This window comes from Ruegeria sp. HKCCSA071 (genome assembly GCF_017872555.1).
Lineage (GTDB): Bacteria > Pseudomonadota > Alphaproteobacteria > Rhodobacterales > Rhodobacteraceae > Ruegeria.
The window spans coordinates 1-49,135 of record NZ_JAEDOX010000018.1; the positions used below are offsets into that span (position 1 = coordinate 1).

Here is a 49,135-nt window from a genome sequence, read left to right on the forward strand (position 1 = left end):
GAGACTTGGGGAAGAAGGGCTCAAGACGCGCCATCTGCGCATCCGTCAGCCAGAAAAGATCAGACATGGTCACCGCTAGTTTTTCGAACCGTGAATCACGCCGCAATGCGGAAATCAATGGGTCCTGACCCTAGGCAGAAGCTAAATAGTCGAACCATCAGTACTCAAAAAGCGGCAACGGAAGGCCCAGATTTAACATCATAGTTCGTGTAGGTGGGTTTAATCGGTGTGGTCGAAGCCTACTCACTCCTGTCCTTAGAGATGTGGTTCAAACCCTCACCGCGCAAACTTCTTGTGTTTCAACCGCTTGGGCTCAAGCGCGTCCGGTCCGAGCCTCCGCTTTTTGTCCTCTTCGTAATCCTCGAAGTTGCCTTCGAACCATTCCACATGCGCGTCGCCTTCGAACGCCAGAATATGCGTGCAAATCCGGTCGAGGAAGAAGCGATCGTGTGAGATGACGACGGCGCAGCCGGCGAAATCGACCAGCGCGTCTTCCAGTGCGCGCAGGGTTTCGACGTCGAGGTCGTTTGTGGGTTCGTCCAGCAGCAGGACGTTGCCGCCCTCTTTCAACAGGCGGGCCATGTGGACGCGGTTGCGCTCGCCCCCTGACAGAAGCGAGACCTTTTTCTGCTGGTCGCCGCCCTTGAAGTTGAAGGACGAGCAATAGGCGCGGGAATTGACCTGCGCGTCACCCAGCTGAATGATCTCGGCACCGCCGGTGATCGCCTCCCACACGGTGTCGTTGTCTTTCAGGTCGTCGCGGGACTGGTCGACATAAGACAGCTCGACCGTGTCGCCCAGCGTGATGGTGCCGCTGTCGGGCTGTTCCTGACCGGTGAGCATCTTGAAGAGCGTCGATTTACCCGCGCCGTTGGGGCCGATGACGCCGACGATGCCGCCGGGGGGCAGGGCGAAATCCAGCCCTTCGATCAGTTGCTTGTCGCCCATGTGTTTCGACAGGCCCTCGACCTCGATCACCTTGCCGCCAAGGCGCTGGCCGTTGGGGATGACGATCTGGGCGCGGGTCAGCTTTTCGCGTTCGGACTGTTCGGCCAGCTCGTTATAGGCGTTGATCCGGGCCTTGGATTTGGCCTGACGGGCCTTCTGGCCCTGACGCATCCATTCCAGTTCGCGCTGCAGTGTCTTTTGCTTGGACTTGTCCTCGCGGGCTTCCTGCTCGAGCCGTTTGGCTTTTTGCTCCAGCCATGCGGAGTAGTTGCCCTCGTAAGGAATGCCGCGGCCGCGGTCGAGTTCGAGGATCCAGCCGGTGATGTCATCCAGGAAGTAACGGTCATGGGTGACGATCAGGATGGTGCCTTTGTAGTCGATCAGGTGCTGTTGCAGCCAGGCGATGGTTTCGGCGTCCAGGTGGTTGGTCGGTTCGTCCAGGAGCAGCATGTCGGGCGCTTCGAGCAGCAGCTTGCAAAGCGCCACGCGGCGTTTCTCACCGCCCGAGAGGTTGGCGATGTTGGCATCGTCCGGCGGGCAGCGCAGCGCCTCCATCGACACGTCGATCTGGCTGTCGAGGTCCCAGAGGTTTTCCGCGTCGATCGCGTCCTGCAGGGTGGTCATTTCCTCCATCAGCTCGTCCGAGTAATTCTCGGCGATCTCCATGGCGATCTCGTTGAAGCGGTCAACTTTGGCCTTTTTCGCCGCGACGCCCAGCATCACGTTTTCACGGACGGTGAGCGATTCATCCAGCTGCGGTTCCTGCGGCAGGTAACCGACCTTGGCACCTTGGGCGGCCCATGCCTCACCTGTGAAGTCAGTGTCGAGGCCGGCCATAATCTTCATCAGCGTCGATTTACCGGCGCCGTTGACGCCGACAACACCGATTTTCACGCCGGGCAGAAAGCTGAGGTGGATGTTTTCAAAGCACTTCTTGCCACCGGGATAGGTCTTGGAGACACCCTGCATGTGGTAGACATATTGATAGGCGGCCATGTCGCGTCCTCTGGGTCGGGAATTTGGGTTGAAACGCTGGATATCCGAGCGGGGCGGGCGGGGCAAGCTGGTGGTTTTGTGAATTTCGTCCCGTATCTGCATGGGCTAGGTTTGCCGGGCTGTATGAGGGGCATGAAGTAGTGGAACTGGCGGAACTGATATCAGGCTGGGCGCAGCCAGGACGTGTCGAATGGATAGGCGTCCGGCCCGAGCGGCGGGTTGGGGTGGAGGTGGTGAGGGAGGCGGTGGTCTCGGCCGATGGGCTGGAAGGCGACCGGGGCCATGCGGGCAAGCGGGCGGTTTCTTTGATCCAGCAGGAGCATCTGGCGGCGATTGGGTCTTATCTGGGGCAGGGACCCGTGGCCCCGGAAACCCTGCGGCGCAATCTGGTGGTTTCGGGGATCAATCTTGCCGCGCTCAAGGGGCGCGAGGTGCAGGTGGGCGAGGCTGTTTTGCGCTTTACCGTGATCTGCGCGCCGTGCAGCCGGATGGAAGAGGCGCTGGGCAAGGGCGGCTATTCTGCCGTGCGGGGGCATGGGGGATGGTGTGCCGAAGTTGTCAGGCCGGGGCGGGTTGCGCTGGGCGACGCCGTGCAACCGATTGATTGACAACGCGGCCCGGTTCTGAACATCAGCAGGTTATGGAGCGATACGACATCCCATACGCGCGGCCCGGGCAGGTCGTTGGGCTGTTCGGCGGGTCATTCGATCCGCCGCATCGGGGCCATGTGCATGTAACGCGTGAGGCGATGAAGGCCTTTGGTCTGGATCGGGTGTGGTGGCTGGTGTCACCCGGCAATCCGTTGAAAGAGCGGGGGCCTGCGCCGATCGCGCGGCGGATGGCGGCGGCGCGTCAGGTGATGCAGCATCCGAAGGTGGATGTGACGGATATCGAGGCGCTGGTCGGCACGCGGGCGACGGCGGACACTCTGACAGCGCTCAGGCGGCTTTACCCGCAGGTGCGGTTTGTCTGGCTGATGGGCGCGGATAATCTGGCGCAGTTTCATCGCTGGAAAGACTGGCGGCTGATCATGGACACTGTGCCAGTGGGCGTGGTGGCGCGGCCGGGCGAGCGGATCTCGGCCCGGATGTCGCCTGCGGCGCGGGTTTATGCGAAGTACCGGATCGACGGGCAGGCGCGGCATCTTCTGGGGCAGGCACAGGCCCCGGCGTGGTGTTTCGTGAACGTGCCGATGATCGATGTCAGTTCGACCGAACTCCGGACGCGCGGCGAATGGGGCGCAGAAGTGTTGCCGGAATAGCCCCAACGGGCGCATAATCTAACACAGTGGTTGTGTGCTTTTGATCTGTGGGATTTTAATTCGGCTATGGCTGGTCGTTTTTCACGTCGATTGTTTCTGGGGGGATTGGGGGCGTCCCTGATCCCGGCAGCGGGCCTTGCGCAGGCGCCGCTTGTATCGCTGAGGCCGCAGGCGCGTGGGGTCATATTAAGCGGTGCCGAGCGATTGGTGGCCGCAGCAGGCCTGAAAGGCGAAGTTGTGTTTGCGGTTGCGGATGTGGCGACCGGGGCGCAACTGGAAGTGTTTGGTGACGGCGCAAGTCTGCCCCCGGCCAGCGTTGGAAAGGCAATGACCGCGCTTTATGCGCTGGATGTTCTGGGGCCGGAACACCGGTTCGAGACTCGGCTGGTGGCGGATGGCCGGATCGAGAAGGGCGTTCTGCACGGCGATTTGATTCTGGTTGGGGGCGGCGACCCGCTGCTGGATACGGATGCGCTGGCCGCGATGGCGGCCAATCTGCGCGAGGCCGGGATTATCGAAGTGCGCGGCGCGTTCAGGGTTTATGACGGGGCGTTGCCTTATGTGTTCAGCATCGATCCCGAACAGCCGGATCATGTGGGCTATAGCCCGGCCGTCAGCGGCATTTCCCTGAACTTCAATCGTGTCCATTTCGAATGGAAACGCGCAGGGAGTGGCTATGACATAACCATGGATGCCCGCAGTGCGCGTTATGTGCCTGCGGTGGATGTCTCGGCCATGCGGGTCGAGGATCGCAGCCTGCCGATCTATACCTATCAGGCAAGCGCGCGGCAGGATCGCTGGACCGTGGCCAAGGGTGCGCTGGGCAATGGCGGGGCCCGCTGGTTGCCGGTGCGCAAACCCGCTTTGTACGCGGGCGATGTGTTTCGCACATTGGCGCGGTCGAACGGAATCGTTTTAAAGCGTGTTCAGGTGACACGCCAGAGCGTGCAGGGTGTCGATCTTGTTGTGCATCGCAGCGACAGATTGGATCATATCCTGCGCGGGATGCTGAAATACTCGACCAACCTGACGGCCGAGATGGTCGGGCTGGCCGCAACCAGGGCGCGCGGTGTTGACCCGCACACCCTGGCGGAATCAGCGGCCGAGATGAACCGGTGGGCGGCCAGTCGTTTCGGCGTGACCGGGATCGCCATGGTCGATCATTCTGGTCTGAGCGATGCCTCGCGCATGGTGCCGGCGGATTTGGTTGCGGCCCTTGTTGCAACACAGAAGTCGGGGATGTTGCGACCCCTGATGAAACCTTTTGCACTGACCGACCGGAACGGGCGGCCCGTCAAGAACCACCCGATCAAGGTTGATGCCAAGACAGGGACATTGAATTTTGTATCCGGGTTGGGTGGGTTCCTGACAACTGCGGACGGGGTTGATCTGGCATTCGCGATTTTTACCGCTGATGTGGATCATCGCGCAACGATCCCACGCGCGCAGCGTGAACGCCCGGACGGCGCACGCAGCTGGAACAGCAGATCACGGAAATTGCAGCGCGCCTTGCTGGAGCGCTGGGGATCACTTTACGGAAGCTGAAACCTGAAACCGGCCTGAAGCGGGCGTCAGACGGTGTGGCGCGCCCGGGCCCCGCGCTCGATCGCGGCCGCGTGCAGGCGGTCGATGTTCAGCTCGTACCGGATTTCTTCCAGCAGGCGCAGTTCGGATTCGGCCAGCGTTCCGTCAGCGGCAGCGACGTCACAGGCCAGAGCATAGGCCGTTTCGTTCAAGCGTTCGGGCAGGTTGTCCCGGATCAGGCCAAACAGCGCATCCAGCCCGTCTTCCTGTTCGAACAAGTCAAACACGACCTGCGACACGTGGCGCATCCGGTCGATGTCGTACCCGGCGAAGACCGGCAACATGTTCACGGCGACCTCGATCTTGACCAGCTCGGCGGTTCGGATGGTTTCGTCGGAGGCCGAGATCGCAACCATGATCGCCACAAGGCAATCCTGTGGGGACATCGGGTGGGGAACTTGCTCGGTCATTCGGGGCATCCTGCTTGGGGTTCGTCAATGGCGCAGGATAGAAGGGGGGCAGGGCAGGTTCAACATCTTGTTTTGACCCAACTGTGCGGCAGGTTGAACCGGTCAGGTGTTCATTATCGCCATACCGCTGAGCAAAAGGCCCGCCCCGATCCAATAGCGCAGCCCCAGCGTTTCACCGAAGAACAGCCACGAGGCGAGGGGGACCAGTACGAAACTGAGGGCCATGAACGGATAGGCCTGCGACAGCGGCACATGCCTGAGGACGTAAATCCAGAGTATCGTCGCCGTGCCGTAAATCGCCAGCGCGACGAGCAGGAAAGGGTCGAGCAGGGTCTGCAACAGCCCCATCGCGCCGCTCGCGGTGCGGCCGTCGATCCGCCCGCCGGCGAGTTTGAACAATACCTGCCCGACCGAAATCATGACAGGTGTCAGAAGCAGCCCGGTCCAGATCAGCACTGTGGGTGCGGTTGCGCTCATGCAGCCTGATCCTTGAGGGGTTTTTCGGTGGGTTCCTCGGCCGGTCGATCCTCGCAGTAATAGATGTCACGCCCGATATCCTCGCAGGTGTGAAACCTGGGGCTGGGATGCACGGCGCGCAGAAAGCTGTGGGTGTAGGGAAAGAAATTGAAATGCGGGTTGAAGCTGTAGCGATATTCCCGTTCGCGCGGGACCACGATGATGACCCGCTTGCGCGCGACCCGGCGCAATTCAGCGATGGCGCGGCGGTAATCCAGCAGATGTTCGATCACATGGGTGCAGATGACTGTGTCGAAACTGTTGTCCTCAAAAGGCAGGTCCTCGATCCGGGCGGCAACATATTTGATGTTTTCGATGGCTTCAGCGTCATCGACAACGAAATCGACACCGGTCATGGCCGTGATGTCCGGGCGCAAGGCGCGGATGCGTTGAAGCAGGGCCCCGGTGCCGCAGCCGACATCGCAGATGCTGTCGCCAACAATGTCGCTGGCGATCCGGTCGATGCAGGCGTCGGAATTGTCGGTTCCGTCATGTACGCGCGGGTGTTCCCGGTAGAGCGTTTCGTATTCTTCGTCCGTCAGAAAAGGCGCGCGTTCGCGGAACGCCGCCAGCCGGGTAATGTGTTCCCCCCAGACACGGCGCGCCAGCCAGTGAAAGGCGGCGCTGTCGCGCAGGATCGGCGGGACGATATCCTCGAGCACAAAGCGGATCAGGTTGGTGGTTTCGCGTCGCATCTCGTTTCCTTTGGTCCGGGGAGGTTTCCCGGCGTCTTTCCATCGTAGCACCGCAGTGCAAACACGCGAAATAACCGGGTCAGGTCAAAGCCTGTCGCCCGTGTCTTTTATGTTTCGCGCGCCAAACCCACCCCATGAGTGTGGCTGGAGTAAGGCCCGCGGATGGAAAAACCGGTGCGGGATGGTGGACGCAGGGGGCGTGGACCAGAGGCTGAGGGCGGGCAGAACAGTCAATTAGCGGCAAAACCCCGTGACAAGGCGGTTTTCCAGGGTTCCGGTCGGTGAAAACACTGGTGCTTTATTGACTCATGCTGCACTGGCACAATAGGAGGGGCCGGTCGGGTTGCGTGGTGCAGCCGCGACCGTTTCCCCAATGGAGCACATTGAAATGTCTGAACTGCGCGAAACCGCGATGTCGTCCAAGGCCTGGCCCTTTGAAGAGGCGCGCCGGTTGCTCAAACGCTATCAGAAAGGTTCTCCGGAAAAGGGGTATGTGCTGTTTGAAACCGGATACGGCCCGTCGGGCCTGCCGCATATCGGCACGTTCGGCGAGGTGGCGCGGACCACGATGGTCAAGCGCGCCTTTGAGGCGCTGTCGGATATCCCGACCAAGCTGATCTGTTTTTCGGACGATCTGGACGGGATGCGCAAGGTTCCCAGCAACGTGCCGAACCCCGAGGCGTTGGAAGAGCATTTGCAGCGCCCGCTGACCTCGGTTCCTGATCCGTTTGGCGAGTATGACAGCTTTGGCGAGCATAACAACGCGATGCTGCGCCGGTTCCTTGATACCTTCGGGTTCGAATATGAGTTCTATTCGGCGCGTGATTTCTATCGCTCGGGCCAGTTCGACGAGATCCTGAAGCGTGCCGTCGAGAAATATGACGACGTGATGGCCATCATGCTGAAAAGCCTGCGGGAAGAACGCCAGCAGACCTATTCGATCTTCCTGCCGATCCACCCGGAAACCGGGCGGGTTCTGTATGTGCCGATGAAAAAGGTCTGCGCCGAGACTTATACCGTCACCTTCGATGATGAAGACGGCAAGGAATGGACCGTTCCCGTCACCGGCGGCAACGTGAAGCTGCAATGGAAGCCGGATTTCGGGGCGCGCTGGGCGGCACTGGGCGTTGATTTCGAGATGTACGGCAAGGAACACGCGACCAACGAAAAGATCTATGACGGGATCTGCCGGGCCTTGGGTGGCCGCGCGCCCGAGCATTTCAGCTATGAGCTGTTTCTGGACGAGAACGGACAGAAGATTTCGAAATCGTCGGGCAATGGTGTCTCGATTGACGAATGGCTGACATATGCGCCGACCGAGTCGCTGGCTTATTTCATGTACCAAAAGCCCAAGACGGCCAAGCGGATGCATTTCGACGTGATCCCGAAAGCCTATGATGAGTATCATCAGCAGCTGCGCGCCTATCCGGGGCAGGACCTGAAGGCGCAGTTGAACAACCCGGTCTGGCATATCCACGGCGGCGAAGTGCCTGAATCGACCCTGATCGTACCCTTTGCAATGCTGCTGAATCTGGCATCGGTTTCCGGTGCCGAAGACAAAGAGGCGCTGTGGGGCTTTATCCGCCGCTATGCGCCCGAGGCAACGGCAGAGAGCCACCCCGATCTGGACAAGGCGGCCGGTTTCGCCGTGCGGTACTTCAACGATTTCGTCAAACCGACGCGCAAGCATCGCGCGCCGACGGATCAGGAGCGCGAGGCGCTGGAAGCGCTGAAGGCGGCGCTTGAGGCATATGATGGCCCGACCGAGGATGAGGCGTTGCAATCGGTGGTCTATGCCATCGGCCGCGAGCGGTTTGATCCGATGAAAGGGTGGTTCTCGGCGCTGTACGAGGTGCTGCTGGGGGCCTCGCAAGGGCCGCGTTTCGGGGGTTTTATCGCGCTTTACGGCGTGCCCGAGACCATCGCGCTGATCGACAAGGCACTGGCCGGAGAGCTGGTCTGATTTGACCTGAACCGGCATGGGGCTATCCTTGGAACAGGAGGTGGCCCCATGCGTCGACTACTGCTTGCATTATCCCTGAGCGCCGGGCTGGCGTCGGGCGCATTTGCGCAGAGTGCCGAGATCGAGGCCAATATCGCGGCACAGATACAGGCCTTCCGGGCGGATGACTTTGCCACCGCTTTCACCTTTGCCAGCCCCAACATCCAGCGTCTGTTCCGAAACCCCGACAATTTCGGCGCGATGGTGCGCAATGGCTATCCCATGGTCAGGCGTCCTGCCGACGTGAGTTTTCTGGAACTGCGCGAGGTCGATGGCGCGCTGTGGCAGAAGGTGATGATTACGGACGGTAACGGGCGGGTGCATCTTCTGGACTATCAGATGATCCCGCTGACGGAAGGCTGGAAGATCAACGGGGTGCAACTGTTGGGTGCCGCCGACCCTGCGGCCTGAGGCAACACCACCGTCACGGTGAGATGAGCCGTGGTTAATTCCTTTTCGATATCCAGACTGTCGCGTTCGGGGCGGACCTGAACACGGGGTTTGAACGCGTCGCCGGATTTGCGCGGCGCGATTGGGAAAGGGTTTTCAATGAACAAGGCAATCACCGACGGCATCGTGTTCATGCCGCCTCAATTCGCGAATGGTCTGACCGTCTGGTCTGCGGGGGACGGAACGCCCGGATCGCCCACATATGGCGGGTCCGGCACCGGGGTATTTGTTCCGGCGGATGCGGATTTTGCCGGTTGTCTTGAGATCCTGAAGGTCAACACAACGCAGCAATTGCGTTACATGGGGCAGACGCCGATCCTGCCCGGTTGCTATTTGCAGATCAAAGCCCGGGTCAAGGCGATCAGTGGACCGTTGCCGTCGGTGCGCATCGCAGCCTGGGCCGGTGGCGCGGGCGATGCGCATGTGGCCGGTGTTGTGGAGCAGGGTCCGGCCACCCAGCTGTCGGGCTATGGCACGGTTCACGAGATCACCGCGATTGTCGGAACCGGCCAGCGCCCGGGCGTGGACATGCCCTGGGGGCTGGCCGCCCTTTACGGGCATTTCGGCCTGGATATCGAAGGGGCCAACGGCGCGCTGGTGCGCGTCGATGATCTTGAGATCACCGATGTCACCGGGTTCTTTCTGCGCGAGATGATCAGCCTGGTCGATGTGCGCGACTTTGGTGCCGTTGGTGACGGTGTGACGGATGACTCGGTTGCGTTTGAGGCGGCGGATCAGGCCGCCGGTGGCCGCCGGGTCTTTGTTCCGCAAGGCAGCTATCACCTTGCGGAGAACACCAGCATCGATGCGGAAATTGAATTCGAAGGCACCGTCACCATGCCGGATGACAAGATGCTGTTGCTGACCAAGGATTTCCATCTGCCCGCATATATTGAGGCGTTCGGAGATGAGGAGCTGGCCTTCAAGAAGGCGTTTCAGGCTCTGCTGAACAATTCGGATCATGACTCGCTGGATCTGGGCGGGCGCAAGATTTCCGTTTCCGCGCCGATCGACATGGCCGCTGCGGTTCCCAACAAGCAAAGCGGCTTTTCCACGCGGCGCGTGATCCGTAACGGGCAGTTCGATGTCAAAAGCGGTGCCGCCTGGGACACCGAAACCTTCACCTCTGTCGCTACCTATGACCCGTCGGACAAGACACGCCTGACCAATGTCGCCAATGTGGCCAATATTCCGGTAGGATCGCTGGTTGAGGGCAGTGGTGTCGGGCGTGAAGTTTATGTGCGCTCGAAGAACATAGGTGCCGGTGAGATAACCCTGAGTGCGCCCATCTATGACGCCGCCGGTACCCAGACCTTTACCTTTCAGTCGTTCAAATACCTGCTGGATTTCAGCGGTTTCAATACGTTGCGGAAATTCGGCATGGAACAGATCGAGTTTCAGTGCAACAGCCGGTGCAGCGGCATTCGTCTGGCGGCCTCGGGCAGCACATTTTCGTTGAAGGACTGTTTTATCAGTCGCCCGAAGGATCGGGGACTGACCTCGACCGCGACGGGGTGCAAGGGGCTGCTGATCGACAATTGCCAGTTCTTGTCCTCAGAAGAAGCGCTTGACGTGACGGACCGGAATTCCATCGGGCTGAACACCAACTCGAACGACGTGAAGCTGCGTCACAATCGGGCGGTGCGGTTCAAGCATTTTGCCGTTCTGGGCGGCGGTACCAACTTGGTTCTGGGCAACCATTTCTTCCAGGGCGATGGCATCCCGCAAGGGGTCCGCACCGCAGGGCTGATCATGATCGGCACCTACAACACCTCGACCATTGCCGAGAACTATGTCGACAACTGCTTTATAGAATGGACCAATGAACGCGATGCGGCACCCACCTATACCAGTGGATTCTCGTTCAGTTCGATGAGCATCACGGACAATATCTTTTTCTCAAGCGATGCACCGGCCTGGTTCAGTTATATCATCATCCGCCCCTATGGCGCTGGCCATTACCTGAATGGCGTGACGGTGACCGGCAACAAGTTCCGCGCCACCAGCGGTTCGATTGAGCGGGCGGAACGGGTCGATACGTCTTTTGCCGATCTGGACAATAACAGGCATTCGAACGTGACCTACGAGAACAACACCTATCACGGGATTGGCAAGAGATCCTCGAACCCGCTGCGCGTCCGCAGCCAGCAGAACTCGGTTGCGAATATCTGGGCGGTTTCGGCAAACGGAGAATTGCCATTTGGCGGCAGGGCGCGTGGCTGCGACGGGGTCACTGCCATCGGGTCGCTGACCGGGGTGTTCAACAACCTTGTCTATTCGGCCCCTCATGTTTTGACCGAACAAGGGGTCAGTGGCGACAGTCTTATTCTGCGCTGGCCGGATCACCTAAAAGGCGAAGTCTCGGTCACAATGCGAATGGAGCGTTGAAACAGCGGCTGGCCGCCCATTCCGGGGTGGCCAGCCGCCGGATAAACGGGCGCAGAAAAGCGCTGATTGGCGCATCGGCAAGGAAATAGGCGACGTTTCAATCTGATGTGCTAGGCTTGGGTAAAGAAATGGAGAATCCCGATGCCGAAAATCGCCAAAAACGCCAGTGTTCAGACAGTTATCACCACGTTTGAAATGACGCCCGGCACCTGTCAGGACCTTTTGGAAGCGCTGACCGACGCCTATTCCGAGTTCATCTCGAAGCAGCCCGGCTTTGTTTCTGCGGGGCTTCATGTGAATGATGCGCAAACCCGGATTGCCAACTATTCGCAATGGCAACGTCGCGAGGATTTCCTGGCCATGCTGCGGACCCCCGAGATGCGCGACCGCAACCGCAAGATCAACGAGCTGTGCAAGAGCTTTGAGCCGGTCATGTATGACGTTGCAGAGACATTTGGCTCTACCTGACCTGAATCAAAGCCTGCGGTGCATGTCTGTTTCAAAGTAAGTCTGCAAAACGGAGGCGCATGCTATGTATCACAACATTCTCGTTCCGATCTCTTTCGATGCTGAAAGAGATACGTCCGGGCCGTTGAAACTGGCCCGGGTTCTGGCCACGCCGGACGCGCAGGTCACATTGCTGCATGTGGTTGAGCATATTCCGAATTATGCAATCTCGTACATGCCGGCGGAATATCTGTCCGAGGCCCGAAAGGCGATTCAGTCAGAGCTTGATACGCTGGCGTCGCAATTGCCGAATGCCACGGGCGTGGTGGTCGAAGGGCACTCCGGCCGGACCATTCTGGATTGGGCCGAGGCGCATCACCCGGACCTGATCATCGTGGCCTCGCACCGGCCGGGGATGCAGGATCTGCTGCTGGGGTCAACCGCGTCCCATATCGTACGCCACGCCCCTTGCGCGGTACATGTGGTCCGGTAACGGTCGGACATCACCGGCAGTAAGCAAAATTGTGCCTGTGCGGGCGGTGGTTTTGGGCCGGGCCAGATTTTTTGAACCCGGTGGAACTGTGTTGCCTCGGCTTTGCCACATATTGCCCTTATGGGTCGGGGCATGTTGTTCAAGAAACCCTCGCAGGAAGCACCTGATCTGAACCCGCGCTCGGCCAGACGACACCAGCGCGCCGAGGCGGCGCGGCGGCAGGCGCTGTCCCCGCTGCGGATCCTGATCATGGTTCTGCTGCTGCCGCTGACGACCGTGCTGATTGCCACGGGCGTCTTTCTGCGCACCTCGGGCTATGAGCGGGACGAGGCGGTGATCCACCTGATCGCGCTGGCGGGGTGTGATGCGACACAGGCCATGGGGATCGGTCCATTCCGCGCAGGGCAGCCGGGATATCATGAGCGCAACGACCCGGATGGTGACGGGGTGGCCTGCGGGTATGCCGAGCTGGAGTTGCCACGCGCGACCACCGTGCAGGCGCAGGACCAGCCAAAGCCGCGCGAACGGTCGGTGGGAAGCGCCAAGTTCGTGCGCCCCTGATTTCGGGGGGCGGGAAGGGGCTAGCCTTTCATCGCCTGTAGCAATTCCAACAACCCTTTGCGATCGTCGTCACTGGCATAATCGCCGGTGGCCAGCCGTTCGGCGATACGCAGGCGCAGGCGTTCCTGTTGAGTGCGGACCTCTTCCCCGGCGGTTTCGGCCAGCGTCTTCATGATCACCGCCACGGCCTGTTGGCGCTTGGTGGTGGGGTTGGCGATATAATCGACAAGGCTCTGCTGGCCGGAATCGAGGATGTTTTCGGCCAGTTCGCGCAGTTGGTCGCCATTGGGCAGCAGCGGGGTGGGTGCATCCTCGGGCGGCAGGATTTCCGGCAGGTTGCGTGGAACCTCGGCCAGAGCGTTCGCGCCATCGACAAAGGCTTCGGTGATCATCCGCGTGATCTTGATCGCGCGCGGGTCCTTGAACAGAGCCGAGGCGATGGCCACGCCGTAATCGGTATAGACCCACGGATTGACCCGCCGCCCGCCACGGCCTTTGGGTTTTGAGATCACATTCTGTGATTGCAAATCAGCGACCTCGGCATCGGTCAACTGAAAGCGGTAGCCCTCGAACAGGTCGGTGTTGCGCGACACCGCCTGATTAAACGCACTGACGGATTTTCCGTAGAACTGCGCCAGATCTTCGGCCAGCACCACACGGGTGCCGCGCACCCTGTGAATGGCGCTTTGCACCTCATGCGCGCTGGGCAGGTTTTTCGGGTTCGTCATGGCAGCCGTTTGGAATCACAACTTGTGATTTCAAACGTGGAGGAGGGTGGAGCGGGGTGCAAGTTTGAAATGCCGGGGTTTGCCGCGTCCCCGATCAAATGGTCGGCGTGTTCATTGGGGTTTCTTGCGCAGATAGGCAAAGCGATAGGCAAGCGCGACGCCGCCTGCGCCGCCGACAATATTGCCGATCGTGACCCAGAACAGGTTGCCCATGGCCGCGCCCAAACCGAGATCGGCACCGGCAAGCGCGCCCTGCGGCAGCAGGTACATGTTGGCGACCGAATGTTCGAGCCCCAAGAGGACAAACGCCGCTATGGGCCAGAGTACCGCCATGATCTTGCCCGCCGCTGTTCTGGCCGCGAAGCTCAGCCAGACGGCAAGGCAGACCAACGCGTTGCACAGAACGCCGCGGGCAAACGCCTGGGTGGCAGAGAGGTCGGCCTTGCCATTTGCGATTGCTGATGCGGTGGCCCCCATGGGCCCGTCCAGCAAACCGGTTGCAGCGAAGGCCAGAGCCAGCGCGATAGACCCGACCAAGTTCCCAAGGTACACGAGGCCCCAGTTGCGCAGCAGGGCGCGCGGCGAGATTTTCCGATCCACCGCCGCGATGGTCATCAGGGCGTTTCCGGTGAACAGCTCGGCCCCGCCGACGATCACAAGGATCAGGCCCAGAGAAAACACGACGCCACCCAGGAACCGGGCCGGTCCAAACCCCGGGTCAACGCCGGTCATGACCATGGTGAAGGCGGCCCCGCCGAAGCCGATGAACACACCCGCAAGTATCGCCAGAGTCAGCGTCTGGCCGACCGTGAGATGTGCCTTGGCAACGCCAGCGGTTTCAACCAGCTCGGCGATCTGGGCGGGTTTGTAGGCGTCAATTCCGGTTGGATTCCGTGTTTGCATGGGACCCACTTTGCCGACGCATTCGTGGTGCGGCATTGATAGGGATCAAAGCATCCGTCGGTGCAAAAACAACCGCACTGGGGGCGAGGCTGCAACCCTGAAGGGACAGCCGCCCGGATGCAGTGCGGTGTATGGTTGAAAATCGGCGCAAATCGCCGGTATCAATGCGAGATTTCTGGCTGTCGTGCTAGGGTACGCGCGGCGGGGCCGTTCCGGCCGTGTTACATGGCAATTTCGCCAGACGACGGAGGAAAGTGATGTTTGCACGAATTACCCAATATAAAATGAAGCCCGGTACGCGCGAGGCGGCGACGGCGAAGATGAATGAATTGAAATCCGACATCATGGGTATGCCCGGCATGCACAGCTTTACCAATGTGATGAACGAGGATGGTTCGGGCTATGTGATCTCGGTGGTCGAAAGCGAGGCGACCTCGAACGCGAATGCGCCCAAAGTGGCCGAGCTGTGGGGCCATTTCGCCGAATTCATGGAAGGCCCACCGACGCCGGTTGGGTACGACGTGATTGCCCATTGGGATAAGGGGTAACGGTTCGGGCGGGGATAGACCCGCCCTTTCTTTTAGTTGGAGAGAACAGCGCTTTGGACCTCACACGCGCTGGGCAGGGTGTTCGCGTTCGTCATAGCAGCCGTTTGGAATCACAACTTGCGATTTAAAACGTGGAGGAGGGTGGAGCGAGGCGCAAATGCGGAGTGTGGGGTAGCGATTAGGATGGAGTAATAACCGATCATGCGTATTGTTTGCTTGGTAGTGACGGGTTGGAAATCCAACCTACACTTGCTTACGAATTCTGGACCAAGAAGTTCTCGTGGAAGCCGCTTAACGTTTTAACTCGCTCAATAAAGCTGTTGAACAGATCCACCAAAACAGGACGTTCTTGATACAATCCCAAAAAACAAATGAACTCCGAAACAGCGGCAACAGAGTGAATTGCATTTACTTCCAAGAATTGAGGCCGGGGAATTTTAAAGCTTGTCTTGGCAACAAAACGGTCCCCTTTAGGTTCAAGATGATGTTGGTACAAATCCCCCCAGTTTCCGTGGACTATCTGTGAGCCTCCGCCGAAAACCGCATCATAAGCCTGACCAAAGCCGATAGCTTTCGCTCTTTTGTAAAGGCTACTGTTTTGCCAATCCCTCATTCGATTTGCGGGCAAGTCTTTTTTCTCTAGCTGAGACATTCGAAACGTTCTTTCAATTGAGCGACGCATACGGTCTTCAATCGGCAGCGAATTCCCGTCCCGTTCTGCCACGTTTTTGTCGATGGTGTCTAAAAGCTTACCTTCGTGTTGCAGCGAGTAGGCTACAAAATTATCAAAGTTCGCCTGCTCTGGATTTCTCATCAAAAATATGGAGTTAACCGTTGTCTCGAAATGCAATCTTGAAAGGATGAATGCAGTCTCAAGCCGGTGCTTGCAAGTTTGATCCAGTATGGCATCAATTAGCTTGTAGAGCCGTACCAAGCTTCCGCCGATTATTGCCTCGTTTCTCGTCCAGCCATCTTGACCACTTGGGTAAATTGATGCCGCTGTTATTAAGTAGCTTCCCGCTTCAATCAGCAGGTCAACGCACACACCAACGAATTCGCTCTCCGAATCGAAAGCTAAGATTTTCTCTTCTAGAATTTCGGTTGGTTTTATTTCGGCAAAGTGCGCTAGGATTTCTTCATTAATAGGCAATGTTACTTTACCTCTTCCGCCTCTTCACATTCCCGCCCCGCTGCCCCGGCCGTCCAGCCGTTGACCGTCCGCGCGATTTAACCGCGTCCTCCGAGGCTTTTTCCACCGCCCATTGGCGGGCCATGGGGTCGTCGGCGATGGCCAGATCGACCGCTTCCAGGCGTTTGATTTCATCCCGGATGTTGGCGGCCTCTTCGAATTCCAGGTTCTCGGCGGCTTTGCGCATCTGGTCGCGCAGCCCGTTCAGGTGCGCCTCGAGGTTGGCGCCGTGCATCGGTTTGTCGATGGTGGCGGTGACGCGGTTCATGTCCACGTCGCCCTCATACAGCCCGGCCAGAACATCCTCGACATTCTTCTTCACCGTCTCGGGTGTGATACCGTGTTCCTTGTTATAGGCCATCTGCTTGGCGCGGCGGCGGTCGGTTTCGGCCAGCGCGCGTTCCATCGAACCGGTGATCTTGTCGGCATACATGATCACCCGGCCTTCGGCATTGCGCGCGGCACGGCCGATGGTCTGAACCAGCGAGGTCTCGGACCGCAAAAAGCCTTCCTTGTCGGCGTCCAGAATGGCGACCAGCCCGCATTCGGGGATGTCGAGCCCTTCACGCAGCAGGTTGATGCCGACCAGCACGTCGAAGGCGCCCAGACGCAGGTCGCGCAGAATCTCGATCCGTTCCAGCGTGTCGATATCGGAATGCATGTAGCGGACCTTGATGCCCTGTTCGTGCAGGTATTCGGTCAGGTCCTCGGCCATGCGTTTGGTCAGCGTCGTGACCAATGTGCGATAGCCATCGGCGGCGACCTTGCGCACCTCGTCCAGCAGGTCGTCGACCTGCATCGACACGGGGCGGATTTCGACCTGCGGGTCCAGCAGGCCGGTGGGGCGGATCACCTGTTCGGTGAAGACGCCGCCTGTCTGGTCCAGCTCCCACGCGGCGGGGGTGGCCGAGACGAAGACGGATTGCGGGCGCATGGCATCCCATTCCTCGAACTTCAGGGGCCGGTTGTCCATGCAGGACGGCAGGCGGAACCCGTGTTCGGCCAGCGTGAACTTGCGCCGGTAGTCGCCCCGGTACATGCCGCCGATCTGCGGCACGCTGACATGGGATTCGTCGGCAAAGACGATGGCGTTGTCGGGGATGAATTCGAACAGGGTCGGGGGCGGCTCGCCCGGTGCGCGGCCGGTCAGATAGCGCGAATAGTTCTCGATCCCGTTGCAGACGCCGGTGGCCTCGAGCATTTCCAGATCGAAATTGGTGCGCTGTTCCAGCCGCTGCGCCTCGAGCAGTTTGCCTTCGCCGACCAGCTGGTCGAGGCGCGTCCGCAGTTCTTTTTTGATCCCGATGATGGCCTGCTGCATCGTCGGTTTCGGCGTCACGTAGTGGGAGTTCGCATAGACCCGGATATGGTCCATCGTGTCGGTTTTTTCGCCGGTCAGCGGGTCGAATTCGATGACCTGTTCCAGTTCCTCGCCGAAGAAGGACAGCTTCCAGGCGCGGTCTTCGAGGTGGGCGGGCCAGATTTCCAAGCTGTCGCCCCGCACCCGGAACGAGCCGCGCTGAAACCCCTGATCGTTGCGACGGTATTGCTGGGCCACCAGATCGGCCATCACCTGCCGCTGGTCGTATTCGTGACCGACCTTCAGATCCTGCGTCATCGCCCCGTAGGTTTCGACCGAGCCGATACCGTAGATGCAGCTGACCGAGGCGACGATGATCACGTCATCGCGTTCCAGCAACGCCCGCGTGGCCGAGTGGCGCATCCGGTCGATCTGTTCGTTGATCTGGGATTCTTTTTCTATGTAGGTGTCAGAGCGCGGCACATAGGCTTCGGGTTGGTAATAGTCGTAATAGGACACGAAATATTCCACCGAGTTTTCGGGGAAGAAGCCCTTGAACTCACCATATAGCTGCGCCGCCAATGTCTTGTTGGGGGCGAGGATGATGGCCGGACGCTGGGTTTCTTCAATCACCTTGGCCATGGTGAAGGTCTTGCCCGTCCCGGTCGCGCCCAGCAGCACTTGATCGCGTTCCCCGTCCAGCACGCCGCCCGCCAGTTCCTTGATCGCCGTGGGCTGATCGCCCGCCGGATTGAATTCGGTATGCATCACGAATTGCTTGCCGCCTTCCAGTTTCAGACGCGCGCGCACGTCTTCGGTGGTCAGTTGGGTCTTGTCGGAATGGGCGTAAGGCATTGGTAGGCTCCAGGCGTCAGGCCCTTACATTTGTTCTTATTTTGTCCAACTGCAAGGGCCGATCCGGATTCATTGCCCGCTATGCGGTCTGAGGCCGTGCGACGGGTGAGACGGCGTGTTGTTCTTGCGTATGTTTGGCGAGACCCTATTCCGACCTGATGACAGTTTCTGGCATGAGTTCGCAGGCGAGGGCCGCGACAATTGCAATCTTGCCCCCGGGCGCGCTCTGACGCATAAACGGGCTCAGCCAAGTGAGTACGGAGAGGCGACATGCGCGCACGGATCTACCAGCCCGCAAGAAATGCGATGACCTCGGGGATGGCCAAGACCCGCAAATGGGTTCTGGAATACGCCCCAGCCTCGGCGCGCGAGGTTGATCCGCTGATGGGCTGGACGTCGTCCAGTGACACGCAGGCTCAGGTACGCCTGAAGTTCGACACGCGGGAAGAGGCGCTGGATTATGCCAAGGCCCACGGTATCGATGCGCAGGTCAGCGAGCCGCACAAGCGCAAGCCCAATCTGCGCGCGCGGGGCTATGGCGAGAATTTCGCAACCGACCGGCGTGGCCCCTGGACGCACTGAATGATCGAAATCCGCGAGGCTGACCCGACATCGGACGTATTGCGCCCGATTGTCGAGGCGCATTTTGCCCATGGCGAAACGGCGGGACCTGCGGAAAGCAACCACACGATGGACGCCAAAGCACTGGCTGCCCCGGGGGTGCGGTTCTGGGCCATTTTTGACGGACAGCAGCCATTGGGATGCGGTGCGCTGAAAGCGCTGCCCGATGGAACCGCCGAAGTAAAATCAGTGCATATTCTGGCGCAGGCAAGAGGGCGCGGGCTGGCGCGCGTGCTGATGGTGCATCTGGCTGAACAGGCTGGCGCAGAGGGTTGCGAGGCTTTGGTTCTTGAGACCGGGGCGAGCCATCTTCGCGAATATGAAGCCGCCCGCAAGCTGTATGAGTCGCTGGGATATTCCTATTGCGGGCCTATCTTTGGGTATGTTGACGATCCCAACAGCGCATTCATGCGCTTGCCTCTTGAACCCCGCGGGTAAAAACCGCAAGAAGGGCGCAGCGGTCCCTTAGCTCAACTGGATAGAGCAGCTGACTTCTAATCAGCAGGTTGAGGGTTCGAGTCCTTCAGGGATCGCCATTGTCAAACCAGATCAATACCGGACATGCGCCTGCTTTGGTCGGCGCGTCGTGATTTTGTGGCTGTTTGGTGTGGTATGAGGGGCTGGACGAGGGGGTCATGCCAGCCCCTCTAAGGGGGTCACAGAGTGGTAGTACGTGTTCCTTACGTACAATCTAACGTGATTCACCGTGCGGCGATATTGGGGGATTCCCGTAGGCTGGTATTTGCGCGGAAATATGCGTGTCAGGCAGCGCAATCCTGTTGAGACCAGACCGGTTTTTTGCGCGGTATTCGTGTTGAGGCTGTGGGAACCGCTGGCAAAACCGGGGGCGATGCAAAAAAATATATTGCAACCGGTTGCAAAGAAAATCATTGTTACGCACAACAACAAGATTCGGGAGAGCTGCATGTTGAGCGTCGGATTGCTGGGTGCCGGGCGTATCGGGCGCGTTCATGCGCAGGCCATATCTTCCCATCCGGGAAGCAGGCTGTGTGCGGTATCCGATGCGCTGCCCGAGGCGGCGAACAGCCTCGCGGATGAATATGGGGCCGAGGCACGCAGTTCAGAAGAAATTATCGCTGATCCCGAAATTGACGCGGTTCTGATTGCAACGCCGACGGATACGCATTCCGACCTGATCGAGGCGGCCACGGGCGCTGGCAAAGCCGTTCTGTGCGAAAAGCCCGTCGATCTGAGCCTTCAGAGGGCACAGGACTGTCTGAAAGCCGTCGCGGGGCGCGGCAAACCTGTCATGATCGGGTTTAACCGGCGGTTCGATCCTAATTTTGCAGCTTTGAAGGCCAGTTTGGACGCAGGTGAAATCGGCAAGGCCGAACTGTTGTCGATCACGTCATTTGACCCGGCCCCGCCACCGGTCAGCTATGTAAAAGTGTCCGGTGGACTGTTTCGGGACATGATGATCCACGATTTCGACATGGCGAACTTTCTGATGGGGGATGTGCCCCAGACCGTCACGGCGGTGGGATCGTCGCTTGTGGATGCAGAGATCGGCGCGGCAGGCGATGTGGACACGGCTGTGGTCACAATGACTTACGCAGACGGCCGGATTGCGGTCATCAAGAACTCGCGCCGGGCGGCCTATGGGTATGATCAGCGGGTCGAGTTGCTGGGTTCGGAAGGGTTGTTGCAGGCGCATAACATGCTGGAAAACACCGTCGTGAAATCGACGGCGGATGGCGTTGTGGGCGCAAAGCCGACTTATTTCTTTCTGGAACGCTATATGCCGGCCTACCGCGTTGAATGGGCCGCATTTGTTGATGCTGTCGGCGGCGGTTCCGACGTTCCCGTCACGTTGCAGGATGGTGTGGCGGCGCTGGCAATGGCCGAGGCCGCGACCCTGTCAGCGCAGACGGGAAAGCCCGTTCGAATGGAGGAAATTTTGAAACCGGTTGCAAAATGACCGAAATTCTTCAAACTAAAGACAGCTCGGCTTTGCGCCGCAGCCACTGAGATTCGGCACTGCCGGATGATTGGGGCCGGTACCCCAGCAGAAGATCAGACTGAACCAATGGGAGGAAACTGAAATGAAGAAATTCGTTAAGGGTGCACTTGCCGCGGGGGCACTGGCCCTGGCTACGCCCGCACTTGCGCAGGACATCGTGGTCGTATCGCATGGCCAGGCCAATGACGCATTCTGGAACGTCGTGAAGAACGGTGTTGAACAGGCTGGCAAGGACGTCGGTGTGAATGTGGAATACCGCGCGCCGGAAACTTTCGACATGGTGGCCATGTCGCAGCTGATCGACGCTGCCGTGAACCAGGAACCCGATGGCCTGATCGTTTCGATCCCGGATGCGGATGCGCTTGGCCCGTCAATCGAACGTGCCGTTGCCGCAGGCATCCCGGTGATCTCGATCAACTCGGGGTCGGATGTGTCGAAACAGCTGGGTGCGTTGCTGCACGTGGGTCAGGACGAGTTTGACGCAGGTAAAGCTGCGGGCGAACAACTGGCTTCGATGGGGGGCAAAACCGCGATCTGCGTGAACCACGAAGTGGGCAACGTTGCGCTGGACCTGCGCTGTGCAGGTTTCGCGGAAGGCTTTGGCGGTAATGTCGAAGTTCTGCCGACCTCGAACGACCCGTCGGAAATCGAGTCTAAAGTTGCGGCTGCTCTGGCTGCAAACGAAGCCGTCGATACGGTCATGGCGCTGGGTGCAAGCTCGGCCGGTGAGCCGACTGTTGCCGCTGTCAAAGCGTCGGGCCGTGACGTGAATGTTGCATCTTTCGACCTGTCGGCCAACTTCTTGCAATCGATTGCGGATGGCGACGCGGCCTTTGCCATCGACCAGCAGCAGTATCTGCAAGGGTACCTGTCGGTGAACTTCATGGGCCTGCACGCCAAATACGGCCTGATGCCCGGTGGTAATGTTCCTTCGGGTCCGAACCTGATCACTCAGGACAAGGCCGCGCAGGTGATCGAGCTGTCCGCGCAGGGCATCCGCTGATCCATACCGCAACCTGAACAAAACGGGGCGGCGCGGTGGCGCCGTTCCCACCCAAGTGGGAGGAAACGATGAGTGACTCAGCGCAAATCGCCGGGGACGAAAGGGTCAAGAAAGAACCTTTCATGACCAAGCTCATGAAACGGCCCGAACTCGGTGCGATGGCGGGCGTCGTTCTGGTGGTCATCTTCTTTGCCATCACAGCAGACGATTCGATGTTTACCCTGGCCGGGGTCATGAACTTCATGACACCTGCGGCACAGCTGGGCATTCTGGCAATCGGTGCGGCCCTTTTGATGATCGGTGGCGAGTTTGATTTGTCCATCGGTTCAATGGTGGCGTTCGCGGGCCTGTTTTTCGGCGTCTGTGTGGTAACATGGCAGTTGCCACTGATCGTTGCGATCCCCATGACATTTGTATTCGCGGCATTCGTCGGGGCAGTGAACGGCAATATCGTCATAAGATCCGGCCTGCCGTCCTTTATCGTGACACTGGCTTTCCTGTTCATTCTGCGGGGTCTGTCGTTGGTTGGCCTCAAGGCGGCGACCGGAGGGTCGACACAGTTGCGCGGTGTGCGTGACGTGGTTGAAAACGACTGGCTGGCACCGTTCTTTTCGGGCGAAGCCTTTGGCAGCTTGTTTACCTGGCTGGCGGCCAACGGCATGATTGACACCTTCAAAAGCGGGGCACCCAAGGTACCCGGTGTTCCGGTCGAAATCCTGTGGTTCATCGTGCTGGCATTGGCAGCCACCTACGTGTTGCTGCGAACCCCTGCCGGAAACTGGATTTTCGCGGCGGGCGGTGACAGCACTGCGGCATCGAACTCAGGTGTTCCCGTGAGCAAAATCAAGGTGTCCCTGTTCATGCTGACCGCCTGCTGTGCTGCACTGGTGGCCATCATTACAGTGATCGACGCGGGCTCGACCGACGCACGGCGCGGTTTCCAGAAAGAATTCGAGGCGATCATCGCCGCCGTGATCGGGGGTTGCCTGCTGACGGGCGGATATGGCTCGGCCATCGGGGCGTTCTTTGGGTCGATCATCTTTGGCATGGTTGTCATCGGACTGACCTATACGGATTTCGATCAGGACTGGTTCCAGGTGTTCCTGGGCGCAATGCTGCTGATTGCCGTTCTGTTCAACAACGCGATCCGCAAACGCGTAACCGGGGAGCGCTGATATGACCGAAGATACCAAGTTCCACCACGGCGATGCGGCGGGTGATCAGGCCCCCATCGTGGAAATGAAGGATATCGAAAAGCACTTTGGCAACATCATCGCATTGGCGGGTGTCAGTTTCGACGTCAAGCCGGGTGAATGCCACTGCCTGCTGGGCGATAACGGCGCGGGTAAATCAACCTTCATCAAGACCATGTCCGGGGTACATAAACCCACCAAGGGCGAGATCTATTTCGAAGGCAAGCCGCTGCATTTCGACACCCCTCGGGATGCGATGGAGGCAGGTATCGCGACCGTGTTCCAGGACCTTGCGATGATCCCGCTGATGAGCGTCACGCGCAACTTCTTCATGGGGCGCGAGCCGACCAAGGGTAAGGGTTTGCTGAAGCGGTTCGATGTTGAACACGCGAATGAGGTCTGCATGGAAGAGATGCGCAAGATGGGCATCAACCTGCGCGGGCCGGATCAGGCGGTTGGCACCCTGTCTGGGGGGGAACGGCAGACCGTCGCCATTGCCCGCGCCGTGTACTTTGGTGCCAAGATCCTGATCCTGGACGAACCGACCTCGGCCCTGGGTGTGCGCCAGACCTCGAACGTGCTGGCCACCATCGACAAGGTGCGCAGTCAGGGCGTCGGCGTGGTGTTCATCAGCCACAACGTGCGTCATGCGCTGGCAGTGGGTGACAGGTTCACCGTTTTGAACCGGGGCAAAACGCTGGGCACAGCAACGCGTGGCGAGATCACGCCAGAGCAGTTGCAGGACCTGATGGCAGGCGGTCAGGAAATGGCCGAGCTTGAAGGATCGCTGGGCGGTACGGTTTAAAGTTCAGAACTTGGATGCCCCAATGGGGCATCCATCGGGCGGTGGCACGTGACGCCACTCTGTATTCAGGCTTTGATACAAAAGCTGGCATCTTCGCAAATGAGAAAACCCGCAGGCCGCCAAAGGCGGAGCTGAGTTGAAAGGGATCATGATGAGCAAGACAGTCCGACTGACCGCGGCGCAGGCTCTGGTGCGCTATCTGGGCGCGCAGATGAACGAGGCCGGAGAGCCCTTTATCGCAGGTGTCTGGGCGATTTTCGGCCATGGCAACGTGGCCGGTCTGGGCGAGGCGCTGCACGGTGTGAAAGACAGCCTGCCCACCTATCGCGGTCACAATGAACAAACCATGGCGCATTGCGCGATTGCCTATGCCAAGCAGTTGGGGCGCAGGCGGGCGATGGCGGTCACTTCGTCCATCGGGCCGGGGGCCACCAACATGGTCACCGCTGCGGCGCTGGCCCATGTGAACCGCCTGCCGGTTTTGTTGCTGCCCGGCGACGTGTTTGCCACGCGTGGTCCCGACCCGGTTTTGCAGCAACCCGAAGTGTTCTCGGACGGAACCATCAGCGCAAATGACTGTTTCAGACCGGTCAGCCGGTATTTCGACCGCATCACGCGGCCGGAACATCTGCTGACGGCTCTGCCGCGTGCCTTCCGCACCATGACCGACCCGGCTGATTGCGGTCCGGTGACGCTGGCCTTTTGTCAGGATGTGCAGGCCGAGGCTTATGATTATCCGGTTAGCTTTTTTGAGCCGCGCGTCTGGTATCAGCGCCGCATTCGCCCGGATGAGGGTGAGCTGGCGCGTGCCGTGGCCGCGATTAAGGCAGCCAAGCGCCCTGTGATCGTGGCCGGGGGCGGTGTGCATTATTCGGACGCGACCGCCGCGTTGCAGCGCTTTGCCGAGGCACACAACGTGCCGGTGGCCGAGACGCAGGCCGGTAAGTCCGCGCTGGCCTGGGATCACCCCCTGAACCTTGGTCCGATTGGCGTCACCGGCGGTGAGCCTGCCAATGATATCTGCGCCGAGGCGGATCTGGTGCTGGGCGTCGGCACCCGGTTTCAGGACTTCACCACCGGGTCTTGGGGATTGTTCGCAAACCCCGAGCGGGAGTTGATCAGCCTGAACACCGCCGCCTATGACGCGGCAAAGCACGGCGCGATGCCGCTGCAGGCTGACGCCCGCGTAGGGCTTGGTGAACTGAGCGGTGCGTTGGGCGGTTACCGCGCGCCTGATATGCCTGCAACGCTGAAACCCGAGTGGTTTGCCAAGGTCGACGCATTGACCGACGCGCCGGTGGACAGCAATGCGCTGCCCACGGACATGCAGGTGATTGGTGCCGTGCAGCGGGCGGCCAATGAAAACACCGTTGCCATGTGTGCCGCAGGCACGATGCCGGGTGAGCTGCACAAGCTGTGGAAGGCACCGCGCCCCGGTGCCTATCACATGGAATATGGCTTCAGCTGCATGGGGTATGAGATCGCCGGTGCCATGGGCATCAAGATGGCCCAGCCCGACCGCGACGTGATCTGCTTTACCGGTGACGGCACATATATGATGGCGAACTCGGAAATGGCGACGGCGGCGATGATGGGGATTTCGTTCACCGTTGTGGTCACCGACAATCGCGGCTTTGGCTGCATCAACCGTTTGCAGATAGGAACCGGCGGGGCCGAGTTTAACAACCTGCTGGATCACGCAATCGGCGGTGAAAATTCGGTGATCGACTTTGCCAAACATGCCGAAGCAATGGGGGCGACGGCGGTCAAGGTCAGCTCGATCGCCGAGCTTGAGGAGGCACTGGCCAAACGTGGCGAGGTCAAAGGCCCCTATGTGGTGGTGATCGACACCGATCCCTACCCATCGACCGAATATGGTGGAACGTGGTGGGAAGTGGCGGTGCCCGAGGTCAGCATCCGTCCGGAAGTAAACGAAAAACGTGCGGCCTATGAGGTCGCCATCAAGGAAAGAAACACGAAATGAGCGTGAAGATCGGTATCTCTCCGATTGCCTGGCAGAATGACGATTTGCCGGACCTGACCGCAGCCTACACGATGGAGCAGGCGCTGAAAGAAGCGCGCGAGATCGGCTATACCGGTGTTGAGCGCGGCCAGCGGATGCCCGGCGACACCGAAGGGTTGCGCGCCTATCTGGATGCCAGTGACATCGCGCTGTGTGGCGGCTGGTGTTCGGGCAGTACTCTGGTCAATGACCTTGAGGCCGAAATCGCCATCGTGCGTGAACAGGTGGAACAGTTTGTTGCCCTGAACAGCCCCTGCATCGTTTACGCCGAGTGTTCAAATACCGTTCAGGGGCAGATCGGAACGCCGGTCAATGACCGCCCGAAGCTGTCCAAAGACGATGTGTTGGCCTATGCGGGCAAACTGACCGAGCTTGCCAAATGGATGGCAGATCAGGGTATGCCGATGGCCTATCACCATCACATGGGCACGATCATCGAAAGCGAAGAGGATGTGAACTGGTTGATGGAGGGTTCCGGCCCCGAATTGAGCTTGTGCTTCGATACGGGCCATCTGCTGTTTGGTGGCGGCGACGTGATGGCCACACTGAACCGTTGGGGCGACCGTGTGCACCATGTCCACTTCAAGGATATCCGCCCGGACATCGTGCGGGACACGCGCGAGAACAATCGCAGCTTTCTGGATGCGGTGATCGCCGGCGCGTTCACCGTGCCGGGTGATGGGTGCATCGACTTTCAGGCCGTAGCCAACGCGTTGAAAGCAATGGATTACAGCGGCTGGATCGTGGTCGAGGCCGAGCAGGACCCCGCCAAGGCGCCGCCCTATGAGTACTCCAAATTGGGCTATGACCACATCGTCGAGGTTTGCGGCAAGGCAGGGTTGGAGATCACCGTTTAATCACCGCCCCTCGGGGCAACACCGAAGCCATGAAAGAGGAGTTTGTCATGGTACATCAAGAACTTGGATACGTCGGCTATTTTGACCGGGAATCCTGCGATCTGGATGAGTTCAAGGTGTTGACCTCGCAAAACCTGACAACCGGTGCGGTGCCTCATGCCGCATCGGTGCAAAAGAACGTTCCGATCTATGATATGCACGCCCTGCGCCCGGCGCTGGAGAATGCGGATCAAAGAAAAGAACTGCTGGCAGAATGGGCAGGCGTGTTGGACAAATCTGCGGGTGTGATCGTTCTAAAAGGCGCATTTGCGGATACGTCCGTGATCGACCGGGCGACCGCTGTGTTCCATCAGATCATCGAGGAAGAACGTCAGGGCGGGGCCGGGGAAGGTGACCACTTCGCGGCCTCGGGCGCGAATGACCGGATATGGAACGCATTGCAGAAACAGTGCTTGCGCGATCCCGAGGGCTTTGCGCTCTATTTCGGGAATGTGGCCATTGCAGCGGCTTGCGAGGCGTGGTTGGGGCCGAACTATCAAATGACCGCGCAAATCAATCAGGTGCGCCCCGGCGGCAAGGCACAGCAGGCGCATCGGGATTATCATCTGGGCTTTCAAACCGCCGACAGCGCCGCCCGGTATCCGGCCCATGCCCATCTGGTGACGGCTTCGCTGACCTTGCAGGGGGCGGTTGCGCATTGCGATATGCCCGTGGAAAGCGGCCCAACCAAACTGCTGCCGTTTTCGCAGCTTTATGCGCCGGGATATCTCGCCTTCCATGACGCGGCACACCGGGCGTTTTTCGAAGAGAACTACATTCAGTTGCCCCTTGAAAAGGGGGATGCGGTGTTCTTCAACCCGGCGCTGTTCCACGCTGCCGGGGAAAACAGCAGTGCGGATATTCAGCGGATGGCGAACCTGTTGCAGGTCTCATCCGCTTTTGGCCGCGCGATGGAGATGGTTGACCGGCAGTCCATGTCGCAGACGGTGTTTCCGTCGCTGGTCACCCTGAAACAACGTGGGGCGCTGAGTGCGGCAGAGCTGAATGCGGCGATTGCCGCAACGGCTGAGGGCTATCCGTTCCCGACCAATCTGGACACCGACCCGTCGATTGGTGGCAACGCGCCTGAAAGCCAGGCCGACATATTGCACCGGGCCGTATCGGAAGGGTGGGCCGAGGCCCGACTGTCCGAGGCGCTTTCGGCCCTGCAAGCGCGGCAAGCGGCCTGAGGGCGATACAGGCGGGCCGTTTAGGCCCGCCCAATAAGGAGAACAAGAATGGCAGACCTGCTGAAGAAGCCTATTGGAACCCGTGGCAAGGTACATGACATAACCCCGGACAGTGCCGGATGGCGATATGTGGGTTTTGGACTGTATCATCTGCAAGCGGGCGACAGGGCGGCCGAGGCGACAGGAGACCGCGAAGTCATTCTGGTGATGGTCGAAGGCAAGGCGCGGATCACCGGGGCCGGGCAGGACTGGGGCGTATTGGGCGGTCGGATGAACGTGTTCGAAAAGACGCCGCCGCATAGCCTGTATCTGCCCAACGGAACCGAGTGGGAGGCTGTGGCGGAAACCGATTGTGTTGTGGCGGTCTGCTCGGCCCCGGGCAAGGGCGGCCACAAAGCGCGCCGGATCGGGCCGGATGGCATCACGCTGACCGAACGCGGCAAGGGTGTGAATACGCGATATATCAACAATATAGCGATGGAGAACGAGGATTGTGCTGACAGTCTTCTGGTGACCGAAGTCTTTACGCCCAATGGGCACTGGTCCTCTTACCCCAGTCATCGACATGATGAGGATGATTTTCCCCGCATCACCTATCTGGAAGAAACATATTATCACCGCCTCAACCCGGCCAACGGGTTCGGAATTCAGCGGGTCTATACCGATGACGGCCAGTTGGATGAGACGATGGCCGTCTCCGATGGCGATGTTGTGATCGTTCCGCGTGGCCATCACCCTTGCGGCGCGCCCTATGGGTTTGAGATGTATTACCTGAACGTCATGGCGGGCCCCCTGCGCAAATGGCGGTTTGCCCTGGCCCCCGAGGTCGAATGGATCATGGAGCGTGACGGATGAGCCAAGACTTCGCCAATTACCCAAGCCTTGCGGGCAAAAAGGTTATCATCACGGGCGGGGCCGGGGGGATTGGTGCGGAAACCGTTCGCGCCTTTGCGGCACAAGGGGCGAAGGTCGGGTTTCTGGATATCAATGCGGATGCGGGCCTTGCTCTGCTGGCGGAACTGGACGGTGAACACGCCTTTGCGCGATGCGACCTGCGCGATATCGAAGCAATGCGGGCTGCGCTGGAGCAACTGGTCGAGGAGCTGGGCGAGGCGGATGTGCTGGTCAACAACGCTGCCCAGGATGACCGCCACGACTGGCGCGAGGTGACGCCGGACTATTGGGATGAGCGGATGGCGACCAATATCCGCCATATGTTCTTTGCCATTCAGGCAGTGGCCCCGGGTATGATCGCCAAGGGCGCAGGTTCGATCGTCAATATCGGATCGAATTCGTGGTGGGAGGCCGGGGCAGGTTTTCCGGCCTATGCCACCGCGAAATCGGCGGTGCACGGCCTGACGCGCACCATGGCGCGCGAATTGGGCGATCACCGCATTCGTGTGAACACGGTTGTGCCGGGCTGGATCATGACCGACCGCCAGAAAGACCTGTGGGTCACGCCCGAGGCGCTGGCCAAACAGGTCGACCGCCAATGCCTGCCCGATCCGATTGAGCCTGTCTATGTCGCGCGCATGGTGCTGTTTCTGGCCTCGGACGACGCCGCCATGTGCAGCGCGGGCAACTTCATGGTCGAGGGCGGTTCGATCTGAAGGCGAAAGCGCGCGTTAGCGTTGCGGGGGTGCACCAAAGGCACGGATGACCATGCGCGCGGCAGCTTCGACCGGGTTGTGGGTTTCTTTCAGGATGGTCACGCGGTCAAAGCGTTCGGGATCGCGATTGACAGCGTCTCGCAGGGCATTGCCGAAGGCCATGCGCAGCTCGGTCCCGATGTTGAATTTGCAGATCGAGGTTTCGCGGGACAGCTTCATGCGTTGATCTACCGGCACGCCCGACCCGCCATGAATGACCAGAGGCACTGTGGTCAAGGCGTCGATCTCGGCGATGCGGGCTTCGTCCAGACCGCCTTCCTTGTTTTGTTGCAGGTGGACGTTGCCGACCGATATCGCCATCGCATCCACACCGCTTTCACGTGCGAACTGGGCCGCTTCTGCCGGGTCGGTGCCGTTCGATCCTTCACCGCCCGAGTACCCGACAAAACCAATCTCGCCTTCGCAGGAAATCCCTGCCGTATGCGCCATCTCGGCAATTGCGGCAGTTTCATCGATGTTTTGCCGCAGGGGCTTGCGCGATCCGTCGAACATCAGGGACGTAAAACCGCTGTCGAGCGCGATCTTGCAGTCTTCGAACGTGTAGCCGTGATCCAGATGCGCAACGACGGGCACCGAGGCGTTTTCCGCCAGATACCGGAACATCTTGCCCAGTACGGGTAGCGGAGTGTGGTCGCGGCAGCTGGGTCCGGCTTGCAGGATCACGGGCGCATTCTCGGCCTCGGCCGCGGCCACATAGGCGCGCATATCTTCCCAGCCGAGTGTGACCAGCCCGCCCACGGCATAGCCCTGTTCATAAGCGGGTTGCAGGACGTCTTTCAGTGTCACGAGGGTCATTTGAATTTCGCAATCATGTCTTTGATGCCGGGAATGGTCTCGATCTGATAGGCATGTGTGGGCTGGAAATACTGCACCAGAGAACGCTGGGTCAGGCCGCCGAGGATGGTGAAATAATACATCTCGTACCCCGGCAAAACGCAGCAGGGGTGATAACCCTTGTCGATGCAAACGGTCGATCCATCCACGATGTGATAGGCGTCGCCCGGCTGGTTATCTTCGCGCTGAAGCATCTGTAGACCCGAGCCCCAGTTGGGCTTGAACCGGAAGTTATAGGTCTCGTCGTGACGGGTCTCGTCCGGCAGGCGGTTGGTGTCGTGCTTGTGGCTGGGAAAGCCCGACCAGCCGCCCTGACCGACGGTGAACAGCTCACTCACTAGCAGGCGGCCGACCTTGTCGTGTTGCTTTTGGCCAAGGATGTGTTTGATCTTGCGGTGAGTTTTGGTGTCGTCGCTGCCATATTGCACAAGGTCGTGTTCGCGCACATCGAACGGGTCCAGCACCTTGTCGTATTTCGCACCGGCAATAAACACCTCGGCCGCGTCAGAAACGCAGACCATCTGTACCTTTGCGCCGACAGGCACGTAGGCGCCCTCGGGCTCGCCATCCCAGACGTCTTCGCCCCGGTTGCCCAGCCTGGGGAAGGAAACGCCTTCGACATCCACATCAACGCTGCCGGTTGCAGGGACGATGCAGGTCTCGTAGCCCGGCACCTGGTATTCGAACGCCTCGCCTTTTTTCAGTTTGACGATGTTGAAATAGTTCAGCGGAACGGTCGGATCACCGGCGTCAACGATGGGCTTGTTCTGATTGTCATAGGGCGCGATATGCATGGGATACTCCTATGTGGTCGGACCGGGGTGAGAGGCGAGGAACGCGTTCAGTTCGGGGGTCGTGGGCATGGCGGGGGCGCAGCCGGGTTTGGAAACGACAATGGATGCGCAGGCGGACCCGCGCATCACCGAGTCTTTCAGCGCGTGCCCCGCCGCGATCGAAGCCAGAAGCCCTGCCATGAAACTGTCACCAGCCCCGACGGGCTTGATGGCGTCGACTGGGTAGATCCCGGTTTTGATTTCCTGCCCATCCGCCAGCGTGACGGCGCCTTTTTCGCCCATCTTGTAAATGACTACCCGGCCCGGTTTTCTGGCTAGGTCCTGTGCCTTGGCAAAGCCCTTTTCCATGCCGCCGGCCATGAACCCGAACTCTTCATCATTGCCGACAATCAGGTCACTGGCTTCGCCCGCACGGGACAGAACGTCAGCGGCAATTTCTGGCGATGGCCAGCTGTAGGGGCGGTAATCAACATCGAAAATGATCGGAAGACCAGCTTTGCGCGCGTTTTCAAACCCTCGGAACGTGGCGCTGCGCGAGGGTTCGGATGCAAAGACGGTGCCAGCCGAGATCAGGGCCGAGAAGGATGTGTAATCAACCCTGTCCATATCCGCGTCGGTAACCTGAAAATCGACCGCGCCGTTGCGGTAGATGACATTCTGAAAGTTCTCAGTCCGGCTTTCATACAGGGCCAGAGAGGTGCGATACTCACCCCCCAACACGCGGATATAAGCGGTGTCTACCCCGTAATGTTGCAACCGGTTGAGGCAGAACCGACCAATTGCATCGTCCGAGATGGAGGTGATCAAGGATGCCTGACTGCCCAGCTTGACCAGACCGGCACAGATATTCGCGGACGAGCCGCCAAGATCGGCATGGAACGTATCGGCCTCTTCGCTTTTGACACCGATCGGGTCTGCGTAAAGGTCCATACCCGCACGCCCCAGAACGGCAAAGCGGTTTCCTTTGATACCCTCCATCAAAGCGCTCACGTCATATCCTCCGGCAAAGTGGGGTGGGCAAAGTTTGGACCTTGCGTTGAATCGATTCACACGATACTGATTTTGCAACCGGTTGCAAACACAATGTGCGAGGCCATGGCAGATGCCTGAAATCGGAGTGGGAATCGTGGGTGGCGGTTATATGGGCAAGGCCCATTCCGTTGCCATGTCGGCCGTCGGTGCGGTGTTCAACACGGCGTTGCGCCCCCGGCTCGAGGTCATCTGCGCGTCGAGCCCGGACAGTGCCGAACGCTACCGGGCGGCCTATGGATTTCAGAGGGCGACCGATGACTGGCGCATCTTGGTTGAAGACCCCAGGGTCGAAGCAATCGTGATCGCCTCGCCTCAGTCAACACATCGTCAGATCGCCGAAGCGGCTTTTGCCTTGGGCAAACCGGTCTTGTGCGAGAAACCATTGGGCGCATCGCTTGAAGACAGTCGGGCGATGGTTGCCGCAGCTGAGGCTTCGGGAGCGGTGAACATGGTGGGGTTCAACTATATCCGCACACCCGCCAGCCAATATGCCCGCCAGTTAATTGCCGATGGCGCGATTGGTGACATCACTTGGTTCCGGGGCGAACATACCGAGGATTTCTATGCCGATCCGCAGGCCCCGGCCACCTGGCGCACAACCGGTAGGGCCAACGGCACAATCGGCGATCTTGCCCCGCATATGGTCAACGGCGCATTAGCGCTGATCGGGCCCATTGCGCAGGTGATGGCCGATGTTGAGACCGTTCACAAAACCCGCCCCGGTGGTGAGGTAACAAATGACGATCATGCCCAGATGATGTGTCGGTTTGAAAACGGGGTGATGGGAAACCTGTATTTCAGCCGCGTCGCGACGGGCCGGAAAATGGGCTATGCCTATGAAATATCAGGCACAAAAGGCGCGATCCGGTTCGATCAGGAGGACCAGAACGCGCTGTGGCTGTACAAGCGCGAAGGGCCCGAAGCCGCGCGCGGGTTCACCAAGATCCTGACCGGCCCAGCACACCCGGATTATGAGCCCTTCTGTCAGGGTCCGGGTCACGGAACCGGCTATCAGGATCAGATCATCATCGAGGCCAAGGACTTTTTACAGGCCATCCACACCGGCGAGGCGATCTGGCCCACGTTCCGCGACGGGCATGAGGTCAACCGCGTGCTGGCCGCCGCGCTGGCCTCGTCCGATCAGCGGCAATGGCAGGACATCAGCGATTTCTGATCGCTCTATGTGACAATTCCAATGAGAGACAATGACCATGGCTAAGTTGAGATGGGGCATGATCGGGGGTGGTGAAGGCAGCCAGATTGGTCCGGCACACCGCCTTGGGGCGCAGGCGGACGGGTTGTTCGAATTTGCTGCTGGCGCGCTGGATCACCGGCCCGACGTGGGCCGCGAATACGCGCAGCGATTGGGGGTTGCTGCCGATCGCGCCTATGGCGACTGGCAAGAGATGCTGGCGGGTGAAAAAGACCGAGAGGATCGGATTGATCTGGTAACCATCGCGACACCCAATTCGACCCATTTCGAGATTACCAAGGCGTATCTTGAGGCAGGCTTTAACGTTTTGTGCGAAAAGCCGATGACCATGACCGTTGAAGAGGGAGAAGAGATTGTGCGCGTGGCCGAAGCCTCGGGCAGGATCTGCGCGGTGAACTACTGTTACTCTGCCTATCCGATGGTGCGTCAGGCCCGCGCGATGGTGCGCGCAGGTGAAATCGGCAAGGTGCGTCTGGTGGTGACCAATTTCAGCCACGGTCATCATGGCGACGCCACAGATGCGGATAACCCGCGCGTACGCTGGCGCTATGACCCTGCGATGGCCGGGGTGTCGGGGCAGTTTGCCGATTGCGGTATCCATGCATTGCACATGGCCAGTTTCATCTGTGACGATCAGGTGAAAACCCTGTCTGCCGACATGGCCTCAACCATCACCAGCCGTGAGTTGGAAGATGATGCAATGATCAATTTCCGGATGGAGGGCGGCACGGTTGGGCGCCTGTGGACATCTTCGGTGGCGATCGGGCGGCAACATGGCTTTGACATTCAGGTCTTTGGCGAAACCGGTGGGCTGCGCTGGGCATCCGAACAGCCCAACCAGTTGATCTATACTCCGGTCGGCGGGCGTACTCAGATCATCGAAAAGGGTGAGGGCGGTTTGCACGACGAGGTGCAACGCCTGTCTCGGGTCGCTATCGCGCACCCCGAAGGGTTCCCGCTGGCCGTCGCCAATATCTATTGCGATCTGGCGGATGCAATCCGCGGAGAAAGGCGCGACGGTCTGCCCGGTGCGGCAGATGGGCTGCGGTCCATTGCAGCCGTTCACGCGGCTGTTGCGTCGGGCAAGGCTGATGGCGCGTGGCGGGATGCGCGGCCGCCGATGTTTTGCTGATCAGGGGCGGGGCCGCAATGTGCCCCGTTCGATCACGCGGCAGGGGAAAATGCGGGCCTCGGGATAGCGCTGAGGCTCTTTCAGCATCTCGACAACCAGATCGACGGATGAGGTGATGATCTGCTTGATCGGCTGGTGGATCGTTGTCAGGTTAACGCTTTCCCAGCGCGACATTTCCATGTCGTTCAGTCCGATAATTCCAATGTCCTGACCGGGTTTCAGCCCGTGATCAGCCAGTGCGGACAATGCGCCTACAGACAGGATGTCATCGCCGCAGAAATACGCTTCGGACGGGGTGTTGGCCAACAGGCGCAACATTTCGGCTCGGCCTGCCTCGAAGGAATAAGCCCCCGCGAAACAATGGCTTACTTCGATATCGGGATGATCTGCCAGTTCTTCCATGAACCCGCGATACCGGTCGAGTGCCGAGGTTGCATCTTCAGGCCCGCCCAGATAGCCGACACGCCTGTATCCGCGCGCCAAAAGCTCTCGCGCGGCCATGCGCCCGCATTCGACGTTGTCGATTCCCACCACATGCACTTCGGGCGAGGTGGCCGAGCGCCCGAACGTGTGCACCACCGGTACGCCCGCATCGTGGAACGCCTTGGCAAAGCTGGGCGGCAGCGTCGAAGAGGCAACGATGGCCGCGTCAACCGAATACTGGCGCAGCATGCGGACCGAGTTTGCGGGCTCGGTCTCGTCCGTCAGGTTCACGATCAAAGGGCGTAGCCCGCGTTCCTGCAAGGCGCGGGTAAACTGATCGAACACCTCAAGAAAAATCGGGTTGTGAAAGTTGTTCGAAATCAACCCGATCAGTTTGGTGCGCCCGGTGGTCAGAGAAGAGGCGAGGGCGTTGGGACTGTAGCCAAGCTCTCGCGCGGCCTTTTCGACCTTGCTGCGTGTTTTTGCAGAGACCGAGGCACCTTCGGTAAAGGTGCGCGACACGGCAGATCGCGATACACCAGCCAAAGCGGCGACGTCTTTCAGGGTCACGCTCACGCAGTGCGGCTCCGGTCGTTGATGGTCAGAGATATCAAGGTGTTTTGCATCAGAGATTCATTATGCACCATCGCTACAAACTTGCAACCGGTTGCAATCGGCAACTGGCGGCGAAAGCCACGTGTGGTCGTTCGGTATTGTGAAAGGATGGTGGGTGATGAGAGACTCGAACTCCCGACATCTTCGGTGTAAACGAAGCGCTCTACCAACTGAGCTAATCACCCGTGACGCTGCATGTAGCCAAGCCAGCGGGCGGGCGCAAGAGGGTCTGTGAGATTTTTATTCCGCGATGGGTTGCGGATAGGAAATGCCGCCCTCAATGACGCCAGCCTCGGTGAGAATGGGCTAATGAGGCAGGTCTGCGTGGGTTTCAGGCGTGTGGTCTGGAAAAGATCAAAGGCGCTTGCAAGCGCCCTATGGCCTCCGATATGCCCGAAGAGACTGCAACTTTCCGGTTGGGAGCACACATGATCCTACCTTTCGCCTGCCGTATCTGGATGGTGGCACTGGTCCTTGGCGCATTTGTGCTGGCTCCGGTCCGGGCCGGGGCAGAAGGGGTTTTGGTTTTCGCCGCAGCCAGCCTCAAGACCGCTTTGGACGAAATCGCAACGGAATACACAGAGCGGACGGGGCAGGATGTCACCGTGTCTTACGCAGCGTCTTCGGTGCTGGCGCGGCAGATTCACCAGGGTGCACCTGCGGACATTTTCATCTCGGCCAATGCCGACTGGATGGATTTTCTGGAACAGCAGGGCTTGTTGCGGCCTGGGACACGGTCGGATTTGCTGGGCAACAGTCTGGTTCTGATCGGCGCGGCGGGGCGTCCTGTTCTGGGCGACATTTGGGTGGTTCATGACCTCAGGGCCGAGCTTGGCGAAGGCTTTCTGGCCATGGCGCTGGTCGATGCGGTGCCCGCCGGTATCTACGGCAAGGCGGCTTTGCAGGGGCTGAACCTGTGGGAGGCGGTGCAGGACCGAGTGGCACAAACCGACAATGTGCGCGCTGCGCTGGCCCTTGTGGCAACGGGTGCTGCGCCTCTGGGGATCGTCTATCGATCGGATGCGCAGGCGGAACAGCGGGTCAGTGTTGTGGCCAGTATTCCGACCGATTTGCACCCTCCGATCATCTATCCGGCGGCGATGACAGGTAATGCCACGGGTGCGGCGCGGGCTTTTCTGGATCATCTGCACAGCGATGCGGCTTTGGCTATTTTTCAGGAGCAGGGATTTTCCTTGCCGGGCGGGTGATCGCGTTGGAGTGGTTGGGCCCCGCTGAAGTCGAAGCGCTGAAGCTGTCGCTGCGCGTGTCATTCTGGGCGACGCTGGCGACCTTGCCGGTCGGGATTTTCGTGGCCTACATTCTGGCCCGCTGGCGGTTCCCCGGGCGGCAGGTTCTGAATGGTCTGGTGCATTTGCCTTTGATCCTGCCGCCGGTTGTGACGGGGTACCTGCTGTTGCTGACCTTCGGCGTTCAGGGACCGTTGGGGCGGTTTTTGGCCGAGTTCGGCATTGTGGTTGCCTTTCGCTGGACTGGGGCCGCGCTGGCCGCTGGTATCATGGCGTTTCCGCTGATGGTCCGGGCGATACGTCTGTCGATCGAGGCGGTGGACCCGAAGCTGGAACAGGCGGGGGCGACGCTGGGCGCGTCGCGGCCTATGGTGTTTCTGACCGTGACCTTGCCGATGATCCTGCCGGGTGTCATCGCCGGGGCCATTCTGGCCTTTGCAAAAGCCATGGGTGAGTTTGGGGCCACGATTACATTCGTGTCGAATATTCCGGGCCAGACGCAGACATTGCCATCGGCTGTATACGCCTTTTTGCAGGTGCCGGGGGGCGAGGCTGCTGCAACGCGGCTGGTCCTGATCTCGATCGTCATCGCCATGGGCGCGTTACTGCTGTCGGAATATGTGGGACGGCGCGCCGCAGCGCGGGTGGCCGGATCATGAGCCTGTCTGTTCGCTTGCATCATCAGCTACCGGGGATCGATCTGGAGGTCAGTTTTGACGCGCCACCCGGTGTGACTGTGCTGTTCGGGCGTTCCGGGTCGGGCAAGACCACGATTGTCAACGCGGTGGCCGGATTGCTGCGACCGCGCGCGGGCAGGGTGGCCGTGGATGACTGGGTGTTGATTGACACCGAACGCGGGCACTGGCTGCCGCCGCACCGGCGGCGGCTGGGCTATATCTTTCAGGAAGGGCGGTTGTTCCCGCATCTGACCGTTCGCCAGAACCTTGCCTATGGCCGCTGGTTCGCCTCCAAAAGCGCGCGGCGTGAAGACCCGGAAAAAGTCATCGAGATGCTGGGGATCGGCCACCTTCTGAACCGCCGTCCAGCCGGGTTGTCAGGGGGCGAGAAACAGCGCGTGTCGATAGGCAGGGCGTTGCTGGCCAGCCCGCGACTGATCCTTGCAGATGAACCGCTTGCGGCGCTGGACGAGGCCCGCAAGGCGGAGATCCTGCCCTATTTCGAGCGTCTCAGGGATGAGGTGTCTGTCCCGATCCTGTATGTTACCCACTCAGCCGACGAGGTGGCCCGTCTGGCCACATCGGTTGTCGCTTTGCAGGATGGCAGGGTCGTCCGCCATGGTCCCGCGTCCGAGGTTCTGTCCGATCCGTCCGTGGCGCCCGCAGGTGTGCGCGCGGTCGGGGCCGTGTTGGAAGTGCAGGTGCACCAGCACCACGCTGACGGGTTGACCGAGCTGAACGCAAATGGCGCGCGTCTGTTTCTGCCACGTATCGGGCAGGAGGTCGGCGCGCATCTGCGAATTCGCATTCCGGCGCAGGAGGTGATCCTGTCCGTCCAAAAGCCCGAGGGTCTGTCGGCATTGAACGTGCTCAGCGGGACGGTCGACTCGATCCGGTCGGGTGAAGGTCCCGGAGCGATCGTGTCGGTCAGGACACTGGCTGGGACTGTTCTGGCGCGGGTCACGCGCCGGTCAGTTGCGGCGTTGAACTTGCAGCCGGGCAGCACGTGCCATGCCGTGATCAAGACGGTTGCACTGGCCCCGCAGAATGTCGGTGGCCGCATCGGGACCGGCACCTGACCTCAGGCAAGTGCGCGGGCTTCGTGTTCCAGCAGGATAAGGCGCGCGGCGCGCCCAAACCCCTGATGGCCGGAGGAGGGACGGTCGGGAAATATTGCGGCCAGTTCCTGGAGCGCGTCGGATGAAAGGGTATGTAGCGCCTCTTCCCCCAGAAACAGGCTTTCCGCCTGTGCCCCATCCGCCGAGAGGATTTCGTGCCGATCCAGCAGGATGTGCAGATACTCGACCGTTTCAACCGAGGTATCGAACCCTATTCCGGGCCATCTGCTCAGGTGCTTGGCGGCTACCAGTGCTTCGGTGGTTCCGAAAAGCAGTTCGACCCGGGGGCCTTTCACCAGAATACGGTGCTGCTGAGACACCAGAAGATCCCGCGAGGGTGTGTTGGGTCCCAGACTGCCTGCCGAGATGCGAACGGGCCACATTGCGGGTTCGTCGCGTAATCGGTCGGGTGGGATCGTGCTGCTTTCGATCCAGCGAACAGGTTGCAACCCATGATCGGCTGTCGCCACCTTGTCCCCGACCTTCAGGGTCTCGATGGCGCGGGGGCCGTTTTCGGCCTCGATCAGGGTTCCGGCTACGAAACACACGCCTTCGATCCTGATGACCACCTCTACCGGGTCCGGAGAGCCGGTAAACGGAAGTGTAATCGGACCTGCTTGCGTTGTTCCCGAGACACTGATGAAGAAGGAATCAAAGACAACTTGACCATTGTCGAGGCTGTCGAAAAACGTCGGATCGACCGTATAGGTCCACTCTCCGGTATTTGGGTCGATCGTGGCTGTACCGTTGGCAGGGGGTGTCGCAATTGTCCAAGTTTGGGTGAGCGGTGTAAAGTTTCCGTTGTTCAGCGTGGGTTGCCCCATCGCCACATTGGGTGGGGACCCGGTCACGTTGCCGGTCAATTCACCTGTGATCGGAACTGAAACCAACTAGACCTCGCCTTGTTGCAGCATCCGTTCAAATTCCTTCTTTCGGTACAGGCGCATATGAACCTCGCCTGCATCGTCCCGCGTCCATTCGACAATCCGGTTGCGTGTCATGTCGCTGTCCATTCGGTTGGTGCGCACGCGCGGATGCGGGATCTCTTGCTTGAGGATATCAACAATCTGGCTGGTCTGTCCAAACGGCGCGACAAGGTCGATGATCCAGAAGGAAGACCCGCTGGTAAAATCCTTGTCTGTCAGTGACGTTTCTTTCACCGCATAGCGATATTCGGCGTCGGGGCTGAGACCGGCAAAAGTGACAAATCCGCGGGGAAAGCCATTTTGCCTGAAGATCTGGTATTGGCCCAGACGGAACGGGGTTTCGAACGCATAAAGAACTTGCGCAAGGTTACGTTTCTGGTGCGTTTTTGTCAGACCCGCGAGATAGAACATCGCCCCCAGATCCGCATATTTCTCGGGTGGGAAATCGAACCAGTCTTTTGGAAAACTCTTGTTCAACGGAACTGCCGATAGTTTGATGCGTTATTAATTCTTTCGGGTAGTGTACTTGTTTCCGGCGATATGAATAGTGGAATTTCCCCGGATAACTGCGCCGGCGCAGCTGGTGTGCCCCACTTTACTCGCAGGGTGTCGTGGTTATGCTATCGGTATTGGTGCCATTGTTTCGGGATATCTGGATCATGCGTTTTCTCAAGCCATTCATCGCTGCCACACTTGTTATGACGCCTGCGGTGTCCGGGGCCGTTGGGTTCGGCCTGTCAGTCCGGCCGCAGTTCCGAACCGAGATCACGCCCTTGCCGGACGGGGTTTACGAAGTAAAGGCTGTCGGTTCATCCGCGCCGGTCAATTATTGGTGCGGGATCGGAGATTATGCCATTCGCACACTGGGCGTTCCGAACTCGCAGAGGATCTATATCTGGCGGGCGTATGAACCCGGCGTGCGAACGGTGCAGTTTTCCATGACTCCGCCGCCGGGGGCCGATACCAAACCCGGCTATTCGATCACGGTCAAGAAAGTCGGAGCAAACATGTCGGCGGTGTCGGCGCAGAACTATTGCTACGACAATTTCATCATGGACACGTTCTGATCGTCAGACCCATTTTGCCATCGGCGGCAGGCTCATCAGAACGGCATCCGGGTCATGCCCGGTTTCCAGACCGAATTTTGTGCCCCGGTCATAGACAAGGTTGTATTCTGCATAAAGGCCGCGATGCACCAGTTGGGTGGTCTTGTCCGCCTCTGAGAAGTTCTGAACGCGGCGTCTTTCGACCAAGGGCAGGAAGGCGGGCAGAAAGGCCCTGCCGATGTCCTGTGTTAGGGCAAAATCCGCCTGCCAGTCACCGGTGCAATAGTCGTCCATGAAGATCCCGCCGACGCCGCGCGCGCGTTTGCGGTGAGGGATGTAGAAATACTCGTCAGCCCAGTCCTTGAGGCGCGGGTAATGGGCGGGTCCGTGCGGGTCAAGATGCGCCTTTTGCGTGGCGTGGAAATGCGCGGTGTCCTCGTCATACTCGATGCACGGGTTGAGATCCGAGCCGCCACCGAACCACCAGGCATGGGGTGTCCAGAACATGCGTGTGTTCATGTGGACCGCCGGGACATGGGGGTTCTGCATATGGGCCACAAGGCTGATACCCGACGCCCAGAAGCGCGGATCTTCGGTCATTCCGGGGATGCCCTTGCGCGCCGCCATCGCCTGTTGCGCCCGGTCGCCCAGCGTGCCGTAGACGGTCGAGACATTGACTCCGACCTTTTCAAACACACGCCCGCCGCGCATGACCGACATCAGCCCGCCGCCCGCGTCTGACCCATCGTCCGATTGGCGTTTGGTTTCCTTGACCTCGAACCGTCCGGGTGCGGCATCGGCAAACGGCCCGTCGGTGTGGCTGTCTTCAAGGGCTTCGAACGCTGCAACGATGTCATCGCGCAATTGGCGAAACCAGGCGGAGGCGGTAGATTTTTCTGTTTCGAACATGGGTCTTAATGTGCAGGGGCCGCGACCGGGTCAAGCAGGGTACGGCCACCATCGATTGTCAGGATCTGCCCGGTAACGAAACCAGCTGCATCAGACGCAAGATATTGCGCGGTTTCCGTCAGTTCCGTTGCCGAGGCGATACGGGCCAGGGGCGTATGCTTTTCGATATCGACGCGGTAATCGCGGTTGTCCTTGAGGGTCGATTGCAGCGATGCGCTCATGACCGAACCCAGCGCAATCGAGTTGACGCGAATCCGTTTCGGAGCCAGCGCAACCGCAAGGGACCGGGTCAGCTGATCCAGTGCAGCGGTCGAAACGGAATAGGCCATCAGATCGGGGTGGGTCCGCCGGGCCGCGATCGAGGACAGGTTGATGATCGTCCCCGCCGGGTTTTCGACATCGCCGTCGGCCTGTTTGATCATGCGATTTGCGACCAGCTGGCTGAGCCGCAAGGCGGGCATCAGGTTCTGGTTCAGCAGGGTGCGCATCGAATCGTCATCCGGATCCAGCGGATCAGACGGGATCACCTGTCGTGCGCCGTTGACCAGAATATCCACCTGGTCGAACGCATCCAGCGTCGCAGATAACAGGTTGGCAATGGTCAGCTTTTCGCGCAGATCACCCGCAAAGTACCGGATATTGCTGCCTTCGGCCTGTTCTCCAAGCTCGTCGATCAGGCGTTTTTCATCTATGTCGGCAAACATGACATTTGCGCCCGCATCCGCGAAATGCCGCCCGATGGCCAGGCCGATGCCATTGGCTCCGCCCGTTACGATTGCTGTCTTGCCAGCGATGGAAAAGGACATCCGAATCCTCCTGAATTTGGGCGCAGGTTAACGGGCCTTAACGCCGAGGGCGAGAGGCCTGGAACACCTTGAACCGGTTGTCGCCGGCAATTTCACCGACCTGAGCGAAATGTTCGTTCAGTGTAGCTTCGTAGGGAAGGTGCCGGTTGGCGACCATCCAAAGGGTTCCGTTGCGTGTCAGATTGCGGGCAGCAGAGGCTATGAACCCTTGCCCCAAGGCGGGATCCGCGCTGCGTGACGTGTGAAATGGCGGGTTCATCACAACGGTATCGATAGGTTCCGGAGCGGCCCAGGATACGGCATCGCTCCAGTGGAAATGCGCCTGGGATTGGGTGACGTTAAGCCGCGCGCAGGTCAGGGCTGCATGGTCTGCTTCGACCAGATGCAGCGAGGTTATCCCGCCGCGTTTCAGGATTTCCGCAGACAGATACCCCCATCCCGCACCCAGATCGGCCACGCAGGGACCAAGCCGGTCAGGCAGAGTCTTCAGCAGCAGGGCCGAGGCAGGATCAATGCCGTCGGCTGAAAACACACCCGGTGCTGTGTGGTATCCGTCAACCATCTGATGTTTCGGCGTGGCCCAGTCTGCAAAAGCCTGATCATCGGCCTGAAACCAGAAAATCTTGCCATGTGCTTTGGAAAGCGGTCCCTCGACCGGAACCCGCTTGCGCACATCCTTCAATATGCTGTCCACACCATCGGTCTTGGCACCGTCGATGACAATCAGGCCGCTCGCCCGCGCACAGGCCTGATGAATGAGCGACCGGGCCAGTGCCTTGGCGCGGGGCAGAAAGACAATGGCGTCCTGACAGGGGCCATCTGCGTCGGGCACCGTTTCAAAACCCTGCGCGGCGAAATGGTCGTGAAAGGGTTTGAAGGGCTGCACAACTTGTGCGCCGCCCGCCAGCGCAGACAGATCATGGTCGGGCGTGGGGCAGATCACACTAAGAGGGGGGGACAGCGTCAGGCCGTTTTGCAGGGCAAGTTCCAGACGAGGGGACATGGGCAATTCCGGCTGAGAGAGGCGCGCGCGTCAGGCCAAAGGCCTTACTCTTCGCGTTCCATTGTGCATTGCAAAGGGTGCTGGTGCCGGCGGGCAAAGTCCATCACCTGTCCAACTTTGGTCTCGGCGATCTCGTGGCTGAAAACCCCGACAACGGCCACGCCTTTCTTGTGAACGGTCAGCATGATCTCGAACGCCTGCGCATGGGTCATGCCGAAGAAACGTTCAAGCACATGCACCACAAACTCCATCGGTGTATAATCGTCGTTCAGCAACAGGACCTTGTACAAAGGCGGACGCTTGGTTTTTGGGCGTGTCTGTACCAGGACGGACGCGTCACTGTCGTCGTCCGGCTTGTCAGACATCATCCAGGTCAATTCAAGCATCGTGTGCAACTGTCCGATTCAGGCTTGGGGTTTATCTTGGCGCTTATATAACGTGTGCATGGCCGGTGAAAAGAGCAAGCGGACGTAAACAGGATGACGACCAAGCTGACGACAATCGGGTTCGATGCAGACGACACCCTTTGGCATAACGAACGGTTTTTTCAGCTGACGCAGGCTCGTTTTGCTGAACTCTTGGCCGATCATGCCAATCGTGATCACCTGATGGAGCGACTTCTTGCGGCTGAAAAGCGCAACATTCAGCACTATGGGTATGGCATCAAGGGATTTGTCCTGTCGATGATCGAGACGGCGATCGAAGTTACCGAAAGCCGCGTTCCGGCCTGGGTCATCCGGCAGCTGATCGAAGCGGGGCAAGAGATGCTGGCCCATCCCATCGAGTTGTTGCCCCATGCCCGCGAGGCCGTCGAAGGCGTTGCCGATGCGTATCGGGTCATTTTGATCACCAAGGGTGATCTGATCGATCAGGAGCGCAAACTGGCCCAGTCCGGGCTGGGTGATCTGTTCGATGGTGTGGAAATCGTTTCCGAAAAGACCCCCGAAACCTATCGGTTCGTATTCGACCGTCATGGTGATGGCCCGACTGCCGCAATGATGGTCGGCAATTCCATGCGGTCAGATGTCGTTGCCCCGATTCAGGCCGGGTGCTGGGGTGTCTACGTGCCCCACGGTCTGGTCTGGGAGGTGGAACATGCCGAAGCCCCTGTCGACAGCCCCCGATTCCGCGAGTTGAGAGATTTGGGCGATCTGACCGATCTGCTGGGCAACCTGAAGTGATGTTGCCTTTTCGCCTCAGTTTCACATAAACCCTGCCGCATCCTGACGCAGTTTCGCCTTTTTCGCGCATTTGGTGGTTCTGAGGGGGAATTTCGCAAGATATAGCCTCAGCCCAGAAGCAAATCGAAACCGCGAAAACCTCAGCTTTCGGTTTATTTCATTGGGTCGCTGTGATAGCCTTGAGGACAATAAAATAATTTTTGCTGACCGGGAAATCCCGGCAGCGCGAGGCAGACAGAGGCAAAGATCGTGCAGATTCGGCGGACAGTTCCGGCCCGAATGGGCTTTTTCCTTATAGCGTTGCTATGTGTGCTGGCGTTTGCGCCGCTCAGGTCAATGGCGGCGCCTTACGCAGCTATGGTGATCGACGCCCGAACTGGCGAGGTGCTGCATTCACGAAATGCGGATGCGCGGCTGCACCCGGCCTCGCTGACCAAGATGATGACGCTCTACATCGCGTTTGAGGCGGTGCGAAACGGAGAGATCACACTGGACACACCCGTTCGGATTACCCAGAAGGCGGCGGCCGAGCCTCCGTCGAAGCTGGGCCTGCGCGCGGGCCAGACGATTGCGTTCCGCTACCTGATCCGCGCCGCTGCGGTAAAATCGGCCAACGACGCGGCCACGGCGATCGGCATTGCCATCAGTGGCTCGGAAGCGGCCTTTGCCCGCCGTATGACCCGAACCGCCAAAGCGATGGGCATGAGCCGCACGACCTTCAAGAATGCGCATGGTCTGACTGAGGCAGGGCACCTGTCCAGCGCGCGTGACATGACCACGCTGGGACGGCATCTGCTGTATGATTACCCGCAGTATTATAACCTGTTCTCGCGCCAATCGACGGATGCCGGTATCAAGACTGTTCCCAACACCAACCGCCGCCTGCTGGCGGCCTATAAAGGTGCGGACGGAATAAAGACCGGATACACACGTGCGGCGGGGTTCAACCTGGTGGCGTCGGCCAAACGCAAGGATGAGCGTATTATTGCAACTGTCTTTGGTGGTAAATCCGGGGCGTCGCGCAATGCCAAGGTTGCGGAATTGCTGGATTTGGGGTTTCGCCGTGCCCCGTCTCGTGCACCTATCCGCAAACCTGAGCGCCCGGTCTACGCGGGCAATGTCGGGTTGGGGGGCGATACCCAAGTTGCAGCGCTGAGCGGAGCACCGAAATCCAGCCTGCGCCCGCTTGGGCGCCCGAGTGCCACAACACAGGTTGCAAGTGCGGTCGCGGTCGTGGCGGACCAGAACAGCGACCGTATCAGCAGCGGTATTGCTGCGGCGATTGCCGAAGCGGATGTTGCCCCAACCGCCCCGCCGGTTGAAACATCCGACACCCGCCCGGCATTGCGCCCGGACAATCTGGTGCTGGCCTCGACCGAGCCCGCCAGCCCACCAGAGCCCGAGCAGGAAGTGATTACCCGCCTGTCCTCGTCCGGTGGGCATCTGTGGGGGGTCAACGTGGGCCGCTACACCACACGATATGAGGCTGAGAAGATCCTGCTGAAAACGGCGCTGTCGGAGATGACCACGCTGGATGGCAGTCTGCGCAAGGTCAGTCAGAGCTCGCGCGGCTTTGATGCGACATTCCAGGGCATGACGCGGGAACAGGCCGATCTGGCGTGTCGCCGTCTGCAAGCCCGCAATGTCACCTGTTTCATGATCGGGCCATCATAAGGTCCGGCATATTCTCTCCTGTTGGGTCTGGGCTGCGGTCATCCGCGGCCCTTTTTTAATCGAAGACGTGACCGTGCTGATATTGTTCGTCCTGTCCCGCGGCGGCGGTCAGGGCGGCGACATTGTCCTTGGTGAAGAACCCGTCATACTTGTGACACCGCTCGATATATTCAGTGATCAGCAGCGTGTTCTTCGAGTGTTTCGAGAAGATCTGTTTCAGGTTCGGGTCGTCTTTGCATTCGCCCACCACATGGGCCAGGAACGGCACGCCCTTGTCCTTAAGCGTGTTCACGACAAAGTCGACATTCTTTTCCCCGGCGCCATGGTCGCCATCCTTGATCTCGACGGCCATGTGATGCAGGCGCCGGCCAAAATTGCGCACAAAATCCTCGGTCGGCATCGGCAGCTTGGCGAATGAGTTGACGAAGGACGGCGTGTTGTTGGCGGTGAAAACCTTGGCCGGAGATTTCTTGTCATCGTCCACATTGGCGTTGCGGTTCACATTGGTGGACGAGTTCATGTCGAAGATGTTGTAGGCCCCCCAGAAATAGTAGGGCACCATGGTCAGGAATTCGAGGATCGCATCCTCGCGCTCACCCGCCAGCACGCGCGTCGCCAGATGATCGATGCCCAGCATCAAGGGCGCTATTTTGCTGTCCGATCCGAACGCGGCTGCCTGATCCAGCCGCGCTTGTTCCGCGTCGCTCAATAACACGCGATCACCAAGGCCCAGGCTGTCTGTGTCGTTGAAATCAAGTGTCGAATACCCGACCCGGTTACAGGTGAAATCCGACGGGGTCGTAAAGCGGAAGCCGTCCAATGTGTAGAACGGGTTTTCGGTATCTCCGGCATATTCGAAGCGGATATTCTGATCCTCAAGCGTCCCGGTCAGCGCCTTCAGATCACTGGCTGCGAAAACCTCGCCAACATACCGCGTTTGCGGCGTGTTGCGGGCCAGCGGGTACATGCGATTGATGCGGGGAATGAAGTCTTCGAAACCCGGGCTGAGCGGGGCCATCACGATCAGCGCGGGATAGTCGGGATGCGAATGCAGGACCGAAAATTTGTGGGTCTGCCCCAGATAGCTGGCTGTGTGGCGATAGGGTGTCATTACGTAAAGTTCGACCAGCGTATCGAACAGCGCGTCGGTTTCGACCTGCATACAGATTGCGCGCATTGGCCCGACCTGATCGGCGATGCCCGAGCTTGTCCGGCGCTCGTAGATTTTCGGCAGGTATTCCGCGAAGAAGTCCGAGTTCTTCTTGTCGCCCCGGGGTTGATAGGACATCAGATCAAAGGACATTCGACTACCTCCTTGCGCGACACCCCAACCGGGGCGAGCGATCGTTTGAAATTGTAGGTTTCAGAACATGTGCTTGCCCGTCATGCTAGGCGCTGAGACCTGTACGGGCAACAACTGAGAAACTGGGCACGAAGGTTTAGAGCTGCACGCTCAGTGATCTTCGTTCGGCACTACCAATTTTCGCATAGAATCAGAGCCGGTATTTCTGACAAACGCACCTTAGTTTCCATTCCGGTAGCATAGTTGTTCCCCGAAAAGCCGGTCACGATCTGTAGGGTTGGAACTGCCCAAGCCTCAACAGCTAGCACTCGAAAACAGACCAGCGATCAACACATCGGGGACAAAGGGAGAATTCGCTGCGTTTTGCGCCAAGGTCTGCGTTATTTGATAACAGGCCGCATGTTTGCGGCCGGTCTTTCAGTTATACTGATCTTCGAGGGTATGTTCAGATCGGTTCCGCTTCTCCGGCGGGTTAGAATGTTCAGCCGGTCTCACCGAATCCTTTTGGTACTGGCAGGTCGGGCAAGGCAGCAGCACGTTTCTGCAAGGCCCGTCCGATAACCACGCGGCTGATTTCCGTCGTCCCGTCCACGATCCGCAGCATTTGTGCAAGACGGGACAAACGATCCAGACCATAAGGCTGCAAAAGCCCCATGCCGCCCAACACTTGCGTGCAGGTGTTCGCAGCCTTCACTGCGGCATCCGGCACAAACCGTTTGGCATGAGCGGCCATCAGGGGACCCTCAGACGTGCCAAGCGCCTCTGCTGCCTTTCGGTAGAGAAGCTTGGAGGCTTCAAGATCGGTCGCAACCTCGCCCAGCATCCACTGGATCCCGTCCAGATCGAGGTTCTTACCACCAAACATCTTGCGGTTCTTGGAATAAGACAGCGCCGTATCCAAGGCAGCTTGCATCAATCCGCAGCATCCTGACGCAATCGAAACGCGGGCGATATCGATCGCCATGAGTGAACCTTGCAGACCTTGGCCGATGGGCAGGATGATGTTGTCTTCACTAACAACGACTTTGTCCATGTACATCTCGGCCAGAGGCAGGAAGTTGTAGGACGGGGTGTCGTACAGCGGACCAAAGCTGAGGCCCGGAGTGTCAGCGGGAATGGCGATCATCGCCATATCCTTGTGGCCGGGTGCGTCACTGGTTTTGACCACGGTGAAATAGATATCAGCCTCGGTCGCCAGGCTGACCCATGCCTTCGCGCCGCTGATCGTCCAAGTGCCGTCACCATTGATGGTGGCGCGGCTGTACATGTTCATCGGGTCAGAGCCGGATTGCGGTTCGGTCAGCGCAAAGTTCGCCAGTTTGCGGCCCGACGTCAGATCCCGCGCCCATTTTTCCTTGAAGGCATCGGTGCCATAGCCGCAGCCCGCGAAGGTACAGATGTTATGCATCGACAAGGCAAAGGCATAGGCACCATCGCCCAGTCCCAGTTGTTCGTAGACCTGAATGCCTTCTGAAAGTGGCAAGCCCTGGCCGCCAAATTCTTCAGGGGCGTATAGCCCCGTCAGGCCAGCGGCCCCGGCCTTGTC

General features: G+C 59.5%; 49 protein-coding genes and 2 tRNA genes. 30 read left to right on the top strand and 21 right to left on the bottom strand.

The features are described 5' to 3' along the window. Positions 1 to 276: 276 nt before the first annotated feature. Positions 277 to 1,944, bottom strand: a complete 1,668-nt coding sequence (gene ettA, locus I9188_RS18960; protein ID WP_209507912.1) for an energy-dependent translational throttle protein EttA — start codon at positions 1,942 to 1,944, stop codon at positions 277 to 279. Positions 1,945 to 2,084: 140 nt separating this feature from the next. Between ettA and I9188_RS18965 the strand changes: the two genes are divergently transcribed. The 3 genes from I9188_RS18965 (at position 2,085) to dacB (ending at position 4,750) form a co-directional block, all read left to right on the top strand. Then, on the top strand, positions 2,085 to 2,552 hold the full coding sequence (locus tag I9188_RS18965; protein WP_348540357.1) for an MOSC domain-containing protein: 468 nt from the start codon (positions 2,085 to 2,087) through the stop codon (positions 2,550 to 2,552). A gap of 32 nt (positions 2,553 to 2,584) precedes the next feature. Then, positions 2,585 to 3,205, top strand: coding sequence for a nicotinate-nucleotide adenylyltransferase (locus I9188_RS18970; RefSeq protein WP_209507910.1), 621 nt, complete (start codon positions 2,585 to 2,587; stop codon positions 3,203 to 3,205). Between the two features lie 66 nt (positions 3,206 to 3,271). After that, positions 3,272 to 4,750 (top strand): D-alanyl-D-alanine carboxypeptidase/D-alanyl-D-alanine-endopeptidase, encoded by a 1,479-nt coding sequence (gene dacB / locus I9188_RS18975; RefSeq protein WP_209507908.1) that lies wholly within the window; start codon positions 3,272 to 3,274, stop codon positions 4,748 to 4,750. A 26-nt stretch (positions 4,751 to 4,776) separates the two neighbouring features. Here the strand turns inward: dacB and I9188_RS18980 are convergent, their stop codons facing one another. The 3 genes from I9188_RS18980 to I9188_RS18990 form a co-directional block, all read right to left on the bottom strand. Further along, positions 4,777 to 5,199, bottom strand: a complete 423-nt coding sequence (locus I9188_RS18980; protein ID WP_209507905.1) for a tellurite resistance TerB family protein — start codon at positions 5,197 to 5,199, stop codon at positions 4,777 to 4,779. Between the two features lie 102 nt (positions 5,200 to 5,301). Beyond that, positions 5,302 to 5,676, bottom strand: a complete 375-nt coding sequence (locus I9188_RS18985) for an EamA family transporter (RefSeq protein WP_209507903.1) — start codon at positions 5,674 to 5,676, stop codon at positions 5,302 to 5,304. Next, a complete protein-coding gene (locus I9188_RS18990; protein WP_209507901.1) occupies positions 5,673 to 6,410 on the bottom strand; it encodes a class I SAM-dependent methyltransferase in 738 nt (245 codons plus the stop codon). Before I9188_RS18990 ends, I9188_RS18985 begins: the two co-directional genes overlap by 4 nt. A gap of 388 nt (positions 6,411 to 6,798) precedes the next feature. Here I9188_RS18990 and I9188_RS18995 point away from each other — a divergent pair, with 388 nt between their 5' ends. The 6 genes from I9188_RS18995 (at position 6,799) to I9188_RS19020 (ending at position 12,751) form a co-directional block, all read left to right on the top strand. After that, on the top strand, positions 6,799 to 8,373 hold the full coding sequence (locus I9188_RS18995; RefSeq protein WP_209507899.1) for a lysine--tRNA ligase: 1,575 nt from the start codon (positions 6,799 to 6,801) through the stop codon (positions 8,371 to 8,373). 48 nt (positions 8,374 to 8,421) lie between these two features. Further along, on the top strand, positions 8,422 to 8,823 hold the full coding sequence (locus I9188_RS19000) for a DUF4864 domain-containing protein (protein ID WP_209507897.1): 402 nt from the start codon (positions 8,422 to 8,424) through the stop codon (positions 8,821 to 8,823). A 138-nt stretch (positions 8,824 to 8,961) separates the two neighbouring features. Beyond that, positions 8,962 to 11,250 (top strand): glycosyl hydrolase family 28-related protein, encoded by a 2,289-nt coding sequence (locus I9188_RS19005; protein ID WP_209507895.1) that lies wholly within the window; start codon positions 8,962 to 8,964, stop codon positions 11,248 to 11,250. 141 nt (positions 11,251 to 11,391) lie between these two features. After that, a complete protein-coding gene (locus tag I9188_RS19010; RefSeq protein ID WP_209507893.1) occupies positions 11,392 to 11,718 on the top strand; it encodes an antibiotic biosynthesis monooxygenase family protein in 327 nt (108 codons plus the stop codon). A 64-nt stretch (positions 11,719 to 11,782) separates the two neighbouring features. Continuing rightward, a complete protein-coding gene (locus tag I9188_RS19015) occupies positions 11,783 to 12,190 on the top strand; it encodes a universal stress protein (protein WP_209507891.1) in 408 nt (135 codons plus the stop codon). Between the two features lie 132 nt (positions 12,191 to 12,322). Beyond that, positions 12,323 to 12,751: an excalibur calcium-binding domain-containing protein gene (locus tag I9188_RS19020; protein ID WP_209507889.1), complete on the top strand. Its 429-nt coding sequence runs from the start codon at positions 12,323 to 12,325 to the stop codon at positions 12,749 to 12,751. Between the two features lie 20 nt (positions 12,752 to 12,771). Here I9188_RS19020 and I9188_RS19025 read toward each other — a convergent pair whose 3' ends face one another. Together I9188_RS19025 and I9188_RS19030 are read right to left on the bottom strand one after the other, a co-directional pair. Then, the gene (locus I9188_RS19025) at positions 12,772 to 13,479 is read right to left on the bottom strand and encodes an ORF6N domain-containing protein (RefSeq protein WP_209507887.1); all 708 of its coding nucleotides are present in this window, start codon (positions 13,477 to 13,479) and stop codon (positions 12,772 to 12,774) included. Between the two features lie 111 nt (positions 13,480 to 13,590). Next, on the bottom strand, positions 13,591 to 14,382 hold the full coding sequence (locus I9188_RS19030) for a formate/nitrite transporter family protein (protein WP_209507885.1): 792 nt from the start codon (positions 14,380 to 14,382) through the stop codon (positions 13,591 to 13,593). Positions 14,383 to 14,639: 257 nt separating this feature from the next. Between I9188_RS19030 and I9188_RS19035 the strand changes: the two genes are divergently transcribed. Next, positions 14,640 to 14,930, top strand: coding sequence for a hypothetical protein (locus I9188_RS19035; protein WP_209507883.1), 291 nt, complete (start codon positions 14,640 to 14,642; stop codon positions 14,928 to 14,930). A 253-nt stretch (positions 14,931 to 15,183) separates the two neighbouring features. Here the strand turns inward: I9188_RS19035 and I9188_RS19040 are convergent, their stop codons facing one another. Next, complete coding sequence (locus I9188_RS19040) at positions 15,184 to 16,080, bottom strand: DUF5677 domain-containing protein (protein ID WP_209507881.1); 897 nt, start codon at positions 16,078 to 16,080, stop codon at positions 15,184 to 15,186. Between the two features lie 7 nt (positions 16,081 to 16,087). Then, positions 16,088 to 18,274 (bottom strand): excinuclease ABC subunit UvrB, encoded by a 2,187-nt coding sequence (gene uvrB, locus I9188_RS19045; RefSeq protein WP_209507879.1) that lies wholly within the window; start codon positions 18,272 to 18,274, stop codon positions 16,088 to 16,090. Between the two features lie 270 nt (positions 18,275 to 18,544). On the opposite strand from uvrB, the gene I9188_RS19050 reads away from it, so the two are divergent. The 12 genes from I9188_RS19050 (at position 18,545) to I9188_RS19105 (ending at position 29,596) form a co-directional block, all read left to right on the top strand. Continuing rightward, positions 18,545 to 18,856, top strand: a complete 312-nt coding sequence (locus tag I9188_RS19050) for an ETC complex I subunit (protein WP_209507877.1) — start codon at positions 18,545 to 18,547, stop codon at positions 18,854 to 18,856. After that, positions 18,857 to 19,333, top strand: coding sequence for a GNAT family N-acetyltransferase (locus tag I9188_RS19055; RefSeq protein WP_209507875.1), 477 nt, complete (start codon positions 18,857 to 18,859; stop codon positions 19,331 to 19,333). Positions 19,334 to 19,354: 21 nt separating this feature from the next. Then, positions 19,355 to 19,431: transfer RNA gene (locus I9188_RS19060), tRNA-Arg, on the top strand. Between the two features lie 389 nt (positions 19,432 to 19,820). Beyond that, on the top strand, positions 19,821 to 20,834 hold the full coding sequence (iolG, locus tag I9188_RS19065; protein ID WP_209507872.1) for an inositol 2-dehydrogenase: 1,014 nt from the start codon (positions 19,821 to 19,823) through the stop codon (positions 20,832 to 20,834). A 124-nt stretch (positions 20,835 to 20,958) separates the two neighbouring features. After that, positions 20,959 to 21,879 (top strand): sugar ABC transporter substrate-binding protein, encoded by a 921-nt coding sequence (locus tag I9188_RS19070; RefSeq protein ID WP_209507870.1) that lies wholly within the window; start codon positions 20,959 to 20,961, stop codon positions 21,877 to 21,879. 68 nt (positions 21,880 to 21,947) lie between these two features. Beyond that, complete coding sequence (locus I9188_RS19075) at positions 21,948 to 23,054, top strand: ABC transporter permease (protein WP_209507868.1); 1,107 nt, start codon at positions 21,948 to 21,950, stop codon at positions 23,052 to 23,054. Position 23,055: 1 nt separating this feature from the next. Then, positions 23,056 to 23,877 carry an ATP-binding cassette domain-containing protein gene (locus tag I9188_RS19080; RefSeq protein WP_209507866.1) on the top strand — a complete coding sequence of 274 codons (822 nt, stop codon included), beginning with the start codon at positions 23,056 to 23,058 and terminating at the stop codon, positions 23,875 to 23,877. Between the two features lie 151 nt (positions 23,878 to 24,028). Next, on the top strand, positions 24,029 to 25,861 hold the full coding sequence (gene iolD / locus I9188_RS19085) for a 3D-(3,5/4)-trihydroxycyclohexane-1,2-dione acylhydrolase (decyclizing) (protein ID WP_209507864.1): 1,833 nt from the start codon (positions 24,029 to 24,031) through the stop codon (positions 25,859 to 25,861). Next, on the top strand, positions 25,858 to 26,757 hold the full coding sequence (iolE, locus tag I9188_RS19090; RefSeq protein ID WP_209507862.1) for a myo-inosose-2 dehydratase: 900 nt from the start codon (positions 25,858 to 25,860) through the stop codon (positions 26,755 to 26,757). The genes iolD and iolE overlap by 4 nt, the downstream gene beginning before the upstream one ends. A gap of 47 nt (positions 26,758 to 26,804) precedes the next feature. Then, positions 26,805 to 27,986, top strand: coding sequence for a phytanoyl-CoA dioxygenase family protein (locus I9188_RS19095; RefSeq protein ID WP_209507860.1), 1,182 nt, complete (start codon positions 26,805 to 26,807; stop codon positions 27,984 to 27,986). 48 nt (positions 27,987 to 28,034) lie between these two features. Beyond that, positions 28,035 to 28,841, top strand: a complete 807-nt coding sequence (iolB, locus tag I9188_RS19100; RefSeq protein WP_209507858.1) for a 5-deoxy-glucuronate isomerase — start codon at positions 28,035 to 28,037, stop codon at positions 28,839 to 28,841. After that, positions 28,838 to 29,596, top strand: coding sequence for an SDR family oxidoreductase (locus I9188_RS19105; RefSeq protein WP_209507856.1), 759 nt, complete (start codon positions 28,838 to 28,840; stop codon positions 29,594 to 29,596). The genes iolB and I9188_RS19105 overlap by 4 nt, the downstream gene beginning before the upstream one ends. Positions 29,597 to 29,611: 15 nt before the next feature. On the opposite strand, the gene I9188_RS19110 is transcribed toward I9188_RS19105, so the two are convergent. Genes I9188_RS19110 through iolC form a run of 3 tightly spaced genes read right to left on the bottom strand, consistent with a single transcriptional unit; the run spans position 29,612 to position 32,262 of the window. After that, complete coding sequence (locus tag I9188_RS19110) at positions 29,612 to 30,451, bottom strand: class II fructose-bisphosphate aldolase (RefSeq protein ID WP_209507854.1); 840 nt, start codon at positions 30,449 to 30,451, stop codon at positions 29,612 to 29,614. After that, positions 30,448 to 31,284, bottom strand: a complete 837-nt coding sequence (locus I9188_RS19115; protein WP_209507850.1) for a 5-deoxy-glucuronate isomerase — start codon at positions 31,282 to 31,284, stop codon at positions 30,448 to 30,450. The genes I9188_RS19110 and I9188_RS19115 overlap by 4 nt, the downstream gene beginning before the upstream one ends. Before the next feature lie 9 nt (positions 31,285 to 31,293). Further along, positions 31,294 to 32,262 (bottom strand): 5-dehydro-2-deoxygluconokinase, encoded by a 969-nt coding sequence (gene iolC / locus I9188_RS19120; RefSeq protein WP_209507918.1) that lies wholly within the window; start codon positions 32,260 to 32,262, stop codon positions 31,294 to 31,296. A gap of 124 nt (positions 32,263 to 32,386) precedes the next feature. On the opposite strand from iolC, the gene I9188_RS19125 reads away from it, so the two are divergent. Both I9188_RS19125 and I9188_RS19130 read left to right on the top strand, forming a co-directional pair. Beyond that, on the top strand, positions 32,387 to 33,490 hold the full coding sequence (locus I9188_RS19125) for a Gfo/Idh/MocA family oxidoreductase (protein WP_209507848.1): 1,104 nt from the start codon (positions 32,387 to 32,389) through the stop codon (positions 33,488 to 33,490). A 37-nt stretch (positions 33,491 to 33,527) separates the two neighbouring features. Further along, on the top strand, positions 33,528 to 34,661 hold the full coding sequence (locus I9188_RS19130) for a Gfo/Idh/MocA family oxidoreductase (protein ID WP_209507846.1): 1,134 nt from the start codon (positions 33,528 to 33,530) through the stop codon (positions 34,659 to 34,661). Here the strand turns inward: I9188_RS19130 and I9188_RS19135 are convergent, their stop codons facing one another. Both I9188_RS19135 and I9188_RS19140 read right to left on the bottom strand, forming a co-directional pair. Next, positions 34,662 to 35,660 (bottom strand): LacI family DNA-binding transcriptional regulator, encoded by a 999-nt coding sequence (locus I9188_RS19135; protein WP_209507844.1) that lies wholly within the window; start codon positions 35,658 to 35,660, stop codon positions 34,662 to 34,664. It lies immediately after the preceding gene. Between the two features lie 148 nt (positions 35,661 to 35,808). Next, a tRNA-Val gene (locus tag I9188_RS19140) sits at positions 35,809 to 35,884 on the bottom strand. Between the two features lie 243 nt (positions 35,885 to 36,127). On the opposite strand from I9188_RS19140, the gene modA reads away from it, so the two are divergent. Genes modA through modC form a run of 3 tightly spaced genes read left to right on the top strand, consistent with a single transcriptional unit; the run spans position 36,128 to position 38,702 of the window. After that, positions 36,128 to 36,907: a molybdate ABC transporter substrate-binding protein gene (modA, locus tag I9188_RS19145; RefSeq protein WP_245220726.1), complete on the top strand. Its 780-nt coding sequence runs from the start codon at positions 36,128 to 36,130 to the stop codon at positions 36,905 to 36,907. A 5-nt stretch (positions 36,908 to 36,912) separates the two neighbouring features. After that, positions 36,913 to 37,605 carry a molybdate ABC transporter permease subunit gene (modB, locus tag I9188_RS19150; protein WP_209507842.1) on the top strand — a complete coding sequence of 231 codons (693 nt, stop codon included), beginning with the start codon at positions 36,913 to 36,915 and terminating at the stop codon, positions 37,603 to 37,605. Then, positions 37,602 to 38,702, top strand: coding sequence for a molybdenum ABC transporter ATP-binding protein (modC, locus tag I9188_RS19155; RefSeq protein WP_209507840.1), 1,101 nt, complete (start codon positions 37,602 to 37,604; stop codon positions 38,700 to 38,702). The genes modB and modC overlap by 4 nt, the downstream gene beginning before the upstream one ends. Before the next feature lie 2 nt (positions 38,703 to 38,704). Here modC and I9188_RS19160 read toward each other — a convergent pair whose 3' ends face one another. Next, positions 38,705 to 39,631 carry a Hint domain-containing protein gene (locus I9188_RS19160; protein WP_209507838.1) on the bottom strand — a complete coding sequence of 309 codons (927 nt, stop codon included), beginning with the start codon at positions 39,629 to 39,631 and terminating at the stop codon, positions 38,705 to 38,707. After that, entirely contained in the window at positions 39,632 to 40,144 is a 513-nt protein-coding gene (locus tag I9188_RS19165) for a toxin-activating lysine-acyltransferase (protein WP_209507836.1), read from the bottom strand. Between the two features lie 140 nt (positions 40,145 to 40,284). On the opposite strand from I9188_RS19165, the gene I9188_RS19170 reads away from it, so the two are divergent. Then, positions 40,285 to 40,734: a hypothetical protein gene (locus I9188_RS19170; RefSeq protein ID WP_245220724.1), complete on the top strand. Its 450-nt coding sequence runs from the start codon at positions 40,285 to 40,287 to the stop codon at positions 40,732 to 40,734. Positions 40,735 to 40,737: 3 nt separating this feature from the next. On the opposite strand, the gene hemF is transcribed toward I9188_RS19170, so the two are convergent. From hemF to clpS, 4 genes are read right to left on the bottom strand one after another with little or no spacing between them, the layout of a single operon-like run. Next, positions 40,738 to 41,622 (bottom strand): oxygen-dependent coproporphyrinogen oxidase, encoded by an 885-nt coding sequence (gene hemF, locus I9188_RS19175; RefSeq protein ID WP_209507834.1) that lies wholly within the window; start codon positions 41,620 to 41,622, stop codon positions 40,738 to 40,740. Between the two features lie 5 nt (positions 41,623 to 41,627). Then, positions 41,628 to 42,428 (bottom strand): SDR family oxidoreductase, encoded by an 801-nt coding sequence (locus tag I9188_RS19180; RefSeq protein ID WP_209507832.1) that lies wholly within the window; start codon positions 42,426 to 42,428, stop codon positions 41,628 to 41,630. A gap of 37 nt (positions 42,429 to 42,465) precedes the next feature. Beyond that, positions 42,466 to 43,431, bottom strand: a complete 966-nt coding sequence (locus tag I9188_RS19185) for a class I SAM-dependent methyltransferase (RefSeq protein WP_209507829.1) — start codon at positions 43,429 to 43,431, stop codon at positions 42,466 to 42,468. 44 nt (positions 43,432 to 43,475) lie between these two features. Beyond that, complete coding sequence (gene clpS, locus I9188_RS19190; RefSeq protein ID WP_209507827.1) at positions 43,476 to 43,817, bottom strand: ATP-dependent Clp protease adapter ClpS; 342 nt, start codon at positions 43,815 to 43,817, stop codon at positions 43,476 to 43,478. A 93-nt stretch (positions 43,818 to 43,910) separates the two neighbouring features. Between clpS and I9188_RS19195 the strand changes: the two genes are divergently transcribed. Further along, a complete protein-coding gene (locus tag I9188_RS19195; protein WP_209507825.1) occupies positions 43,911 to 44,612 on the top strand; it encodes an HAD family hydrolase in 702 nt (233 codons plus the stop codon). A 279-nt stretch (positions 44,613 to 44,891) separates the two neighbouring features. Then, the gene (locus I9188_RS19200) at positions 44,892 to 46,286 is read left to right on the top strand and encodes a D-alanyl-D-alanine carboxypeptidase family protein (RefSeq protein ID WP_209507823.1); all 1,395 of its coding nucleotides are present in this window, start codon (positions 44,892 to 44,894) and stop codon (positions 46,284 to 46,286) included. Positions 46,287 to 46,341: 55 nt separating this feature from the next. On the opposite strand, the gene I9188_RS19205 is transcribed toward I9188_RS19200, so the two are convergent. Together I9188_RS19205 and I9188_RS19210 are read right to left on the bottom strand one after the other, a co-directional pair. Beyond that, positions 46,342 to 47,589: a hypothetical protein gene (locus I9188_RS19205; RefSeq protein WP_209507821.1), complete on the bottom strand. Its 1,248-nt coding sequence runs from the start codon at positions 47,587 to 47,589 to the stop codon at positions 46,342 to 46,344. 481 nt (positions 47,590 to 48,070) lie between these two features. Then, positions 48,071 to 49,135, bottom strand: a 1,065-nt coding sequence (locus I9188_RS19210; protein ID WP_209599721.1) for an acyl-CoA dehydrogenase family protein, incomplete at its 5' end; no start/stop codon positions are given.

Excerpts from the sequence above, each read along its gene's own strand:
- I9188_RS19195 (WP_209507825.1), top strand. The coding sequence starts at position 43,911 with ATGACGACCAAGCTGACGACAATCGGGTTCGATGCAGACGACACCCTT.
- I9188_RS19105 (WP_209507856.1), top strand. The coding sequence starts at position 28,838 with ATGAGCCAAGACTTCGCCAATTACCCAAGCCTTGCGGGCAAAAAGGTT.
- I9188_RS19020 (WP_209507889.1), top strand. The coding sequence starts at position 12,323 with ATGTTGTTCAAGAAACCCTCGCAGGAAGCACCTGATCTGAACCCGCGC.
- I9188_RS19200 (WP_209507823.1), top strand. The coding sequence starts at position 44,892 with ATGGGCTTTTTCCTTATAGCGTTGCTATGTGTGCTGGCGTTTGCGCCG.
- uvrB (WP_209507879.1), bottom strand. The coding sequence starts at position 18,274 with ATGCCTTACGCCCATTCCGACAAGACCCAACTGACCACCGAAGACGTG.
- I9188_RS19055 (WP_209507875.1), top strand. The coding sequence starts at position 18,857 with ATGATCGAAATCCGCGAGGCTGACCCGACATCGGACGTATTGCGCCCG.
- I9188_RS19025 (WP_209507887.1), bottom strand. The coding sequence starts at position 13,479 with ATGACGAACCCGAAAAACCTGCCCAGCGCGCATGAGGTGCAAAGCGCC.
- I9188_RS19180 (WP_209507832.1), bottom strand. The coding sequence starts at position 42,428 with ATGTCCTTTTCCATCGCTGGCAAGACAGCAATCGTAACGGGCGGAGCC.
- I9188_RS18990 (WP_209507901.1), bottom strand. The coding sequence starts at position 6,410 with ATGCGACGCGAAACCACCAACCTGATCCGCTTTGTGCTCGAGGATATC.
- I9188_RS19130 (WP_209507846.1), top strand. The coding sequence starts at position 33,528 with ATGGCTAAGTTGAGATGGGGCATGATCGGGGGTGGTGAAGGCAGCCAG.
- I9188_RS19075 (WP_209507868.1), top strand. The coding sequence starts at position 21,948 with ATGAGTGACTCAGCGCAAATCGCCGGGGACGAAAGGGTCAAGAAAGAA.
- I9188_RS19185 (WP_209507829.1), bottom strand. The coding sequence starts at position 43,431 with ATGTCCCCTCGTCTGGAACTTGCCCTGCAAAACGGCCTGACGCTGTCC.
- hemF (WP_209507834.1), bottom strand. The coding sequence starts at position 41,622 with ATGTTCGAAACAGAAAAATCTACCGCCTCCGCCTGGTTTCGCCAATTG.
- I9188_RS18995 (WP_209507899.1), top strand. The coding sequence starts at position 6,799 with ATGTCTGAACTGCGCGAAACCGCGATGTCGTCCAAGGCCTGGCCCTTT.
- I9188_RS18980 (WP_209507905.1), bottom strand. The coding sequence starts at position 5,199 with ATGACCGAGCAAGTTCCCCACCCGATGTCCCCACAGGATTGCCTTGTG.
- I9188_RS19170 (WP_245220724.1), top strand. The coding sequence starts at position 40,285 with ATGCTATCGGTATTGGTGCCATTGTTTCGGGATATCTGGATCATGCGT.
- I9188_RS19005 (WP_209507895.1), top strand. The coding sequence starts at position 8,962 with ATGAACAAGGCAATCACCGACGGCATCGTGTTCATGCCGCCTCAATTC.
- I9188_RS19050 (WP_209507877.1), top strand. The coding sequence starts at position 18,545 with ATGCGCGCACGGATCTACCAGCCCGCAAGAAATGCGATGACCTCGGGG.
- I9188_RS19110 (WP_209507854.1), bottom strand. The coding sequence starts at position 30,451 with ATGACCCTCGTGACACTGAAAGACGTCCTGCAACCCGCTTATGAACAG.
- dacB (WP_209507908.1), top strand. The coding sequence starts at position 3,272 with ATGGCTGGTCGTTTTTCACGTCGATTGTTTCTGGGGGGATTGGGGGCG.
- I9188_RS19010 (WP_209507893.1), top strand. The coding sequence starts at position 11,392 with ATGCCGAAAATCGCCAAAAACGCCAGTGTTCAGACAGTTATCACCACG.
- I9188_RS19080 (WP_209507866.1), top strand. The coding sequence starts at position 23,056 with ATGACCGAAGATACCAAGTTCCACCACGGCGATGCGGCGGGTGATCAG.
- iolB (WP_209507858.1), top strand. The coding sequence starts at position 28,035 with ATGGCAGACCTGCTGAAGAAGCCTATTGGAACCCGTGGCAAGGTACAT.
- I9188_RS18985 (WP_209507903.1), bottom strand. The coding sequence starts at position 5,676 with ATGAGCGCAACCGCACCCACAGTGCTGATCTGGACCGGGCTGCTTCTG.
- I9188_RS19035 (WP_209507883.1), top strand. The coding sequence starts at position 14,640 with ATGTTTGCACGAATTACCCAATATAAAATGAAGCCCGGTACGCGCGAG.
- I9188_RS19125 (WP_209507848.1), top strand. The coding sequence starts at position 32,387 with ATGCCTGAAATCGGAGTGGGAATCGTGGGTGGCGGTTATATGGGCAAG.
- I9188_RS19030 (WP_209507885.1), bottom strand. The coding sequence starts at position 14,382 with ATGCAAACACGGAATCCAACCGGAATTGACGCCTACAAACCCGCCCAG.
- I9188_RS19205 (WP_209507821.1), bottom strand. The coding sequence starts at position 47,589 with ATGTCCTTTGATCTGATGTCCTATCAACCCCGGGGCGACAAGAAGAAC.
- I9188_RS19115 (WP_209507850.1), bottom strand. The coding sequence starts at position 31,284 with ATGCATATCGCGCCCTATGACAATCAGAACAAGCCCATCGTTGACGCC.
- iolE (WP_209507862.1), top strand. The coding sequence starts at position 25,858 with ATGAGCGTGAAGATCGGTATCTCTCCGATTGCCTGGCAGAATGACGAT.
- I9188_RS18970 (WP_209507910.1), top strand. The coding sequence starts at position 2,585 with ATGGAGCGATACGACATCCCATACGCGCGGCCCGGGCAGGTCGTTGGG.
- iolG (WP_209507872.1), top strand. The coding sequence starts at position 19,821 with ATGTTGAGCGTCGGATTGCTGGGTGCCGGGCGTATCGGGCGCGTTCAT.
- modA (WP_245220726.1), top strand. The coding sequence starts at position 36,128 with ATGATCCTACCTTTCGCCTGCCGTATCTGGATGGTGGCACTGGTCCTT.
- iolC (WP_209507918.1), bottom strand. The coding sequence starts at position 32,262 with ATGGAGGGTATCAAAGGAAACCGCTTTGCCGTTCTGGGGCGTGCGGGT.
- I9188_RS19070 (WP_209507870.1), top strand. The coding sequence starts at position 20,959 with ATGAAGAAATTCGTTAAGGGTGCACTTGCCGCGGGGGCACTGGCCCTG.
- I9188_RS19095 (WP_209507860.1), top strand. The coding sequence starts at position 26,805 with ATGGTACATCAAGAACTTGGATACGTCGGCTATTTTGACCGGGAATCC.
- I9188_RS19015 (WP_209507891.1), top strand. The coding sequence starts at position 11,783 with ATGTATCACAACATTCTCGTTCCGATCTCTTTCGATGCTGAAAGAGAT.
- clpS (WP_209507827.1), bottom strand. The coding sequence starts at position 43,817 with ATGCTTGAATTGACCTGGATGATGTCTGACAAGCCGGACGACGACAGT.
- iolD (WP_209507864.1), top strand. The coding sequence starts at position 24,029 with ATGAGCAAGACAGTCCGACTGACCGCGGCGCAGGCTCTGGTGCGCTAT.
- modC (WP_209507840.1), top strand. The coding sequence starts at position 37,602 with ATGAGCCTGTCTGTTCGCTTGCATCATCAGCTACCGGGGATCGATCTG.
- I9188_RS19000 (WP_209507897.1), top strand. The coding sequence starts at position 8,422 with ATGCGTCGACTACTGCTTGCATTATCCCTGAGCGCCGGGCTGGCGTCG.
- ettA (WP_209507912.1), bottom strand. The coding sequence starts at position 1,944 with ATGGCCGCCTATCAATATGTCTACCACATGCAGGGTGTCTCCAAGACC.